48 protein-coding genes (2 of these 48 cut by a window edge) are annotated in these 57671 nt (G+C 37.9%); 38 read left to right on the top strand and 10 right to left on the bottom strand.

The window, feature by feature from the left end; translation table 11 throughout:
* From EYS08_RS10700 to EYS08_RS10685, 4 genes are all read left to right on the top strand, one after another.
* Positions 1-522, top strand: the 3' portion of a protein-coding gene (locus EYS08_RS10700) for a hypothetical protein (protein WP_131030031.1). 339 nt of this gene lie to the left of the window's left edge; 522 of the gene's 861 nt are visible here — the last part of the coding sequence; the start codon falls outside the window, past its left edge; its stop codon occupies positions 520-522.
* Between the two features lie 96 nt (positions 523-618).
* Entirely contained in the window at positions 619-1383 is a 765-nt protein-coding gene (locus EYS08_RS10695; RefSeq protein ID WP_116251357.1) for an ABC transporter ATP-binding protein, read from the top strand.
* A gap of 78 nt (positions 1384-1461) precedes the next feature.
* Positions 1462-2583, top strand: coding sequence for an ABC transporter permease (locus tag EYS08_RS10690; protein WP_165456421.1), 1122 nt, complete (start codon positions 1462-1464; stop codon positions 2581-2583).
* A gap of 136 nt (positions 2584-2719) precedes the next feature.
* Positions 2720-3403 (top strand): XAC2610-related protein, encoded by a 684-nt coding sequence (locus tag EYS08_RS10685; RefSeq protein ID WP_131030030.1) that lies wholly within the window; start codon positions 2720-2722, stop codon positions 3401-3403.
* A gap of 311 nt (positions 3404-3714) precedes the next feature.
* On the opposite strand, the gene EYS08_RS10680 is transcribed toward EYS08_RS10685, so the two are convergent.
* The 4 genes from EYS08_RS10680 to kbl all read right to left on the bottom strand — a co-directional run bounded on the left by EYS08_RS10680 (position 3715) and on the right by kbl (position 7078).
* Positions 3715-4290 carry a TetR/AcrR family transcriptional regulator gene (locus EYS08_RS10680; protein ID WP_029274048.1) on the bottom strand — a complete coding sequence of 192 codons (576 nt, stop codon included), beginning with the start codon at positions 4288-4290 and terminating at the stop codon, positions 3715-3717.
* Position 4291: 1 nt separating this feature from the next.
* Positions 4292-4702 (bottom strand): Rieske (2Fe-2S) protein, encoded by a 411-nt coding sequence (locus EYS08_RS10675; protein ID WP_244215925.1) that lies wholly within the window; start codon positions 4700-4702, stop codon positions 4292-4294.
* The gene (pheS, locus tag EYS08_RS10670) at positions 4702-5742 is read right to left on the bottom strand and encodes a phenylalanine--tRNA ligase subunit alpha (RefSeq protein WP_131030029.1); all 1041 of its coding nucleotides are present in this window, start codon (positions 5740-5742) and stop codon (positions 4702-4704) included. Before pheS ends, EYS08_RS10675 begins: the two co-directional genes overlap by 1 nt.
* A 148-nt stretch (positions 5743-5890) precedes the next feature.
* A complete protein-coding gene (gene kbl / locus EYS08_RS10665; protein WP_131030028.1) occupies positions 5891-7078 on the bottom strand; it encodes a glycine C-acetyltransferase in 1188 nt (395 codons plus the stop codon).
* 257 nt (positions 7079-7335) lie between these two features.
* On the opposite strand from kbl, the gene EYS08_RS10660 reads away from it, so the two are divergent.
* The 10 genes from EYS08_RS10660 to EYS08_RS10615 all read left to right on the top strand — a co-directional run bounded on the left by EYS08_RS10660 (position 7336) and on the right by EYS08_RS10615 (position 26120).
* Complete coding sequence (locus EYS08_RS10660; RefSeq protein WP_131030027.1) at positions 7336-9783, top strand: DUF5686 and carboxypeptidase regulatory-like domain-containing protein; 2448 nt, start codon at positions 7336-7338, stop codon at positions 9781-9783.
* Positions 9784-9964: 181 nt separating this feature from the next.
* Complete coding sequence (gene trhO / locus EYS08_RS10655) at positions 9965-10900, top strand: oxygen-dependent tRNA uridine(34) hydroxylase TrhO (RefSeq protein ID WP_131030026.1); 936 nt, start codon at positions 9965-9967, stop codon at positions 10898-10900.
* Between the two features lie 416 nt (positions 10901-11316).
* A complete protein-coding gene (locus EYS08_RS10650; RefSeq protein ID WP_131030025.1) occupies positions 11317-14199 on the top strand; it encodes a triple tyrosine motif-containing protein in 2883 nt (960 codons plus the stop codon).
* A 379-nt stretch (positions 14200-14578) separates the two neighbouring features.
* Positions 14579-17590 (top strand): SusC/RagA family TonB-linked outer membrane protein, encoded by a 3012-nt coding sequence (locus tag EYS08_RS10645; protein WP_131030024.1) that lies wholly within the window; start codon positions 14579-14581, stop codon positions 17588-17590.
* 10 nt (positions 17591-17600) lie between these two features.
* Positions 17601-19073, top strand: a complete 1473-nt coding sequence (locus EYS08_RS10640) for a RagB/SusD family nutrient uptake outer membrane protein (RefSeq protein ID WP_131030023.1) — start codon at positions 17601-17603, stop codon at positions 19071-19073.
* Positions 19074-19139: 66 nt separating this feature from the next.
* The gene (locus tag EYS08_RS10635) at positions 19140-20513 is read left to right on the top strand and encodes a glucoamylase family protein (RefSeq protein ID WP_131030022.1); all 1374 of its coding nucleotides are present in this window, start codon (positions 19140-19142) and stop codon (positions 20511-20513) included.
* A gap of 57 nt (positions 20514-20570) precedes the next feature.
* Positions 20571-20972, top strand: a complete 402-nt coding sequence (locus EYS08_RS10630; RefSeq protein ID WP_131030021.1) for a hypothetical protein — start codon at positions 20571-20573, stop codon at positions 20970-20972.
* 14 nt (positions 20973-20986) lie between these two features.
* A complete protein-coding gene (locus EYS08_RS10625; protein WP_131030020.1) occupies positions 20987-22741 on the top strand; it encodes a discoidin domain-containing protein in 1755 nt (584 codons plus the stop codon).
* Between the two features lie 150 nt (positions 22742-22891).
* On the top strand, positions 22892-25189 hold the full coding sequence (gene bglX, locus EYS08_RS10620) for a beta-glucosidase BglX (RefSeq protein ID WP_131030019.1): 2298 nt from the start codon (positions 22892-22894) through the stop codon (positions 25187-25189).
* 151 nt (positions 25190-25340) lie between these two features.
* Positions 25341-26120: a carboxylesterase family protein gene (locus EYS08_RS10615; protein WP_131030018.1), complete on the top strand. Its 780-nt coding sequence runs from the start codon at positions 25341-25343 to the stop codon at positions 26118-26120.
* Positions 26121-26720: 600 nt separating this feature from the next.
* Here EYS08_RS10615 and EYS08_RS10610 read toward each other — a convergent pair.
* Both EYS08_RS10610 and EYS08_RS10605 read right to left on the bottom strand, forming a co-directional pair.
* Complete coding sequence (locus EYS08_RS10610; protein ID WP_131030017.1) at positions 26721-27449, bottom strand: YebC/PmpR family DNA-binding transcriptional regulator; 729 nt, start codon at positions 27447-27449, stop codon at positions 26721-26723.
* Between the two features lie 100 nt (positions 27450-27549).
* Positions 27550-28494 (bottom strand): NAD-dependent epimerase/dehydratase family protein, encoded by a 945-nt coding sequence (locus tag EYS08_RS10605; RefSeq protein ID WP_057933983.1) that lies wholly within the window; start codon positions 28492-28494, stop codon positions 27550-27552.
* 257 nt (positions 28495-28751) lie between these two features.
* Here EYS08_RS10605 and EYS08_RS10600 point away from each other — a divergent pair, with 257 nt between their 5' ends.
* The 19 genes from EYS08_RS10600 (at position 28752) to EYS08_RS10510 (ending at position 50373) form a co-directional block, all read left to right on the top strand.
* Positions 28752-29312, top strand: coding sequence for a sigma-70 family RNA polymerase sigma factor (locus EYS08_RS10600; RefSeq protein WP_131030016.1), 561 nt, complete (start codon positions 28752-28754; stop codon positions 29310-29312).
* A 106-nt stretch (positions 29313-29418) separates the two neighbouring features.
* Positions 29419-30441 carry a FecR family protein gene (locus EYS08_RS10595; protein ID WP_131030015.1) on the top strand — a complete coding sequence of 341 codons (1023 nt, stop codon included), beginning with the start codon at positions 29419-29421 and terminating at the stop codon, positions 30439-30441.
* Positions 30442-30636: 195 nt separating this feature from the next.
* The gene (locus EYS08_RS10590; RefSeq protein ID WP_131030014.1) at positions 30637-33567 is read left to right on the top strand and encodes a TonB-dependent receptor domain-containing protein; all 2931 of its coding nucleotides are present in this window, start codon (positions 30637-30639) and stop codon (positions 33565-33567) included.
* 48 nt (positions 33568-33615) lie between these two features.
* Positions 33616-34521 carry a sugar phosphate isomerase/epimerase family protein gene (locus tag EYS08_RS10585; protein WP_131030013.1) on the top strand — a complete coding sequence of 302 codons (906 nt, stop codon included), beginning with the start codon at positions 33616-33618 and terminating at the stop codon, positions 34519-34521.
* 279 nt (positions 34522-34800) lie between these two features.
* Entirely contained in the window at positions 34801-35385 is a 585-nt protein-coding gene (locus EYS08_RS10580; RefSeq protein ID WP_131030012.1) for a gluconate 2-dehydrogenase subunit 3 family protein, read from the top strand.
* A 24-nt stretch (positions 35386-35409) separates the two neighbouring features.
* On the top strand, positions 35410-37110 hold the full coding sequence (locus EYS08_RS10575) for a GMC oxidoreductase (RefSeq protein WP_208745838.1): 1701 nt from the start codon (positions 35410-35412) through the stop codon (positions 37108-37110).
* A gap of 84 nt (positions 37111-37194) precedes the next feature.
* Complete coding sequence (locus EYS08_RS10570; RefSeq protein WP_131030010.1) at positions 37195-38352, top strand: Gfo/Idh/MocA family protein; 1158 nt, start codon at positions 37195-37197, stop codon at positions 38350-38352.
* Positions 38353-38361: 9 nt separating this feature from the next.
* On the top strand, positions 38362-39420 hold the full coding sequence (locus EYS08_RS10565; protein ID WP_131030009.1) for a sugar phosphate isomerase/epimerase family protein: 1059 nt from the start codon (positions 38362-38364) through the stop codon (positions 39418-39420).
* Between the two features lie 79 nt (positions 39421-39499).
* Entirely contained in the window at positions 39500-39886 is a 387-nt protein-coding gene (locus tag EYS08_RS10560; RefSeq protein ID WP_131030008.1) for a c-type cytochrome, read from the top strand.
* A 31-nt stretch (positions 39887-39917) separates the two neighbouring features.
* Entirely contained in the window at positions 39918-41375 is a 1458-nt protein-coding gene (locus EYS08_RS10555; protein WP_131030007.1) for a Gfo/Idh/MocA family protein, read from the top strand.
* Positions 41376-41549: 174 nt separating this feature from the next.
* Positions 41550-42230: a 3-keto-disaccharide hydrolase gene (locus tag EYS08_RS10550; protein ID WP_131030006.1), complete on the top strand. Its 681-nt coding sequence runs from the start codon at positions 41550-41552 to the stop codon at positions 42228-42230.
* A 162-nt stretch (positions 42231-42392) separates the two neighbouring features.
* Positions 42393-43610, top strand: coding sequence for a nucleoside permease (locus tag EYS08_RS10545; RefSeq protein WP_131030005.1), 1218 nt, complete (start codon positions 42393-42395; stop codon positions 43608-43610).
* A gap of 2 nt (positions 43611-43612) precedes the next feature.
* Positions 43613-44503 (top strand): hydroxypyruvate isomerase family protein, encoded by an 891-nt coding sequence (locus EYS08_RS10540; protein WP_131030004.1) that lies wholly within the window; start codon positions 43613-43615, stop codon positions 44501-44503.
* Between the two features lie 10 nt (positions 44504-44513).
* Positions 44514-45389, top strand: coding sequence for a sugar phosphate isomerase/epimerase family protein (locus EYS08_RS10535; RefSeq protein WP_131030003.1), 876 nt, complete (start codon positions 44514-44516; stop codon positions 45387-45389).
* Between the two features lie 9 nt (positions 45390-45398).
* Entirely contained in the window at positions 45399-46268 is an 870-nt protein-coding gene (locus EYS08_RS10530; RefSeq protein ID WP_131030002.1) for a sugar phosphate isomerase/epimerase family protein, read from the top strand.
* Positions 46269-46781: 513 nt separating this feature from the next.
* A complete protein-coding gene (locus EYS08_RS10525; RefSeq protein WP_029274013.1) occupies positions 46782-47771 on the top strand; it encodes an aspartate-semialdehyde dehydrogenase in 990 nt (329 codons plus the stop codon).
* Positions 47772-47837: 66 nt separating this feature from the next.
* Entirely contained in the window at positions 47838-48440 is a 603-nt protein-coding gene (locus EYS08_RS10520) for a CDP-alcohol phosphatidyltransferase family protein (protein WP_131030001.1), read from the top strand.
* Positions 48441-48588: 148 nt separating this feature from the next.
* Positions 48589-49995 (top strand): D-alanyl-D-alanine carboxypeptidase/D-alanyl-D-alanine endopeptidase, encoded by a 1407-nt coding sequence (dacB, locus tag EYS08_RS10515; protein ID WP_131030000.1) that lies wholly within the window; start codon positions 48589-48591, stop codon positions 49993-49995.
* Between the two features lie 39 nt (positions 49996-50034).
* Positions 50035-50373 (top strand): hypothetical protein, encoded by a 339-nt coding sequence (locus EYS08_RS10510; RefSeq protein WP_131029999.1) that lies wholly within the window; start codon positions 50035-50037, stop codon positions 50371-50373.
* 13 nt (positions 50374-50386) lie between these two features.
* Here the strand turns inward: EYS08_RS10510 and EYS08_RS10505 are convergent, their stop codons facing one another.
* A complete protein-coding gene (locus tag EYS08_RS10505) occupies positions 50387-51514 on the bottom strand; it encodes a hypothetical protein (protein WP_131029998.1) in 1128 nt (375 codons plus the stop codon).
* On the bottom strand, positions 51514-52146 hold the full coding sequence (locus tag EYS08_RS10500) for an ABC transporter ATP-binding protein (RefSeq protein ID WP_131029997.1): 633 nt from the start codon (positions 52144-52146) through the stop codon (positions 51514-51516). Before EYS08_RS10500 ends, EYS08_RS10505 begins: the two co-directional genes overlap by 1 nt.
* Positions 52147-52220: 74 nt before the next feature.
* On the opposite strand from EYS08_RS10500, the gene EYS08_RS10495 reads away from it, so the two are divergent.
* From EYS08_RS10495 to EYS08_RS10475, 5 genes are all read left to right on the top strand, one after another.
* Positions 52221-52742: a GNAT family N-acetyltransferase gene (locus tag EYS08_RS10495; protein WP_131029996.1), complete on the top strand. Its 522-nt coding sequence runs from the start codon at positions 52221-52223 to the stop codon at positions 52740-52742.
* A 59-nt stretch (positions 52743-52801) separates the two neighbouring features.
* The gene (locus EYS08_RS10490) at positions 52802-53650 is read left to right on the top strand and encodes a DUF2911 domain-containing protein (RefSeq protein ID WP_131029995.1); all 849 of its coding nucleotides are present in this window, start codon (positions 52802-52804) and stop codon (positions 53648-53650) included.
* 431 nt (positions 53651-54081) lie between these two features.
* Complete coding sequence (gene eno, locus EYS08_RS10485; protein ID WP_029278432.1) at positions 54082-55377, top strand: phosphopyruvate hydratase; 1296 nt, start codon at positions 54082-54084, stop codon at positions 55375-55377.
* Positions 55378-55540: 163 nt separating this feature from the next.
* The gene (locus EYS08_RS10480) at positions 55541-55840 is read left to right on the top strand and encodes an FtsB family cell division protein (RefSeq protein WP_025145767.1); all 300 of its coding nucleotides are present in this window, start codon (positions 55541-55543) and stop codon (positions 55838-55840) included.
* Positions 55841-55949: 109 nt separating this feature from the next.
* Complete coding sequence (locus EYS08_RS10475) at positions 55950-56564, top strand: trimeric intracellular cation channel family protein (protein ID WP_131029994.1); 615 nt, start codon at positions 55950-55952, stop codon at positions 56562-56564.
* A 157-nt stretch (positions 56565-56721) separates the two neighbouring features.
* Here EYS08_RS10475 and EYS08_RS10470 read toward each other — a convergent pair whose 3' ends face one another.
* Together EYS08_RS10470 and EYS08_RS10465 are read right to left on the bottom strand one after the other, a co-directional pair.
* Positions 56722-57270, bottom strand: coding sequence for an REP-associated tyrosine transposase (locus EYS08_RS10470; protein ID WP_131029993.1), 549 nt, complete (start codon positions 57268-57270; stop codon positions 56722-56724).
* Positions 57271-57448: 178 nt separating this feature from the next.
* Positions 57449-57671, bottom strand: partial view of a hypothetical protein gene (locus tag EYS08_RS10465; protein WP_131029992.1) — the 3' portion only. It continues 1862 nt past the right edge of the window; 223 of the gene's 2085 nt are visible here — the last part of the coding sequence; its start codon lies off the right edge, out of view — the gene reads right to left on this strand; it ends in the stop codon at positions 57449-57451.

Here is a 57671-nt window from a genome sequence, read left to right as displayed (position 1 = left end):
GTCGACACGATCTACCTAAAAAGAATAAATGAAGTACTTAACACTAAAGATTACATTTATACGAACTGGAAATTTGCCGCAAATAAAAACTTAGATACCCTCTATGGCACAAATGCCAATTTCAGGCTTCAAAATTCAGTAACCAATAACAGGAACTTTGTAGAGAAAATACAATATGGGTTAATGTATAAATTTCACGCGACAAAGAAACCAGACACCGCGTGGAGTGCTGAATCACATGACTTGAAAACGACCTATTGGGTAGCGCTTAAAACCAATGGAACATTTACGGGAAAAAAGCTACGCGAATACCAAAACCCCTGGAAACATAGAATGGAATACGATCGCACTTATAGAGAATCTTATGTTATTCCTGCCGACAGTATAAACACAAAAGGAAAATTTAGTTTTCTAAAAGATCAAATTGTTTTCGACGAAGCTTTTAACAAGGCAAAAAACACTTATAAAATAGACTCGATTGATCGCGATGTGATCGTTTTAACCAAAAAGAGCACCAATTAATGTTTTTACCTACTACAAATATCATTTTACCGACATTTTGGTTTATCCAACTACAAATTCATTCTCTATTCATTTAAAGCTGCTTACATTCGCAATATGGAAACAAAAAAAGCCATTATCAGCGTTAAAAACCTGGTAAAAAAATACGATGATTTCGTGGCCGTTCAAGGGCTTAGTTTTGAAGTTTACGAGCATGAGATTTTTGGTTTGCTTGGCCCCAATGGTGCCGGAAAAACCACTACCCTCGAAATTATTGAAACCCTAAGGGATAAAACCTCCGGCGAAATTATCGTTGATGGTTTTTCTGTCGACAAGCAGCCGCAGGATATTAAACAGATTATCGGTGTACAGCTACAGGCAGCTGGTTATTATCCAAATCTGAATCTCATCGAACTGATCGAACTTTTTGCCGGTTTATATGGTGCCAACATCAAACCGATGGAAATGCTGGAGAAAGTAAACCTTCAGGATAAGGCCAAAGCTAAATACAAAGCACTTTCTGGCGGACAGAAACAGCGCTTCTCTATAGCCACTACGTTAATCAACCAACCCAAAATTATTTTTTTGGATGAGCCTACCACAGGCTTAGATCCACAGGCCAGAAGAAATCTTTGGGATCTGATTATCGAAATCAGGAATGCTGGCACCACCGTTGTAATTACTACCCACTACATGGACGAGGCTGAGCAACTTTGCGATCGTGTTGCTTTTGTAGAACGCGGGCAGATTATCGCGCTGGATACGCCTGATAATTTAATAGATAAATTAGTGAGCAGTGGTTTTGAGCGCAAAAAAGAAGTTAAAAAAGCCAATTTGGAAGATGTTTTCATCAACCTTACCGGCCAGGAATGGAGAGAATAAGCCCCCCAGCCCCTAAAGGGGAGCTTAAAACTAGTGCCTAATACATTTTTAAAAAAACAAAATCCAGCAGAATTAATTATGCAAAAAGATATACACGAAAGAAATTCAAACTCCCCTTCAGGGCCTGGGGGTTATAGTAACCTTACAGCAACCCTTGCCCTTGCCAAAGCGAGTTTCCGGTCAATTATGCGAAGCCCATCGGCAGTGGTATTTACGCTTGCTTTCCCTTTGATATTTATTTTGGTCTTCGGATTTTTGGGCGGCGGCGGCACTCGTATCGATGTTGGTGTTACACCTGGTTCTGATGTAAACAACCCGGTAATGGTCATGTTGGACAAAACAGGAATGATCCGCCTGGTTAAAGATAAATCGAAAGCTGAGTTTGACAAACTGTTAGAAAAAGGCAATGTTGATGCCATGATTGATGTGCATAGAAAAGTCAATTCAGCTGCTTATTCGGTCAACGTAGTTTACACCTCCGCATCAAGGGATAAAGGCGGAATTTTAAAATCAGTTTTAAACAATATTTTTTACGATAAAACCTTAAAACCTACAGTAGCAGAGATAAAAGAAAGCACTATTACTGGCCGCGAATACAAAACCATCGATTTTATACTTCCTGGACAATTAGGTTTTTCGCTATTAAGCACTGGTGTTTTCGGAACAGCATTCGTTTTTTTAAGTCTGCGCCAAACCTTAGTAATCAAGCGTTTTTTTGCTACACCTGTTAAACGCTCGAGCATTGTAATCGGCGAAGGTATTGCCCGCATCGGCTTTGCTTTAATCGGCGCATTGTTTATCATCCTGATCGGTCATTTCTTTTTTGGCTTCACGCTCGTCCATGGTGCGCTCACCGTCGTCAATATGCTTATTCTGGCTACGCTTGGTATTATTGTTTTTATGGGCTTTGGTTTTATCATTTCAGGCATAGCCAAAAACGAAAGTATGGTACCACCCATCTCGAACATCGTTACTTTACCACAGTTTTTACTATCAGGGACATTCTTTTCTATCGAGGCTTTCCCAAGTTGGTTACAGCCCATTAGCAGGGCTTTACCCCTTACCTATTTAAACGATGCCATGCGCAAAGTCGCTTTTGAGGGCTTGGGCTTATGGGATGTTAAATTCCAGATTATGATCTTATTGCTCTGGGGCATTGGTATTTATGCCGTTGCTGTGAAAGTATTTAAATGGGAATAACTGAATAAAGAAGGTAGAGATTGGCTTACTACAAAATCGGCAGTACAAAGCTATATCAAAACCCGCAAAAGAAAACGTTAACCTTTTTTAACTTTTCGGTGGATGATATTGATGTAATTTTACCGAAAAATATTTAATGAAAAGTTTGATTATCTTTTGTGGTATTTTAATTGTTGCCAATACTTCGAAAGCACAGTTTAAATTCTTAGCCAATAACAGCTCCGAACAATACAAAGCCAAAATTTTTGTTGATAAATGCGAAGGTAACGCTTGCAGCGGAAAAGCTACAATTATTATTTACGATAAAGCCACAGATAGAGAAGTAGACACCTTCCATTCTGAAGATTTGGATTTTGGCTTAACTGAAACCCAGAATGCCAAACTTGGATGGCTCGATTTAGGCAAATACCAAACACCTTTAATTTTTGGCGATTTTAATTTTGACGGCTCTGAAGATATCGCGATAAGAAATGGTAATAATGGTGCTTATGCCAGTCCATCTTACAACATTTATTTATCATCTAAAGAACACAAGTTTCTACTGAATAAAGAACTTACCAAACTTTCAAGCGAAAACCTGGGCATGTTCGATATTGATAAAAAAACAAAGCAGATTGCTATCCACCAAAAAGATGGATGCTGTTTTGACAAAACCATCAATTATAAATATGATACTAAAAATATGCTTTACGAAGATTCATCGGTAATTGAAGATTCGAGCATAGCCGATAATGTTACGGTGATTACACAAAAACTTGTTGATGGAAAAATAAAAAGAACCGTGCAAAAATTTAAGATGAAAGATTATTATAATCAATAATAAGAGCTCATTAAACCACAGTTACATACAGATAAACACGGATTTCTTCGTTCGTTCCCTTTTTATCTTTTTTTAGCGGCCGCGTCTCGCTACGACATACCAATAAGTTTATTTTTAGTGTCTTAGCGGGATGCTAAGACCAGATTGCGAAAGTATGCGATATATCGTCATTTCGAGAGAAGTGCAACGCAGCCGAGAACCACAAAGTGCTTGGCGAAGCTAAATCTATCTGGAGAGCACTTTGATTTAGATCTCTCCGCTCCGACATGCTCCGGTCGAGATAACGAACCTGTTATTAAAGACTTTTCTACTTAAAGCGCTGCTTTTACCAGAAAAGGCAATATTTCTTTTTGGAAACTTACAAAATTCTTACGAACATCAGAATCGCTAACTGAGGTAAATGCAAATGAAAATACTATGCTCTTACTGGCTTTCAGCAGAAAGGCCAATCCTTCTCTTCTGGCAGGGTTATTCTTAAAGTTATCCAATTGCAGGTAAGCAGCTAACAACAGAGCCTCTAGCTGATCTGATAAGTGTTTTAAGAATTCCTGAGAGTTTGCATTTTCACGAACAAAATCCCACCCGATAAACTCATTACACGCCGTAAAAGATAAACGGCTGGTTTTCATTACCAATGCTTTTAAATGTTCCTCTTCTGATGCGTAGCTTAATTTATTATGCAGGATTTCGTGAAGATTCTGATCAAGGTAATCCATCAGGATACTATCCAGCACCTGTTCTTTACTTTCGAAATATTTGTAAATCGTTGCTTTGGCAATGCGTGCCTTTTTAGCAATTTCGTTTACACTGGTTTTATGATAACCGTATTTCCTAAATAGTTCTTTGGCAGCCTTTTTTACTGTTTCTTTTATTTTTTCAGCTTCCATTTTAATTGCTTACGTGTAATAGTGTATTGCCTTGCAACGAAATATTATAGGCTTTTAAGCTTCTTACTGCAGGTGCTTTTTGTGGACTTCCGTCAAGCAGTGAAAATTTTGCACCAGAACATGGATCGGTTGCGGTAAATCCACTGTCATCAGGCACTACTTTACAAATTTTCTCTGGATTTACGGTACTGCAACGATCAAATACGACATAATTGTTGGATGATATCCTCACAATAATTAAACCGCCAACACCCCTATCAGCAACTAGCATAACATTATCTTTTTGTTTAATGGAAAACTCTTGGAGTGTTACATTATAATTCACAGGCACATCAGGAATGTAACCTTCATCTTTGCCACAACCAGTAGTAAGTACCAGAACAAACAATATGCTATATAAATACTTCATCATTAAATTAAAGCAGATTTAAATTGCTTTAAGAAACGTACGTCGTTTTCAGAGAATAAACGCAGATCTTTAATTTCATATTTTAGATTGGTAATACGTTCTATTCCCATTCCAAATGCAAAGCCGCTGTATTTTTTTGAATCGATACCACAGTTTTCCAAAACATTGGGATCTACCATACCGCAGCCCAAAATCTCTACCCAACCACTGTATTTACAAAACTGGCAGCCTGCTCCTTTGCAAATGGTACAAGAAATATCCATCTCTGCAGATGGCTCTGTAAAAGGAAAATATGATGGACGGAAACGCACTTTTGTACCTTCTCCATATAATTCCTGAACGAAATAAAATAAAGTTTGCTTTAAATCGGCAAATGAAACATTTTCATCAACATACAAACCTTCTACCTGATGGAAAAAGCAGTGTGCACGTGCAGAAATGGCCTCGTTACGGTAAACACGGCCAGGCATAATTGCCCTGAACGGCGGCTGCCCCTGCTCCATCATGCGCACCTGCACAGAAGAAGTATGCGTACGCAGTGCGATATCGCCTTTTTCTCCACCTTTTTTAATGAAGAAAGTATCTTGCATATCTCTTGCAGGATGCTCTTCAGGAAAGTTCAGTGCAGAGAAGTTATGCCAATCATCTTCAATTTCAGGACCTTCTGCTACTGTAAAACCAAGTTTAGCAAAAATTTCTACAATTTCTCGACGCACTAAAGCTAAAGGGTGGCGAGAACCAATCTCGAAACCTTCACCCGGCAAAGTTAAATCTTGTTGTGCGTTTTCAGTTTTAACCTCAGCACTTTCTGTAGATTCTTTTAACGTGAGGTATTTTGATTCGGCAAGTTGCTTAAACTCATTTAAAACTTTACCTAATGATCTTTTTTCTTCAACAGAAACAGATTTGAATTCATCGAAAATCTCTTTGATTATGCCTTTGCTTCCTAAATACTTGATGCGGAACTGCTCTAACTCGTCTGCTTTTTCAGTTACAAAAGCATTAATTTTATCGGTATATTGTGTTATTTTATCCTGTAACATGGCTTCAAATATACAGCAAATTATCCAATAATTTTAGGCTTTATGAGTTCAAATAATCTGTTTACAATACCATTATAAAAGAAAATGAACCCATAAACTATAAAAGCCACTTAAAGCGGCTTTTATAGTTATCGTAGATCTATAGGTTTTAAATTACACCTAATTCTTTACCTACTTTGGTAAATGCAGCAATAGCCTTATCTAAATGATGTTGCTCATGTCCGGCTGATAATTGTACACGGATCCTCGCTTTGCCCTGAGGCACAACCGGATAAAAGAATCCGATTACATAAATACCCTCTTCTAACATTTTAGCGGCGAATTGCTGTGCAATTTTTGCATCGTATAACATTACCGGAACAATTGGATGGAAACCTGGTTTAATATCAAACCCAGCCTCGGTCATTTTTTCACGGAAATATTTGGTATTGTTTTCTAGTTTATCTCTTAAAGAAGTGGTTTCGCTTAACATATCTAATACTGCGATAGATGCACCTGCAATTGCTGGCGCTAAGGTATTAGAGAACAGATAAGGACGTGAACGTTGGCGCAACATATCAACGATTTCTTTTTTACCTGAAGTGAAACCGCCAGATGCACCACCTAAAGCTTTGCCTAACGTACCGGTAATGATATCAATACGGTCCATTACGTTGAAGTGTTCGTGTGTTCCGCGGCCATTTTTACCGATAAAACCTGTACAGTGTGATTCATCGATCATAATCAAGGCTTCATATTTATCAGCCAGATCTGCAATTTTATCCAGTGGAGCAACTGATCCGTCCATAGAGAAGGCACCATCGGTAACAATGATTCTATGTCTGCAATCTTTGGCAGCGATTAACTGTTTTTCCAGATCTTCCATATCTGCATTTTTATAACGAAAACGTTGCGCTTTACACAACCTAACACCGTCGATAATTGATGCGTGATTTAATTCATCAGAAATAATGGCATCTTCGGCATTAAACAAGGGCTCAAAAACACCGCCATTGGCATCAAATGCAGCAGCATATAAAATGGTATCTTCTGTACCTAAAAATTTAGAAATTTTAGCTTCCAATTCTTTGTGTACATCTTGTGTGCCGCAGATAAAACGTACAGAAGACATTCCATAACCATGATCGTCGATCGCTTTTTTAGCCGCTTCTATCACTTTTGGATGAGAAGAGAGCCCTAAATAATTATTTGCGCAAAAGTTAACCACTTCGGCACCACCGCTCACTTTAATGTCGGCACCCTGAGGGGTAATAATAATTCTTTCGCGTTTAAATAATCCAGCGTTTTCGATTTCTTCAAGTTCTTTCTGAAGAACAGGTTGTAATGTTTTATACATGGCCTTTTTATATGTTGATTTTACGCCCAAAGTTATAAAAAAAAGTCTTTACAGACCTAAAAAGGCAATTTTAACAACATATTTTAGAGACAAACGTTTGATTAGTTGGCTAATGGTGATTACGTTTATATTATTCTGAAAAAAATTAATATTATCCCATTTTTTTTTCAACTTAACAAACTTTAACACATGCCTATATGTATAGTCTTAAAAGTTATTCGATATTTATAGCTTACTAAAGCTTACTAATCTAATTTATGATAAGAATTTGCGCGCTCCTGTTTTTTTGTGGCCTCACCAATTTTGTTTTTGCTCAACAATTTACCATTACAGGTATAGTTAAAGATACCAACGGACAGCCTGTTCCTTTTGCATCGGTTTATCTAAAAAACACTACTACCGGCACATCTGCAAATGTTGATGGGAGATATTCGATGAAGTTAAAAACAGGAGAATACACGCTACATTTTAGGGCAGTGGGCTATAAACAGCAAGAGCATATCATCAACCTTACCGACGATATTTCGCTCAATGTAACCCTAACATCCGAAAGTTATACCTTAGAAAATGTAAACATCAGGGCGAATGCCGAAGATCCGGCTTATGCCATTATCCGCAAAACCATTAAGCAGAGAAAAACACACCTAAATGAAGTTAAGGAATTTAGTTGTGATGTTTACATTAAAGGTGTACAACGTTTAAGGGGCGCCCCTAAAAAGTTTTTCGGTCAGGATATCCAAAAAGTTTTGGAACTCGATACCAACAGAAAAGGCATCATTTACTTATCAGAATCGCAGAGTAAGTTTAATTTCAGAAGACCTAATGAGGTACACGAAGAAATGATTTCATCAAAAGTTGCCGGAAGAAACAATGCTTTCAGTTTCAATAAAGCATCTGATCTCATTATTAACTTTTATGATAATTACCTGCTCGAAAACAAATTAAGTACCAGGGGCTTCATTTCGCCAATTGCAGACAATGCTCTATTTTACTATAAATACAAGTTGCTTGGCGAAACCAAAGAAAATGGAGAACTGATCCACAAAATCGAGGTCATCCCCCGTCGTGAAAATGACCCCGTGTTTAGGGGAATTATATACATTATTGATGGCAGCTGGAGAATTTACAATACTGATGTTTACTTAACTAAAAAATCGGGGATCAACTTTATTGATACCTTAAACATCAGCCAACAATTTACCAAGGTTAAGGAGGTTTATATGCCTACCGCCATCAATTTTCAATTCGCAGGTAATGTGTTAGGCTTTAAAATTGCAGGCTATTTTGTTGGTATTTATAGCAATTACAATACTGACCCTAAGTTTCCTAAAAACTTTTTCAATGGCGAAATATTGAAAATAACCGAAATGGTGAACAAAAAAGACTCTACCTACTGGACAAACAATAGGCCGATTCCTTTAACAGGTGACGAAAAGCTTAATTACGTTAAAAAAGATAGTATTGCTAAATTAAAGGAATCGAAAAAATATCTCGATTCGTTAGAAAAAGACAACAATAAGTTTGGCATTGGCAAATTGCTGCTTAGAGGGTATAGTGTTAACGATCGCTATGATAAGGAATATTGGTCTTTCGATCCGGTACTTAAAGCCATATTTTACAATACCGTAGAAGGTTTTGCGGTAAAATATGGGGTTACGTATAGAAAGGATTTCGAGAATAGAAGATCTTATTCTATCCGACCTGAACTGAGGTATGGTTTTGCCAACCAAAAACTTACCGGAAGTTTAACCGGAAGTTATTATTACAATCCGCTAAAAAGGGCCAGTGTAGGTGCATCGTTCGGAAATGGCATTTTTGACCTAAACAATCTGGGCTCAATGACTGCATTAGGCAATACCATTAACTCATTGCTTTACGAAAAAAACTTCTCAAAATTTTACGAGAAAAGCTTCATTAACATTAACACAACCAGGGAACTGGCAACAGGATTACAGGGAAGTGCAAGTGTAGATTATAGCAGGAATAAAAATTTAACCAATAACTCTACATTTAAGTTTATCGATGCCAAGGATAGGGAATTTACTTCGAACAATCCTTTTAGTCCAGCGGTAGAAACGCCGCTTTTTCCTACCTACAATTCGTTAAGTGCAACAGCAAGTTTAACCTATACCATTGGTCAGAAATACATTACCCGTCCGGATGGCAAGTTTTATACCGAATCTCACTTTCCTCGAATTACGGTATTATATAAAAAGGGATTTAACAACGTTTTAAATAGCGATGTTGATTACGATTTTGTAAAAGCAGAAGTTTATCAGGATAGAATTAGCTTAGGGTTATTGGGTTATAGCTCATTTTTGGTTGGGGCAGGAAAGTTTCTTAATAATGCAAAGATGTACTATCCTGATTTCAAACATTTTTCAGGTAACATTTCTACCATCTTCCCTCCTAATATAAGGAAGTTTCAATTTTTAGATTTTTATCAGTTTAGCACCAATCAGCAATACTTCGAAGCGCATTTAGAGCACAACTTTGCAGGCTTTTTCACAAATAAAGTGCCATTACTGCGTAAAGCTAAATTGGAAGAATTTATTGGGGGCGGGTATTTGTCTTCTCCAGAAAAAAGAAATTACAAAGAATTTTATTTCGGCTTCCAGCGCCTGGTATTAAGGGCCAGTTATGGCTTTGCCTACGATGGTGCCCGCAAATTAACACAAGGATTTAGAATAGCTTACACCTTATAATAAGGTTTAAGGTATAGGGTTTAAGGCGTAAGGTATACTCAGCCAATTTTAGATGTTTTCCTAAAAAGGGAAGATTCTGAAATCAGGAGTTAAATACCTTCCACCTTACCTTCTACATTTTACCTTTTTTTATTATCTTTGCCCCGCTTTAAACGCCGTTTGCAACGGTATCAATAGCGTTATGAAAAAATATCAAACACTACTTTACTATTGCTATAGTTACATAGCAGATGCAGAACAATTTGCTGCCGATCATCTTAAATTTTGTAAATCATTGGGTTTAGTTGGCCGTATTATCGTTGCTGATGAAGGTTTAAACGGCACTGTTTCTGGTACTGTTGAGGCTTGCGAAGCTTACATGAAAGCTATACATGCCGATGAAAGGTTTGCAAAAACAGAGTTTAAAATAGACAATGTTGAAGAGCCTTCGTTTCTGAAAATGCACTGCCGTTATAAATCAGAAATTGTTCATTCTGGTTTAAGAGATACCTCGATCATTAATCCAAACGAAAAAACAGGCAAACATTTAGAGCCTGTAGATTTCATGAAAATGAAAGATGATGAGGATGTAATTATTCTTGATGTGCGCTCAAATTATGAGCACAATCTTGGTAAATTTAAAAATGCATTAACACTCGATATTGAGAATTTCCGCGATTTCCCTGAACAGATTAATCAACTTGCCCAATATAAAGACAAGAAAATATTAACGTATTGTACCGGTGGAATAAAATGTGAAAAGGCATCTGCATTGCTTTTGCATCATGGCTTTAACGATGTTTACCAATTACATGGTGGCATTATTAAATATGGAAAAGAAGCGGGCGGAAAGGACTTTGAAGGCAAGTGTTATGTTTTCGACAACCGCATTGCTGTTGATGTAAATAAGGTAAACCCTACCATTGTTTCAGTTTGTTATAACTGTGGTAAAACTACCCCGAAAATGATCAACTGTGCCAATCCGGAATGTAATGAGCACATTACCCAGTGTGATGAATGTGGTGATCAGCTTCAGGGCTGTTGCTCAGCAGAATGCACTACCAATCCACGCAAGCGCCCTTACGATGGCACAGGCTATTATGTAAAGGTTCCGCAGCCGGTAGCAGTGAAAAGCTAGGTTTCGGGTTGATAATCCGTAGTTGATTGATGAGTTTCAATTCTAGGGATTATAACATCATAAGTTTTTTGGAGCGCAGCGTTATTGCAAACAACAAAGGTCCCGTCCTGCTGTACGTTTTACTTCGCCAATGAAGAATTGGCTTCGTGCCACTGCCATCAGGGCTAGTTAGCGGGTTCCGGTATTCTATCCTTAATTACTTAACTGCTTAATGTTTCTTAACGCCCCAATGCTGAAGACAATCGACCATTATAATATTGCATAAAACGATCTCTTTTAATAGGTCGATTGTTGATCATTTATCAAAAGCTTTCATCATTAAACCAATAGTCAAGAACTATAGGCCATTAACGATCGACTATTAAACAATTTTTCATTTACTTTGTGTATTAATGGCTTTACCTATTAACCATTTTATGCTAAACTATTTCCGGCTCCTATTATTATTATTATCCTGCTTCGCAATAAATATCCATGCATCAGAAATTAAAAGCATAGGCGTTCCATATATAGAAAATTATCCAAAATCTGTTTATTCGTCAGGAAACCAGAACTGGAGCATAGCAAAAGATAAAAATGGTGTGATGTACTTTGGCAATGCTGAAGGACTTTTAACTTTCGACGGCCGCCACTGGCAGAAATATCAGATGCCCAACAGGCAAATTGTTAGATCGGTCGCGACAGATGATAAAGGTAGAATTTATACCGGTAGCTTTGGTGAATTTGGCTTTTGGTCGATTAAGAGCAACAAGTTAACCTATAGCTCACTTACCAATCTTTTGCCAAAAGGAATAAAAATCAATGATGAAGTCTGGAAAATATATGTAGATCAGGATAGGGTAATCTTTCAATCCTTTTCGAAAATATTTATCTATAAAAACAACAAAATTAAGGTTGTAAAATCGCCATCATCCTTCCTGTTTCTTCATAAGGTGAACAAAAGGTACTTAATTGAAGTACTGGAAAAAGGTTTGTTCGAACTCATTGGCAACAAATTGGTTCACATCCCAAACAGTGAAAAACTTGGCAAAGAAGGAATTCTTTCTATTCTTCCTTATAAAACCAATGGTCTGATCATTGGCACAAGCAAAAACGGATTATTTACCTATGACGGAAAAGATTTTACACCGCTAAATACACCAGCAAATAGCTATCTTAAAACCTACCAACTTAACAATGGAGTAAGTTTATTGGATAAATATTTTGCTTACGGTACTATCCTTAATGGCCTGATCATTATTGATGAAAATGGAAGAGTTGTGCAGCGGATCAATAAATCGAGCGGCTTACAGAACAATACTGTTTTAAGTTTATATGCCGATAATGAACAAAATCTTTGGACGGGTCTTGACAATGGGATCGACCGTATAGAACTTAACTCTCCTTTATATTTTTATTTTGATAAAACAGGTCAGTTTGGTACTGTTTACTCCAGCATTATCTTTAATAATAAAATTTATCTTGGTACCAACCAGGGGTTATTTTATAGCGAATGGTCGCCAGACAACCTACTGCCATTCAATTTTCGGTTAATCCCTAATTCACAAGGGCAGGTATGGGAACTCGCTATTATTGATAATGAGTTGATCTGCGGACATAATAGTGGCACATTTAAAGTAAACGGTGATAAAATTGATTGGTTATCAAGATCATCTGGTGGCTGGACAATTAAAAAGCTAAACTCAAATCCGAATTACCTTGTTCAGGGCACTTATACCGGGCTTTCGCTTTTTACAGAATCTCCTGCGTCAGGCTTAAAGTTTGTTGCTAAAATTGCCGGATTTGATGCCCCTTCCAGGTATGTAGAACAGGATAATAAGGGAGATATCTGGGTAGCGCATGCTTATAAGGGACTATATAAATTAAGCTTAAGCCCTAATTATACGAGTGTAACCAGCACCAAATATTTTGACGAAAGGAACGGTCTGCCCGGCAATTACAACATCAATATATTCAATTTAGAGAACAAGATCGTTTTTTCTTCTGATGCAGGATTTTATACCTATGATGAACTAAGTGATAAATTTACCAAATACGAAGCACTCAATAAAGAGCTTGGTTCTTTTGAATCATCCAATAAAATTATCAATGCGGGCGGTAAAAAATACTGGTTTATCAATCATGGCAAAACCGCTCTGGTTAATTTTAGCGAGCCTGGCAAGGTAGAAATAGATTCAAATCAGTTTAGCATTTTAGATGGCAGGATGGTACAATATTATGAGAACATCAGTCGTATCAGTAATTCCATTTACTTAATCAGTGTGGATGATGGCTTTGTAATCTATAATCCTACGGCTCAACTGAATCTGCAGAAGCAAAAATTACCAGCCGTATTGATCAGACGGGTAGAGGATATTACCGATAAATTTTCGCTGATCAGCGAAGCTGGAAACGGTGAGGAAGCAACAGAGATTGAAAATAGCCGCAACAATATCCGTATTTCTTATGCACTACCCTATTATCGCCAAGCTAAAGTTAAATATCAGTTTTATTTAGAGGGATATTCCAAGGCCTGGTCTGATTGGAGTTATGCCACACAAAAAGATTTTACCAATTTAAGTGCTGGCAACTATGTTTTTAAAGTTAGGGCAAAAATCGATGATTCTTCAGTAAGCGGGGAAACCATTTATTCGTTTACCATTTTGCGCCCGTGGTATCTAAATAATTGGGCCATTCTGTGTTATGTTGTTTTATTTGTGGTAGTGTTGATTCTGGGCAAGAAAATCTACGAAAGAAAATTACAGCGGGATAGCCAAAAAATTAGCGACCGCTTACAGGCCGAGCAAGAAGAGATCCTGAAGCAGGAAACAGAGATTAACGAAAAGCAGATCATCAAGTTGCAAACAGAGAAATTACAAGCCGAATTAGCCTCTAAAAACAGAGAACTGGCCAACTCAGCCATGAGCTTGGTTTATAAAAACGAACTGCTCCAAAAGCTGAGTGATGAGATCACCAAATTAAAAGACGAAAACGGAAAAAAGCTTTCTGATGATCAAACACGTAAAATCCAGAAAGTAATCAATGATGGTATGAATGATGAGCGTGACTGGCATTTGTTTGAAAATAGCTTTAACGAAGCACATGAAAGTTTCTTTAAAAAATTAAAAGCACAACATCCAGATCTTGTTCCGAACGATTTAAAGCTTTGTGCTTACCTCAGAATGAATATGAGCAGCAAAGAAATGTCTTCGCTATTGAACATTAGTTTAAGAGGAGTTGAGATACGAAGATACCGTTTGCGTAAAAAGCTCGAAGTACCTCACGACAAGAACCTAACTGAGTTTTTGATGGAGCTTTAAATTATTAAACCCTCCTTTTCAAAATATTTCAACTTACCGCTATAAAACCGGAGGCAAATAGTTTCAGGAACGATTGCATAAAAACCGGATTTTACGGCTCTTTTCTTCTCCAAGTCAAAATAGACACTACATCATTACCTCTCATAGTTGCTTTCTGATCCCCACAAAACACTTAGTGTTATTTTTACACTTATTGATGTGTTAATATGATGTTAAAATCCAAAAAACTGTGTTTTTAGCCTTAAATGGCATTTGGTTTATTTTATAATTAAACCAAATGGCTTTTCATGATGTATTAATGTAGAGGTAAAAACACTTGCACATCAGCAAAAACAACCTCACATTTAACTAACAATTAAACTAAATTTATAATTAAGGCATGAAAAGAATCTTTACAAGAATTTCTGTTCTCGCTGCATTTTGTTTGCTAACAATTAACGTAGCATTAGCGCAAAACATTACCGTAAAAGGTAAAGTAATTGATGGAGGTGATAAGACACCTTTACCGGGCGTAACTATCTTAATTAAAGGAACACAAAATGGCGCGCAAACAGATGAGAACGGCAACTACTCCATTAGCGTGCCGGCCAACGCCACATTAGTATTTAACTTTGTAGGCTATACAGCACTTGAGCAGGCTGTAAACAATCAAACTACTCTTAATGTATCATTAGCTTCATCAACACAACAATTGGAACAGGTTGTGGTTGTGGGTTATGGTACCCAAAGAAAAATCGATGTTACTGGGTCAGTCGGAACTGTAAAAGGAGAAGATATTTCAAAACAGGCATCTGTAAACCCAGTAAGTGCATTACAGGGAAAAGTTGCTGGTGTATCTATTACCAATAATGGCACCCCAGGTTCTTCTCCTCAAATTACTATACGTGGTACAAGTACGATCTATGGAAAAACTGGGCCACTATATGTAGTGGATGGTGTTTGGTATGATGACATTAACTTTTTAAATCCAGCAGATATTGCGAACATCAGTATTTTAAAAGATGCGTCTTCACAATCAATTTATGGTATCCGTGCCGCAAATGGTGTTGTTCTGGTAACCACTGTAAAAGGTAAAAAAGGAACAGCAGTGATTAATTATAACGGGTCTGTTGGTATTCAAACAGTAACTAATCAGGTTGAAATGGCAAATGCAAGTGAATATGCAACTGCGGTAAATGAAGCTTACAGCCTTCAAACCCCGCCTGTAGCACCTTTATTTGCTAATACAAATTTAGGTGCCGGAACTGATTGGTATAATCAGGTGCTTAGAAGTGCGGCTGTTACAAATCACCAGTTATCTATAAGCGGGGGTTCAGAAAAGTCGACGTACAATTTCTCTTTGGGTTATCTTGATCAGGATGGAATTGTTAAAAACAATAATTATAAACGGTATACTGCAAGGTTGGCTAATGATTTCCAAATTTTTGAGCCATTAAAAATCGGCTATAATGTTGCAGGAACATATAGTAAGTCAAAAGATGCACCTACAACTATTTTCAGGGGTATGTATGCGGCATCGCCAGTTGTACCTGTATTTAATCCAGATGGCAGTTATGGCGATCCAAATGCCTTTAATTTAGGAAATGGAAGCAATATGAATCCTCAGGCTACACTCGATTTCTTTAATCAAAACACTACCAAATATAAAATTAACGGTAATGTATATGCAGAATTAAAATTCCTCAAAAACTTTACCTTCAAAACAAGTATTGGCGGAGATTTCGGACAGGAAGAAGTAAGAGGTTATGTACCAAAATACAAGGCTACTAACACTCAGTTGAGCACTATAAGTAAACTTGATATAGACCGGATTGAGAATAGAAACTGGCTTGTTGAGAATACCTTAACCTTTGATAAACGATGGAGCGATCATAGTTTAACAATCTTAGCAGGCCAAACCGCTCAGCGAAATAAAATGTATACCATCAATGCTGATGCACAAAATGTACCTTACACCTCTGAAGGAGATTTATATTTGGCTTTAGGTGACGCTGCAGCCAGGAGTATTATCGATAAAGGAGAACTCAGTACCTTCTCATCGTATTTTGCAAGGGTTAACTATGGTTATAAAAATAAATATTTATTAAATGCTTCCATCAGAAGAGACGGTGCATCTCAATTCTTTGGATCTGATAACGTTTGGGGAAATTTCCCTTCAATCGGAGCAGGCTGGGTAATCAGCAACGAAGAATTCATGAAAAATCAGAACATCTTTAGCAACTTGAAATTGAGAGGGAGCTGGGGTAAAGTTGGTAATGCAGGAGTTCCATTCAATCCATCAACCCAAACGGTTGACCAATCTGCAGCCCTAATCGCAATTTTTGGAGGTATTCCCTACACAGGTGCTAGTATTAGAAGCATTGTTCCACCGACTTTATTTTGGGAAAGAAGTGCAGGAACGGACATCGGTTTGGAAATGGGCTTCTTTAAAAACAGATTAAATGTTGAGTTAGACTATTATAACAGAAAAACAGAACAGGCGATATTTGATATCCCGGTTTTAGGAAGTTTAGGAACCGCAAACAGTTCTCTTATTGCGAATCAGGCAGATATCCAAAATCGTGGTTTTGAGTTTTTAGCTACATGGGCTGATAAAACATCTGGTGGGTTAACTTATTCAATCAGTGGAAACTTAGGAATAAACAATAACAAAGTATTAAACGTTACATCGGGTGCTAACCCTATTTACAAAGGTGGCGCAGGCTTAACCAGTGGATATCTTTCTACGAGAACTGTTAACAACAGACCTATTGGAGAATTCTATGGCTATCAGGTTGCTGGTATATTCCAAACGGATGCAGAGGCCGCAGCATGGCCTGGATTTAAAAAGGGTGATTTTAAGTACGCAGACATTAATGGCGACGGAACTATCGACTTAAGAGATAGAGTTGTTCTTGGTAATCCAAATCCTAAATTCACTTATGGGTTAAATACCAACTTCGCTTACAAAAACTTCGATTTAACCCTTGATATACAAGGCGTTGCTGATGTAGATGTATTTAATGCAAACCTGAGCAGCAGATTTGGCAATGAAAACTTCACCAAAGATTTCTTTGATCACCGTTGGACAGGTCCGGGTACTTCAAATACTTATCCTTCGGCAGATTTAGCTGGTGGACTTAACAATGCGCCGAACTCATTTTATGTAGAAAAAGGCGATTATATCAGATTGAGAAATATCCAGCTCGGTTATAGTTTACCATCAGCAATTGTTAATAAATGGAAAATGCAACGTTTAAGGGTATTCTTAAACGCACAAAATGCAGTTAACATTTTTGGATACAAAGGATTTAGTCCAGAGGTAGGTGGAACACCAACGAATGCAGGTATTGACACCAATGTATATCCTTTGTTTGCCACTTATAACTTTGGAGTTAACGTAACTTTCTAATCGACTTAAAATGAAAAAATATATAAATACACGATCATTTTTTGCTGCTGCTGCATTTAGTGCAGTACTTTTAACTGCATCATGCAAAAAAGATTTTCTAAATGTTCCACCTCAGGCTCAGCAGCCATCAGTAACCTTTTGGAAAACTCCTGAAGATGCTTTAAAAGGTGTAAATGCCATTTATGCCAACTTACGCAGCTGGAACAACGTTGCTTTTAATACAATTGTTATCGAAAGCACTGGCTCTGATGAGGCAGACAAAGGAAGTACACCTACCGATGCTACTTTCTTTAATCTTTACGATCAATTTACTGTAACTGCTACTCATGGGTCGTTACAGGATTTTTGGACAGGCCAATACCAGAATATAAACCTTTGCAACCAGGTTCTTGATAATATTCCAAATATTACCATGGATGAGACATTGAGAAACAGATATCTGGCAGAAGCTAAATTTATAAGAGCATATTCTTATTTCAGATTGGTTCGTGCCTATGGCAACGTGGTATTAAGGTTACATGTACCTAAAGACAATAGCGAATACAATCTGCCACAATCAGATAAAGCTGCAGTTTATGCCCAAATAGAAAAAGATCTAAACGAAGCTGCAACAGCTCTACCTCAATCATACGGTGCTGCAGATTTAGGCAGAGCAACTAAAGGTGCGGCAATTGGACTGCATGCTAAAGTAGCTATGTATCAAAACAAATGGGCAGATGTTCTTTCATTAACTAATCAGGTAATGACTATGGGATATGATTTATTCCCTGACTTCGAAAAAGGTTTTAGAACTCAGAATGAAAATAACATTGAATCGTTATTCGAGGTACAGGCAGAGTTAGTTCCTGGAAATGCCGATGCTTCTAATTCGCAGTACAGCCAAGTTCAAGGTGTAGCCGGCATTATGGGCTGGGGCTTTAACACACCATCAGAGGCATTAGCTAATGCTTTTGAGGCAGGAGACCCACGCAAGGATGCTACAATATTGTTTAAAGGCGAAACCACTCCACAGGGCGATTTAATTCCTACTACTGTACCAAATGAAAGATACAATCAAAAATCTTATGTACCTTTCGCAATGCGGGTATCTGGATTTAACGAAGGTGCTCAGCAGAACTTTAGGGTATTAAGATTTGCTGATGTTCTTTTAATGAATGCAGAAGCTGCCAACGAGCAAGGTAATACTTCACAAGCATTAACTTCACTAAATAGGGTTCGTGCACGTGCAAGAGGTGGAAATATCAACATTCTTCCAGATGTTACCACTACGGATAAAACTACTTTACGGAATGCGATCTGGAAAGAAAGACAAGTAGAGCTTGCAATGGAAAATGATCGTTACTTCGATGTTATCCGTCAAGGAAGAGGTTTAGCTGTTTTTGGCCCTAAAGGCTGGAAAGCAAATAAAAATGAAGTTTGGCCAATTCCTCAGAACGAAATTGAACTAAGTGGAAATCTGCTAAAACAAAATCCAGGTTACTAAAATTTAAATCTTTTAATAAAGGTTGTCGGTTAATACTGACAACCTTTCTTTCCTTTGTTCCGTGCTATGTTGAAAACCGACCCAAAGAAAATTACACTTATACTGGTAGCCACGCTTTACACCTTTTTGCTTGTTAGCGCTTGTACAAAAAATAAAAACGGCAAGTATAATCCCGATCTCACCATTAAAAAAAATCTTTCCGATATCGAATTATTGGATCTCGTGCAAAAACAGACCTTCCAATATTTTTGGGATGGAGCTGAACCAACATCGGGTGCTGGTAGAGAACGGTTTCATGTGGATAACGTGTACCCGGAAAATGATAAGAACACCGTGGCTACAGGCGCTACTGGCTTTGGTTTGATGGCTATTTTAAGTGGGATTGACAGGGGGTATGTGACGAAAAATGAAGGATTAGATCGTTTAAATAAAATATTGGATTTCCTATCCAAAGCCGATCGTTTTCATGGCGCATGGCCGCATTGGATTAATGGCGAAACAGCTAAAGTACGTCCTTTCGGGCAAAAAGATAACGGAGGCGATCTAGTAGAAACTTCTTTTGTGGCTCAGGCCTTAATCTGCATTAACGAATATTATAAAAATGGAACCGATAATGAAAAATCATTAGCTAAAAAAGCTGATGAACTTTGGAAAGGAATCGATTTCAACTGGTACCGTAACGGACAAAACGTATTGTACTGGCATTGGTCGCCAGAATATAAATGGGAAATGAACTTTCCGGTAAAAGGTTATAACGAATGTTTGATCATGTATGTAATGGCCGCTTCATCTCCTACGCATGGTGTTCCTGCAGCGGTTTATCATGAGGGCTGGGCAAGAAACGGGCAGATTAAAACTAATTTCAACTTTTATGGTCATCCTTTTACACTTGATTATCAAGGTCAGAAAAATTCAGTAGGTCCATTATTTTGGGCACACTATTCTTATTTGGGTTTAAACCCGAAAGGATTGAAAGACCGCTATGCCGATTATTGGGAAAACAATGTAAACCATACCCTTGCCATACACGATTACTGTGTAGCCAACCCTAAGAAATTTAAAGGTTATGGCGAAAATAACTGGGGCTTAACAGCCAGTTATTCGGTAAAAGGTTATGCAGCACATAACCCTCAGGAAGATTTTGGCGTAATCTCTCCTACCGCAGCTATATCATCAATCCCATACACGCCAAAAGAATCGATGAAAGTAATCAGACATCTTTATGAGGACCTTGGCGATAAAATTTGGGGCAAATATGGCTTTTATGATGCCTTTTCAGAGCAGGACAACTGGTATCCGAAAAGATATTTAGGAATTGATCAGGGTCCAATGGTGGTGATGATTGAAAATTACCGCTCAGGTTTACTCTGGAAACTATTTATGAGGAACAAAGATGTTCAAAATGGATTAAAGAAATTGGATTTCGAGTCTAAGCCATAGTATCAATGGTATATAAATGTTTAGCCATCATATATTTCAAATTAAATCTACAGAACCATGAAAAGAGTAATTTTAATATTAACAGCAGTGATAGGATTTGTAATCCTAAATTCAAGCTTTACGACAATATCAAGCGCTAAACATAAAATCACAAAAGCAAAATTTGCTAATATCGATGTAACGGCTACAAATTCTACCAACGATGGTGTATATGTTAGACTTGAAAATAATACCAGTGGTGGTGTTTATTCCTTCTTTATCCCGCCAAACTCCCCAAGCGGAACAGTAATTGGGCAAATACCAGAAAACGGAGACATTTACACTGTAAAATTAACTTCAACAGGTGGCCCACACGATATGTGGGTTTACTGGGAGCATCAATCGAACGTCACCGGACTAAGCGTTAGCGGAATGGCAATTGGCTGTTCGAGCTGTGCACGAATAAACATTTTTAATTAATCCCCATAAGAATAATGGCTAAACATTTATTCAAAATATTTTTAATTTCATTGCTGTTCTGCAGTACTTATGCCGCTTACGCTCAGCAAAAAACCTATTGCAACCCAATCAATGTAGATTATGGCTATACACCATTCGAATCTTTTACCGAATGGGGGAAACACCGTGCCACTGCCGATCCCGTGATTGTAAATTATAAAGGAGATTTCTATCTTTTCAGCACCAACCAATGGGGTTATTGGCATAGTGCCGATATGCTGAACTGGAAATTCCACGAAAGAAAATTTCTCCGCCCATGGAACAAAACAAAAGATGAACTCTGTGCACCAGGTGTAGGCATTATCGGCGATACGATGGTCGTTTTCGGGAGTACTTATACTAAAAATTTCACCCTATGGGGCAGTACCGACCCAAAAGGAAACAAATGGTTCCCACTGGTCGATTCTTTAGAAATTGGTGGCTGGGATCCATCCTTTTTTACCGATGATGATGGCAAGTTTTACATGTACAACGGAAGCAGTAATAACTATCCCATGTATGGAGTAGAATTAGACCGCAAAACTTTTAAACCTAAAGGCACCCGCACACCAATGTACCTGCTTGAAAGCTGGAGATATGGCTGGCAGCGTTTTGGCGAATATATGGACAATACATTTCTTGATCCGTTTGCCGAAGGTGCCTGGATGACCAAACATAATGGCAAATATTACTTTCAATACGGCGCACCAGGGACCGAGTTTAGCGGTTATTCTGACGGAGTAGTTGTTGGAACCAAAGCTCTGTTTTACGATAGTCCATCCACCGCGCAATCTGATCCTTTAAGTTATAAAGGCGGTGGATTTTCGCGGGGTGCAGGGCATGGCGCAACCTTTCAGGATAACAGCAAAAATTACTGGCACATTTCTACGAGCATTATCTGTGTAAAAAATACCTGGGAGCGCAGAATGGGTATCTGGCCAACCGGTTTTGATAAAGACGATGTGATGTGGACCAATACTGCCTTTGGAGATTATCCACTCTATTTACCTTCCGAAAGAAAAGAAGGTGGTCCGGCAGGTCCAGGTTGGATGCTAATTAACTATAAAAAACCCGTTACTGTTTCTTCAACTTTAGGAAGCTTTAATGCCAATAATGCTGTTGATGAAAGCATTAAAACTTATTGGAGTGCCAAAACCGCTAATAATGGAGAATGGATCCAAACCGATCTGGGCAGTCTGGCAACGGTTAATGCCATTCAGATTAATTATGCTGATCAGGATGCCGAATTTATTGGTAAACAGATCGGAATTTATCATCAATATAAGATTTTATCATCAACTGATGGTAAAAAATGGACTATCCTGGTTGATAAAAGCCAGAACAAAAACGATGTGCCGCACGATTATATCGAACTGCAGAAACCGGTAAAAACCAGGTTCATCAAAATGGTAAACACCCACATGCCTACCGGAAAATTTGCCATTAGCGGCTTACGTGTCTTCGGCAATGGAAATGGAAAAAAACCAACAAAGGTTAAAAATCTGATTGTATTGAGAACGGAAAAAGATAAACGCAGCGCCTACATCAAATGGGAGCCTGTTGATAATGCATTTGCCTATAATCTTTACTACGGTACCGCGCCAGATAAGCTATACAACTGCATTATGATCCACGATTTTAACGAATACTGGTTCAAAGCAATGGACAGTCAAAAAGCCTATTACTTTACCATTGAAGCAATAAATGAGAATGGTGTATCCGTAAAAACCGATGTGGAAAAAGTTGAATAATAAAATTATAGCTCACACTCGCTTGTAACGAGTGTGAAAATAACCAATCGCTTTTAGCGATTAATGTTAAAACACGATAAAATAGTAAAGCTATTTAGGCACTCGTTGGAAACGAGCGCCAGCTAATAAAAAGAATAAATCACACATATAATGAAGAGAGCGAATATCCTGGTTGTTTTTTTAACCCTGTTTGTACTGAACGGATCGGCACAAACAAAAAAAACTGTTTCGGCAGCAGATGCAAAGATGAATACCTTCATCAGCAAGCTAATGGCGAAAATGACCGTTGATGAAAAGATTGGTCAGCTGAACCTGCCAAGTTCAGGCGATATCACTACCGGACAGGCTAACAGCAGCGACATTTCTAAAAAAATCAGAGATGGACAAGTTGGTGGTTTATTTAACATTAAAGGAGTAGATAAGATAAAAGCTGTTCAAAAGATTGCAGTAGAAAACAGTCGAATGAAAATTCCTTTGCTATTTGGAATGGATGTGATCCACGGTTATAATACTGTTTTCCCTATTCCTTTGGGAATGAGTTGCGTTTGGGATATGGCAACAGTACAAAAATCGGCAAGGGTTGCTGCAATAGAAGCTAGTGCAAGTGGTATCAACTGGACCTTCTCTCCTATGGTTGATATTTCAAGAGACCCACGTTGGGGCCGCATCTCGGAAGGAAGCGGAGAGGATGCTTATTTAGGGTCGCAGATTGCTGCAGCCATGGTGAAAGGTTATCAAGGTAAACTTCAGGCGAATAATGAAATTTTAGCCTGTGTAAAGCACTATGCACTTTATGGCGCTGCTGAAGCGGGAAGAGATTATAATACCACCGATATGAGCAAAGTACGCATGTACAACGAGTATTTCCCACCATACAAAGCCGCAGTTGACGCTGGGGCTGCCAGCATAATGGCTTCTTTTAACGAAGTTGATGGTATCCCTGCAACCGGAAGCAAATGGTTAATGACCGATGTTTTACGTCACCAATGGGGTTTTAAAGGGTTCGTGGTAACTGATTATACAGGTATTCCTGAAATGATTGCACATGGTATGGGCGATTTACAAACTGTTTCTGCCCTGGCTTTAAATGCAGGTATTGATATGGATATGGTGGGCGAAGGCTTTTTAGGTACTTTAAAAAAATCATTGGCTGAGAAAAAAGTTGGCATGGCACAAATAGATAGGGCCTGCCGATTAGTGCTTCAGGCAAAATATAAATTGGGTTTATTTGCTGATCCTTATAAATTCTGTAATGCAGAAAGAGCAGAAAAAGAGGTTTTTAGTCCGGCTAACCGTCAGGTTGCACGCGAAATCGCAACTGAAAGCTTTGTGTTACTAAAAAATAACAATAATATACTTCCATTAAAAAAATCAGGTACTATTGGCTTAATCGGTCCATTGGCAGATAATACCGCCAATATGTATGGTACCTGGAGTGTTGCTGCCCTTTTTGATAAATCAGTAACCGTACTTCAAGGTTTGAAAAATGTTTTGGGTGATAAAGCGAAAATTTTAACCGCACGTGGCGCTAATTTTTTAGCAGATTCTGCGATGGAGCAACGCTATGTAAACATCCACAACCCTACCTACAAACGCGATCCACGAACCGAAGCTGAAATGATCAAGGAAGCGCTGGACGTTGCTAAAAAATCAGATGTTATTGTGGCTACCATTGGCGAAGGCTCTGAATTTACAGGCGAAAGCAGCAGTGTAACCGATATACAGATTCCTGAAACACAGAAAAACCTTTTAAAAGCTTTGGCTAAAACAGGCAAACCAGTAGTATTGGTGCTGTTTACAGGCCGTCCATTGGCATTGAATTGGGAACAGCAAAATATCCCAGCAATTTTAAATGTTTGGTTTCCGGGCAGTGAAGCAGGAAATGCAATTGCTGATGTACTTTTTGGCGATGTTAATCCTTCAGGTAAATTGAGTGCAACCTTCCCTCAAAATGTAGGTCAGGTACCTTTGTATTATGCACACAAAAACACCGGAAGACCGTTGGCAGAGGGTAAATGGTTCGAAAAATTCCGTTCCAATTATTTAGATGTAAGCAACGATCCTTTATATCCATTCGGTTTTGGCCTGAGCTATACCACATTTAATTACAGCGATATTAAATTGAGTTCAAACACCTTAACCAAAGGACAAACGATCACCGCATCGGTTACGCTAAGCAATACGGGTAAATATGATGGCAAAGAGGTTGTTCAATTGTACATCCAGGATCTTGTGGGAAGCATTACCCGTCCGGTTAAAGAGCTAAAAGGTTTTCAAAAAATTAATTTAAAAGCCGGAGAAAGTAAAATCATCACTTTCAATATTTCTGAAAACGACCTTAAGTTTTATAATGCTGACTTAAAATTCGTAGCAGAGCCGGGTGATTTTAAAGTATTTGTAGGTACAAACTCACGTGATGTAAAAGAATCATCTTTTACACTGAAATAAAGACAATTAGGTTTGGTTATGAACCCTGTGCTATTGTAAAATAGCCAGGGTTTTCTATTTTTGTTAAATGAAACCGTCATAATTTATCAAAACACACCTTGAAATAACAAATCATGATAGTTTCATCAACTTTAAAAATAATATAAAACAGATGAAAAAGATTATTCTAACCATTTGCATTCTTTTTTCTGTACTCTTTTTAAACGCTCAAGACTTAAAAAAATACGACAGGGGAAGCTATATCAAAGGAAAAGATTCTATTTACTACAGAATCCTGTTTCCTGAGAATTTTAATCCCGACCAAAAATATCCGATCATATTTTTTCTGCATGGAAGCGGAGAAAGAGGTAACGATAATGCCAGTCAACTGGTACATGGAGGAAAATTGTTTTTAAAAAACGAGGTACGCAAAAATTTCCCTGCTATTATTGTTTTCCCACAGTGCCCATCAAACGATTTTTGGGCAAATGCCAATTTTGAGAAAGATGCCAAAGGTAAAAGGAAAATCAGTTTTGTGGAAGGCGGCAAACCAACCAAAATAATGCATGCGCTCCAAGGCATGGTTAAAAACTTCCTTAATAAACCTTATATAAACAAAGAGCAGGTGTATGTGGGCGGTTTATCAATGGGGGCAATGGGTACTTATGAGCTGTTAAGAAGGGAACGCCGCAAATTTGCCGCTGCCATTGCCATCTGTGGTGGCGATAACACCAATAACATTAAAAAATATCAAAAAATACCGCTTTGGATTTTTCATGGCGCAAAAGATGATGTAGTTGATCCGGCTTTTTCGATTGCCATTGCCGAACGTTTGAAAACCGTTGGTGATGAAGTGAAGTTTACCCTTTACCCAAATGCTAACCACAATAGCTGGGACAGCGCCTTTGCAGAGCCAGAGTTATTGTCGTGGTTGTTTTCACATAAGAAATAGTAGAACGGTCCGTCATAATGAACTTGTTTCAGTATCTATCTGGCAAGACACTGAAATAAATTACCTTCGGTGAGCTCGCTTAAAGCTCGGTTTACTGCATAGCTTTCCGCTGCGCTACAGGTCAAGGTGACGATCAGGAGTAAAAGAATTAGAAAAGCAGGGTTCGGTATCTTATCAGTTCCGAAAGCCCTGCCATGCGCTTTACTCACCCCGATTGAAAACCTGTGAAACAAGCAAGCACACAATAGAACAATAAAAACAGTGCTTAAATCGGGACTCGTGCCCGCTGCTGTCCCTTAGGTTTAATTTACCTGGGTTAACCTATTAACCTAGACCCGACAAAATGGAAAGCCCGGATACCAATTCTTCATCGGAAGAGGATTTGAAATGATGGCGGGACCGCTGTAACCGATAAGCACAGATTTTGCTCTTCAAAAACAAAAACCATAAAAAAGCTCACATCTCGTCTTAGCGAGACCTAAGACGAGAGGATCTATCCGGAATGACCCTGAAATAAATTCAGGGTGACGACCGCCAATTATAAACAAAAAAGGTCCTGACAATAAATCAGGACCTTTTCTATATATATTCTAATTGATATTATTCCGCCATGTTATGGTAAACCGCCTGCACATCATCATCTTCCTCCAACTTATCGATCAATTTCAAAACATCAGCTGCCTGCTCTTCAGTTACCTCATGGTGAGATAAAGCAATACGCTCTAATTTTGAACTCTTTAACTCTATGCCTTTTTCTTCTAAAGCTTTTTGTAAAGATCCAAAGTTTTCGAAAGCACCTTGAGCAACAGCGATATCGTTGCCTTCTTCATCAGCCTCTACGTATAATTCTTCTAAACCAGCATCAATTAGTTCAAATTCTAACTCTTCTAAGTCTAAACCTTCAGTTGGTACAAAACGGAAAACAGATTTGCGGTTAAAAACAAAATCTAACGATCCGGTTTTACCCAAAGAACCATCGGTTTTGTTAAAATAACTTCGAACGTTTGCTACGGTACGGTTGGTATTATCAGTAGCTGTTTCAATTAAAACGGCAACACCGTGTGGTGCATAACCTTCGTATACAATTTCCTCGTAATTGGCCATCGATTTATCAGAAGCACGTTTAATTGCCGCCTCTACCCTATCTTTTGGCATATTTACTGCTTTTGCATTTTGCATAGCCGTACGTAAACGCGAGTTGGTTTCTGGATGAGGTCCAGATTCCTTAACCGCCATTACAATATCTTTACCAATACGCGTAAACTGAACCGCCATTTTGGCCCAACGCTTAAATTTTCTCTCTTTTCTAAATTCGAATGCTCTTCCCATTTTTTTAGCAACGGTTGGTTAACTGTTTAATTGTTTGAACCGGTTAACTTTAATACGTAACGATTTAAACAATTAACCAATTTAACGGTTAACCTAAACCCTATTTTTTTAAATTATTTAACATATCAATTGTCAGTTTCGATAAATCGAACTCTGGTTTCCACCCCCAATCTTTTGCAGCATAGTTATCGTCGATAGAACGTGGCCAGCTATTTGCAATTTGCTGACGGGGATCATTAGCGGCGTAAGATAATGTAAAATCTGGAATATGTTTTCTGATTTCGGCTGCTAAAACTTCAGGTGTAAAACTTACCCCACCAAAATTATAGCTGCTACGTACTGAAATCTGATCTGCTGGTGCATCCATTAGTTCGATGGTTCCACGGATGGCATCATCCATATACATCATTGGCAGTTCAGTTTCTGCATTTAAGAAACTCTGGTAACTGCCTTTTTTCAATGCATCGTGAAAAATATGGATCGCATAATCTGTTGTGCCACCACCCGGGGCAGCTTTCCAGCTGATTAATCCCGGATAACGGATACTCCGTACATCTAATCCGTATTTTTGGTTATAATATTCGCACCAGCGCTCACCTGCCAGTTTACTGATTCCATAAACTGTATTCGGATCCATTACACAATATTGCGAGGTATTATCTTTTGGCGAATTCGGCCCGAATACAGCAATAGAACTTGGCCAATATACCTTTGCCGTTTTATATTCTAAAGCTAAATCTAAAACATTCAGCAAGCCGTTCATATTTAAATCCCAGGCTAATTTTGGATTCTGCTCACCTGTAGCCGATAATAAAGCCGCTAAAAGGTAAACCTGTGTTGGTTTGTATTTATGAAAAATGCCATTGATCATTTCTTTATCAAGTACATTCACAAATTCAAACGGTGCAGAGTTTTTGATGTCGTAATCTGGTCTGCGAATATCGCATGCAACCACATGATCATCACCATATATTTTACGTAACATGGTTACCAACTCGGTACCAATTTGCCCGTTAGAGCCTAAAACAACAATTTTTTCTTGCATAATTTTTTTGAGATTGAGCAAAGGTAAAAAAATGAGATAAAAGGCGATAAAATATTTATACTTAGTGTATCCTTGAGGGGCTAACCGCATAAGTTTAATGGCCCGATTGTTTAACTGCCAACTGTAAATTGCGCACTGAAAACTGTTAACTGATATATGCCCAGTCTTATCACCTTTCCACAATGAAACAAGCTTGATTATATTTCAACATTAATTTTATTACATTTACTACACTTACCCGCATAACCAAATAAAAAATGACTCACACTGAGCCTGAAAAATCTAATGATTTACTTGATCGCTTAAAACTGGACGATAAGCAGGCTTACGAAAAAATATATTTCACCTATAGTAATGAGCTTTTATTGGCAGCCTATAAAAAAACAGGCGACAAAGTAATTGCTGAAGAACTGGTGCAGAATATCTTTATCTCCCTTTGGGAAAAGCGGCAGGAAGCAGTGATCAATAATCTCCAGGCTTATTTGTTCGGTGCCTTGAAGCTAAGTGTAATTAACCACATCAGGAGCCTGGTTATGGAGAATAAATACATGGAGTACCAAACCCTAATCTATTCAGAAAACCATCAGGACACCACTAATCTGGTCGATCTGCACGATCTGTCTTCCATCATTGAAGAAGGCATCAACTCCCTTCCAGAAAAAACACAGGAAGTTTTCAGGCTGAGCCGATACCAGCACCAATCTACTAAAGATATTTCTGCTGGTTTAAATATCTCCGAAAAAGCTGTAGAATACCATATTACCCGCTCAATTAAAAGAATTAAAGAATATATTAAAAATTTCTACATCTTTTTATAGCTGATTATCAATCAATTACAAATTATTATAACTTTTTCACCTCCTACCTTTAGGGGTTCGCACTCCTTGCGTTACTTGTATAGTATAAAGCCAAATATTCTTTCTTATGGACCAGAAATCATTTTACGATTTACTAAGCCGTTACGAAAACGGAAATTGTACCGAAGCCGAAAAGCTTTGGGTAGATAAATGGTATCATGGTTTAAATAACAGGGATTTTAAAGATCTATCGTCAACCGCGCTCGAAGAAATGCAGGCCAATACCTGGCTAAATATCAATAATATTGAACGCAAACCAGCACCAACATTAAAGGTTAAAAGGATTTGGCCAAAATTTGCAATCGCGGCATCTATTATGGTTGCCTTTTTTATAGCTGGATTATATTTAATGCGCTACAACCATGCAGAACAATCTTTTATTGATGAAAACAGCAGTTTAAACTTAATCAGCAAAACCAATGATACTGATCGTTTCATCATTATATCGCTTAGCGATGAAAGCACAGTAACACTTAAACCGCAGGCCAATATTATTTATCCAAAGGTTTTTGCTGTCAATAAAAGAATGGTTTATTTAAAAGGAACAGCTTTCTTCTCGGTAAGTAAAAATCCTAAGCGTCCGTTTTATGTGTACAATCAAAAACTGGTTGTTCGTGTTTTGGGTACCAGCTTTTGGGTAAAATCATCAACAGATAAACTTCCAGCCCAGGTTGCGGTAAGGACCGGGAAAGTTCAGGTAGAAGAAAATCAAAAAAAATCGCTGTTTACTTTCTCTAAAGAAAAATTAGCTCAACCAATTCTGCTTACACCAAACCAAAAGGGCGTTTTTTCCAACCACAGATTAAATAAAACATTGGTAAGCAAGCCTATCCCATTGGCCGAAGCTTATAACATACCCACAAACTTGAACTACAACTTTAAAGAAGAAAGCATTAAAGAAATTTTCAAAACCTTATCTGAAGCTTATGGGATAGAAATAAAATCGGATAATGAGCAGATTTCGACCTATACATTTACTGGAGATTTAAGCAAAAAAGGGCTATATGAGCAGCTCGACCTGATCTGTGGAACCATATCAAGCAAATATTACATCCGGGGAACCAGTATTATGGTTTCCAATAAAAACTAACCAAATATATAAACAAGATGAATAAGAACCACAACACCAACAGCCCATAACTGCGGCTCCATTTTCCATAATATTTTTCTAAAAAACAAAGCCGACAATGTGGGGCATTGCCGGCGAGTTAAATACATTAGAAATGTATTCATGGTATTTCTATGTCCAATAAATCCAATCATTTAATGAACAATAACCAAATTTATGAAAAAAAATCAACTTATTTCGCTGGCGATATATGCAATGAGAGTTTCGATTTACCAAATACTTGCAATAATAATTTTTACCTGTGGTGCTTTTGCCAAAAATGTCGACGCACAAGATTTTCTGAACAAATCAATTTCGATTAAAGCCGATCAAACAGATATTAAAACCATTATAGAAAAAACAGAACACTTAACCAATGTTAAATTTGTTTACAGCCCACAATTAATAAACTCCAATCGTAAAGTTTCTATTAATGTAGTAAACCAAAAACTTAAATACTTTCTTGAGAATTCGCTAAAACGTTATGACGTGGGATATAGGATAGTTAAAGATCAGATTCTGCTCTATTCTATTCCCGCCAATAACAACCTCGAACTACTAAAAGCCTTTGAAGGCATAGTTACCGGAAAAGTAACCGACAGTAGAGGGAATGCCATCCCCGGGGTATCGGTTACGGTTAAAGGAAAATCAATCGGGACCACAACCGACGAAAATGGCGCTTTTGCACTAAAAGGCTTAACTGTTGATAGTCGTGTAATCGTGGTGAGATACGTAGGTTTCATTTCCAAAGAAGTAAACCTATCACCAGGCAATGCCGACGAAAACCTGAGTATCAGTCTATCTGAAGATAACCTACAATTGGAGAGTGTAATGGTAACCGGTGGTAATCCAAAGAAAAAATTAGAAAGCAGTGTAGCCTTAACCTCGGTGAGTAATAAAGATATCACCAACCGGGCACCTTTAAACAGTACCGATTTATTAAAAGCAATACCAGGTTTAACGGTAGAAAGTACGGGCGGCGACGGTCCGGGAAATGTTTGGGTAAGGGGCTTTCCGCAGCAGGGTGGATATATCTTCTTGGGTATACAGGAAGATGGTTTACCGCTTTTACCAACAGGTTTCAACACCAACCCATCTGTAGATCAATACTATAAAACAGATCTGACTATCCAGAACATAGAAGCCATCAGAGGGGGCAACGCCTCAATTGTTCAGGCCAACACACCAGGCGCGGTGGTAAATAACATCAGTTATGTTGGTGCTGATAAACAATATGGTCAATTTAAGTTTACAACAGGTTTTTCGCAAGGTTTGTACCGTGTTGATGGCAACACCGGAGGCAAAATAAACGACCAGATCAAATACAACATCGGTGGTTTTTACCGTACCGATAACGGTGTGGTAGATCAAGGTTTTAAACCAGCTAACGAGGGTGGACAGATTAAAGGCAACATGACTTTTAATTTTAAGAACAACAAGGGCTTTTTCAGGGTGTATGGTAAATACCTGAATGATAAAGTTCAGTTCTTACTAACGAGTTATTACCCTTACGATGGTACCGGGAAACCAACTACTTACCGCGATTATGATATGGCCGCTCAATCGATTACGCCAACTCAAACAGATTGGAGTTATAACGATCCGGCAACAGGAAGCCATAATTTTAGTTTAACAGATGGAATCCACACCAAATTGGGATCGGGTGGTTTTCAGTTCAACTACCTAACTGATAGTGGCTGGCAGATTGTTAACAATTTCCGTTATCAGAATACCCATACCAATTCTACCTATACTGCCCCTGCAGGAATTGTAGCGAGAACAGCGGCAACACCTTATTACTACCCAGGTGGTTCAGTAGCACCTTTCGTAGCTGGAGATTATGTAATTACCTCTAATGCCCAAGGACAAATTAATAGTGATGTTCAGATTGTTGATTACCTGGATTTAAGAAAGAAAGTAAAAAACCACAGTCTTAACATCGGATTGGGCATCCACCAGTATAACCGGGACGATTTACGTTATGCTTTCCGTTCATTTACTGAATTTAAAGCGCTACCTAGCATTTTATTACAATCACCAACAGCTGCAGAACGTACCATCCAAACCAAAAACACTTTTATTGGCGATACGAGAACCCTATCTGTATATGCTGGTGACGAGATTAAAATATCTGAAAAATGGCGTTTAGATATTGGTGCCAGGATTGATAATCAAAATGTTAAAGGCGATAGACCTTATTATGCACTTAATGCCAATGGCACAGTAAATATTGCAGCAGCAGCAACTCCAACCATATTGGGTTATACCAGCTATGATGAAACACTAACCAACTGGGCAGCATCAATAGGTGCAAATTATAAGATAAGCACTACAGCAAGTATGTTTGCCCGGGCTACAAAAGCCTATAACGCACCTAATATAGGTGATTATAATGCTTCAGGATACAATGGCGCAAACATTAAAAAACGCCCGGTTTATTTAGGCGAAGTAGGTTTTAAATACGCCAAAAACAATCTGGCCATTTTTGCATCAGGAAGTTATTCTGCCATTAAAAATGTTTCATTAACGATTAATGTGCCTACTGCCGCAGCTGGCACACAGGCTTTGGTGGCCTTTGGCTCTACACGTACATGGAGTGCCGAGTATGAAGTTTCTTACAAAATATTCAAACCACTGAGCTTGCGCTTAACCGGAACACTGCAAGATTCTAAATACACCGATTACGAAGCAAATACAAGTGGAAATGCCGCTGTAGCTGCCGAATTTGGCGACCGTGTATATAGTTTTACTGGCAAAAGAACTGAAAGGGTACCTGTATTGAATACAGAGCTAGGTGCAAACTATGATTACAAAAACTTTAACCTGTATGTAGCAGCCAATTATGTTGGCAGTCGCTTTACCTCACCTAGCGGCAGTTATGAACTCCCATCCTATGTGGTAATGAAAGCTGGAGCAGGATATAATTTTACTAAAAAGATTTCAATAAGATTTTGGGCAGACAACTTGTTAAATGCAAAAGTGCTGACAGAGGGTGATGTTCGAGGAGATCAGTTCAGAGATTTCTCAACCGTAACCCCTGGCACATTAATGATTGGCAGAACATTACTTCAACGTACCTTCTGGGGATCATTAGCTTATTCATTCTAACAAATAAAACCGGAGTTTGCGCTCCGGTTTTTTTAATTCTAAAACATCATGACAACAAGAAGATCATTTTTACAAAAAGTAAGCTTTGCTAGTGCAGCAGCTTTTTTAAGTCCATCATTAGTTATAACAGCTTTAGCGGAGTCTGCTAAAGTTTCAAAAATCGGAATCGGCCTTTTCACTTTAAGGGAGCAGTTAACTGCAGATGTAAAAGCCACAATAGAACAGGTAGCTAAAATCGGTTACAGTCAGGTAGAAACCTATTATGGTTACCCTGGCAAATACGAAGTGAAAGGTTTTTGGGGTTTGGAAGCAAAAGACTTTAATACCTTATTAAAAGCAAATGGCCTCATCTCTCCTGGTGGCCATTATAATGTAAATGAATTTTTATCCTCAGGCGACGATAAAGTGCTAAAATCGCACATCGAAACCGCAGCCACGGTTGGCCAGAAGTATTTCGTTATCCCAGCTTTGCCTACCGATATCAGGGCCAATGGAACATTAGATGATTACAAGCGCATGGCCTCAAAATTTAACCAAGCGGCTGAGCTTTGCCAAAAATCAGGATTGAAATTAGCTTACCACAACCATAACTTCGAATTTAAAGATAAGGGCAATGGGGCTACAGGCTACGGAATCCTGCTCGCTGAAACCGATGCCAAACTGGTAGGTTTTGAACTTGATATCTTTTGGGCGGTAAATGCAGGCTTAAACCCCGTTGATATGTTCAAGAAAAATCCGGGCCGTTATAAAATGTTCCATGTTAAGGATATGGATAAAACAGACAAAGCAGTTTTCGTGGAAGTGGGTTCTGGCAGGATAGATTTCAAGCGCATTTTTGCTGCTTCTAAATTGGCTGGAGTAGACTATATTTTTACAGAACAGGACATCATCATGAAAGCACCTTATGAGAGTATTACTGAAAGCTATAACTACATCAAAAAAAATCTACTTTAAGCAGATTCTCTCCTTAAAAAATCGGAGTTTTTAGATTTATTAGTAAATAATATACTTACCTATACTAAATGTACTTTTTACACCAAGTAAAATTGACATAAAAACACGTTTTAAACCACAATAGAGAGTCAAAAAATCATTTATTTAGAACAATTCTACCAAGTAACAATCACATTGCAAACCGATAATTTAACTTAAAAAAGTTATTCTTTCCGTTATATTTTTTCTAATATTACTAATTCAACACATAAGTAACCAATATATAAAATCATAAAGACGATGCACAGAAGAGAAGCACTCAAAAACGTTGCATTTTTGCTGGGAGGAGCAATCTCAGCAAGTACAATGGGCGTTTTATTTGAAAGTTTTACGCTACCGGAAAATGAAAAGAACTTTGTCCTCTATTCACTGGAAGACGAAAAAATTTTCGCTGAATTCGCTGATATTATTGTCCCGACTACCAAATCATCTGCTGGTGCTAAGGCTGCAGGTTTAGGGAAGTTTATCCCGATGATGATGAAAGATTGTTACCCTGCCACCATGCAAACCTCATTTGCGCAAGGCTTTAAAGATCTTCAGGCTAAATCAATGAAAGATTTCGGAAAAAGTTATATCACTTTAACACCAGCCGATCGTAAAAAACTAATGATCGATTTAAGGGCAATCGCACTTGCCCAAAAAGCGAGCAAATCAGAAGAGAATAAAGATTTAGCTTACTTTTTTATTACCGCAAGGGATTTAACCCTACTTGGTTATTATTCTTCAGAAATTGGTTGCACCAAAGCACGCGAATATGTGCTTATTCCAGGCCGGTATGATGGCAATGTGCCATTAAAACCAGGTCAAAAATCTTGGGCAACCTAATTTCTAAAACAACAACAAAACATCATGAATTTAAATACAAATTTAAAAGCAGAAAATACTTACGATGCTATTGTTATAGGATCGGGAATTAGCGGTGGCTGGGCTGCCAAAGAACTTACAGAAAAGGGCTTACGCGTGTTGATGCTCGAAAGAGGAATGAACATTGAACACATTACAGGTTACGAAACAGCAATGAAAAATCCATGGGATTTTAAACATGCCGGAAAACTGACCGAAGAGCAAAAACGTACTCACCCGGTACAAAAAAGAGATTATCCTTACCAGGAAGCAAATGAAAAATGGTGGGTAAACGATTTAGAATGTCCATATACGGAAGATAAACGTTTCGATTGGTACCGTGGTTTCCACGTAGGTGGAAAATCGTTAATGTGGGGCCGCCAAAGTTATAGATTTAGTGATCATAACTTTGAAGACAATGCAAAAGATGGACACGGAAGCGATTGGCCTGTTCGTTATGCAGAACTTTCGCCATGGTACGATTATGCAGAACGTTTTGCGGGGATTAGTGGCTCAAAAGAAAACTGGTCTACCTGCCCTGACGGACAGTTTTTACCGCCAATGGATTTAAATATTGTAGAAAAATCGGTTAAAGCACGTATTGAAGAGCATTATAAAAGAGAACGGATTATGATGATTGGCCGTGTTGCCAATCTAACTGTACCACATAAAGGCCGTGGCAATTGCCAGTACAGAAATTTATGTAGCCGAGGCTGTCCGTTTGGCGCTTATTTCAGTACTCAGTCTTCTACCCTTCCTGCAGCAATGGCAACTAAACGCTTAACGTTAAGGCCATACTCTATCGTAAATCACATTATTTATGATAAAGACACGAAAAAAGCCAAAGGTGTAATGGTTATTGATGCTGAAACCAACAAAACGATGGAATTTTATGCTAAAATCGTCTTTGTAAATGGCTCTACACTAGGTTCAACATTCGTTTTATTAAACTCTACATCAGAAGCACATCCAAATGGATTGGGTAATGGTAGCGGTCAGTTGGGCCACAATTTAATGGATCACCATTTTCGTTGCGGAGCATCTGGAGAGGCCGAAGGTTTTGATGACAAATACACTTATGGGCGCCGTGCAAACGGAATCTATGTACCTAGATATCAAAATATTGGAAACGATAAACGAGACTACCTGCGTGGTTTCGGTTATCAGGGCGGTGCAAGCAGAGCAAATTGGCAAGATGATGTAGCTGAATTGTCTTTCGGAGCAGATTTAAAACAAAAAATGACCACTCCAGGCAAATGGTCTATGGGCTTGGGCGGTTTCGGAGAGATGTTACCTTATTACGAAAACAAGGTATACATCGATAAAACCAAAAAAGACAAATGGGGACAACCCGTATTGGCTATCGATTGCGAATACAAAGAGAACGAGAAAAAAATGCGTGTGGATATGATGAATGATGCAGCCGAAATGTTAGAAAAGGCTGGTATGAAAAACGTCAAAACATTCGATAATGACTGTTATCCAGGTATGGCGATCCACGAAATGGGTACCGCAAGGATGGGTAATGACCCGAAAACTTCTGTACTGAATAAATGGAACCAGATGCACGAAGTAAATAATGTTTTCGTAACTGATGGATCTTGTATGCCATCAATCGCTTGCCAAAACCCATCGTTAACATTTATGGCTTTAACTGCCCGTGCCTGCGATTACGCTGTAAAAGAATTAAAGAAAAAGAACATCTAGAAAGGTTTAAGGTAAAAGGTTTAAGGTGTAGGGGTTAATGTCCCTTTGCCCTAAGCCTTTAGCCCTATGCCCCATACCTCAAAAATGAAAAGAAAATTAAGAATGGGCATGATAGGCGGTGGAAAAGACGCTTTTATCGGTGCCGTACACCGTTTGGCCGCGAATATGGATGGCCTTATTGAATTATCTGCCGGAGCTTTAAGTGTAAATCCCGAAATTGGATACGAATCTGGAAAATTACTTTTTCTTCCAGATAACAGAATCTACACGAATTACGAAGAAATGCTGACCAAGGAAAGTGAATTGCCTGCAGATGAAAGAATTGACTTTGTAACCATCGTTACCCCAAATTTTGCTCACTTTGCCCCTGCAATGATGGCTTTAGATAAGGGTTTTAACGTGGTGATTGAAAAACCAATGACTTTAACTTTGGAAGAAGCAAAACAGCTTAAAGCTAAAGTAGAAGAAACGGGCTTAACGCTATGTTTAACCCATACCTACTCTGGTTACCCAATGGTTAAACAGGCCAAACAAATGGTTAGCGAAGGTGCTTTAGGCGCAATCAGAAAAATCATGGTCGAATATCCTCAAGGCTGGTTAAGCACCTTATCAGAACGCGAAGGAAATGCGCAGGCAGCCTGGCGCACCGATCCTTCTAAAACGGGAAAAAGCGGTAGCATGGGCGATATCGGTACACATGCCGCTCATTTAGCAGAATATATTTCTGGTTTAAAAATTACTAAAATCTGTGCTGATTTAAGTATTGTTGTTCCAGGTAGAGCCATTGATGATGATGGAAACGTATTGTTAAAATTCGATAACGGTGCCAATGGTGTTCTTGTGGCATCGCAAATTGCTGCCGGAGAAGAAAATGCATTGAAGATTAAAGTATACGGCGAAAAAGGTGGCATGGAATGGCACCAGATGGAACCTAACACTTTAATTGTGAAATGGTTAAATGCCCCTACTCAAATTTACAGAACAGGCAACGGTTATATGGGCAGTTTAGCACAGCACAATACCCGAACTCCTGGTGGTCACCCAGAAGGTTACTTAGAAGCATTTGCAAATATTTATAAAAACTTTGCATTAACAGTAGATGCGAAATTAAATAACGAGCAACCTACCACTGCAATGTTAGACTTTCCAAGTACTGATGATGGAATTAGAGGAATGGCATTTATCGAAAATGTAGTGGCTTCTAGCCAATCAGACCAAAAGTGGTTAGATTATAAATTATAACAATAAAGCATGACAACGATAAAAGGACCAGCAGTATTTTTAGCACAATTTATAAGCGATGAAGCCCCATTTAACTCTCTAGACAGTATTTGTAAATGGGCAGCAGGTTTAGGTTTTAAAGGCATTCAGATGCCAACCTTGGATACAAGATTTATTGATCTTCAAAAGGCTGCCGAAAGCAAAACCTATGCTGATGAACTGAAAGGAAAAATCGCTTCTTATGGCTTAGAAATTACCGAACTTTCTACACACTTACAAGGTCAATTGGTTGCGGTACACCCTGCTTATGATGATCTTTTTGATGCCTTTGCACCAAAAGAAGTACACAAAAATCCAAAAGCCAGAACAGAATGGGCCGTGCAGCAAATGAAATATGCGGCTAAAGCTTCTCAAAACTTAGGTTTAAATGCACATGCTACATTTAGTGGTTCATTATTGTGGCAATATTTCCATCCCTGGCCACAGCGCCCTGCAGGATTGGTTGAAGAAGGTTTTGCAGAATTGGCAAAACGCTGGACACCAATATTAAACGAATTCGACCAATGTGGCGTTGATGTTTGCTACGAAATACATCCAGGCGAAGATTTATTTGATGGAGAAACCTATGAAATGTTCCTCGCTGCGGTAAATAATCATCCTCGGGCATGCTTATTGTATGATCCATCACACTTTGTGTTGCAACAATTGGATTACATTCAATACATTGATTTTTACCACGAACGCATAAAAGCCTTCCACGTTAAAGATGCAGAATTTAACCCTACAGGCAAACAAGGCACTTTTGGTGGATACCAGAGTTGGGCAAACCGTGCTGGTCGTTACCGCTCGCCAGGTGATGGTCAGGTTGATTTTAAAACCATTTTTAGTAAATTGGCGCAATATGATTTTAAAGGTTGGGCCGTTATGGAATGGGAATGCTGTATCAAAAACCAGCAAGATGGTGCCAGAGAAGGTGCAGATTTTATCAAAAAGAACATCATTAATGTAACCGATAAAGCATTTGACGATTTTGCAGCATCGGGTAGTGATAGCGCTTTCAATAAAAGAATATTAGGATTACAAGATTAACAAAACACACATGAAAGCCTGCATAGAATAAAACATCACCGCTTATGCACGCTTAATGCGATTAAAAACAACACACAACATGAAAAAAACATTTTTAATTTTAGGCGCTGTAGTCATTTTTATGGCGTCGTTTTCAAAAGCCGATTTAACGAAGGAGAAAACTGTGGTTGCAATTGCAACAGTAACAAGCCATGCGGCTTTTCAATCAAATCCAGGAGAAAAACTGATCAACAAATCAGACTGCCTGGGCTGCCATAACAAGACCAACAAAATTATTGGTCCTGCATACGTAGAAATTGCAAAAAAATATCCGGCTACCGAGAAAAACATCAACATGTTAGCCGATAAGATTATTAAAGGTGGAACAGGGGTTTGGGGCAATATGCCGATGACTGCGCACGCTACCCTTAAAAAAGACGATGCAAAATTAATGGTAAAGTATATCTTATCTTTAAAGAAAAAATAATCGACCCCAGTTAGCAAATCGATTTACTTATATGAAAACAGAGCAAGAAAATAAAAACACGAGTAACCGCCGTGATTTTATTAAGACCACAGCTATTGCCGCTGCTGCGTTTATGATCGTGCCCCGCCATGTTTTAGGTGGCCCCGGTTATTTAGCACCAAGCGATCGTTTATTAGTTGCCGGTATTGGTGTTGGCGGAAAAGGCCAAAGCGATTTAAGCATGTTTTACAAAAGCGGAAAAGCAGACATTGCTTTTTTATGCGATGTAGACGATCGCCGTGCAGCAAATAGTGTTAAAGCTTTCCCTAAAGCAAAATACTATAAAGATTGGCGCGAAATGTTAGATAAGGAACATAAAAATTTCGATGCTGTGTCTGTTTCTACTCCTGATCATAACCATGCCATCCAGGCTTTAGCAGCTATGCAATTGGGTAAACACGTTTATGTGCAAAAACCTTTAACACATGATATTTATGAAGCGCGGATTCTAACCGCAGCAGCAAAAAAATATAAAGTGGTAACCCAAATGGGAAATCAAGGTGCATCAAACGATGGTCCACGCCAAATGAAAGAATGGTACGAAGCTGGTTTAATTGGCGATGTACACACGGTTTACGCATGGACTGATAGACCGGTTTGGCCACAAGGCATTCCCTGGCCCAGCAAAAAAGCAGAAATTCCTAAAGAATTAGATTGGAATTTATGGTTAGGAACGGCCCCTGAAAAGGATTTTGTAGATAAGCTAGTTCCATTTAACTGGCGTGGTTGGTGGGATTATGGCACTGGCGCCTTGGGCGATATGGGCTGTCACCTAATCGAAGCTCCATTTAGCGTATTAAACTTAAAATATGCAAAAGAAGTTCAGGCCAGTGTAGGTTCTGTTTATGTAGATGAATTTAAACGTGGCTATTTCCCTGAAAGCTGCCCTCCATCAAGCCATGTTACCTTAAAATTCCCTAAAACAGAGAAAACGCTGGGTGATGTTACTTTACACTGGATGGACGGTGGCATCCAACCAGAACGTCCGGAAGAATTAGAAGCAGATGAAACTTTTGGCGATGGTGGTAATGGTACCTTGTTTGTTGGAACTAAAGGCAAAATGATGTCTGAAACGTATAGTGCAAATCCAAAATTGCTGCCTTTAAGTAAAAACAAAGACATTAAGGTAGCACCAAAATACACCCGTGTACCAGATGGCGCGAATGGGCACTATAAACAATGGGTTGAAGCCGCAATTGCGGGTTATGGTAAGCAAGAAGTAAGTTCACCTTTCGAAATTGCCGGTCCATTAACAGAAGCTTTACTGATGGCAAATTTGGCAATCAGAAGTTTCGATATCAAAAAAACGGTAAATGGTAAAACAACTTACCCAGGCAGGTACACTAAAATGCTTTGGGATAACGACAATATGAAAGTTACCAATTTTGACGAAGCCAACCAGTTTGTAAAACGCGAATACCGCAAAGGCTGGAACAATTTAACACTTTAATTAATAAGTACATTCGTCATTGCGAGGCACGAAGACAACCGAACGCAGAGCGTTCATGAATACCTATAAAAACATAAGTAAAAATGAATAATCCTACAGCTGGCAAAAGGTTCAACATATCTTTTCTTCAGCATTAAGATTGCCTCATACCTTGTATGACAACAAATAATAAAAATGAAAAAAATCTTTCTTTCTGCTTGCATCTTGTTAAGCTTAACACAAATATCAAAGGCTCAAAAGGGCTTTAAGCCACTTTTTGATGGTAAAACAACAGCAGGCTGGCATACTTACAACAAAACTACGGTTGGTAGCGCCTGGCAGGTTCAGGATGGTGCCCTTCATTTAGATTTAGCTGCCAAAGGTAAAGACGGTGGCGGCGATTTGGTTACCGATAAGGAATACGGCGATTTCCATTTAAAGTACGAATGGAAAGTGGCTCCAAAAGCAAATAGCGGTTTAATTTTTTATGTTCACGAGGAACCTAAATACCATGCTACCTATTCTACAGGTTTAGAAATGCAGGTTATTGATAATGATGGCCACCCAGACGGAAAAATCACTAAACACCGTGCCGGCGATTTGTACGATCTGGTAAAAAGTTCATCGGAGCCGGTTAAAGCTGTTGGCGAATGGAATAAAGCAGAAATCATCAGCAAAAAGGGCAAACTAACGCTAATTTTAAATGGTGTTGAAGTAGTGAAAACCAGCCTTTGGGATGATAACTGGAAAAAGATTGTTGCAGGCAGCAAATTTGCAACATGGGAAAACTGGGGTACTTTTAAAACAGGTAAAATTGCCTTACAAGATCACGGAGATGAGGTTTGGTACAAAAACATCTCTATTAAAGAACTATAATTGAGGTTTAAGGCGTAAGGTAGAAGCTAAAGGTTTCTTTTCTTTCGCTTAAACCAGACATTTGAGTTAGAAAGCGGGAAAGCATAACGTTTATCCGCTTTCGTATTAACCTACACCCTATACCTTTAACCTTATACCTTAATACAACCTTATATAAGCCAAATGAATAGCACTACTCGCTTTAAACTCTCTGCCATGATGTTCCTGGAATTTTTTATCTGGGGCGCCTGGTTTGTAACCATGGGAACTTACCTTGGTAAAAATCTTCTATCAAACGATGTACAAATTGGTTCAGCCTATAGTACACAATCACTAGGCGCTATCATTGCACCATTTATCATCGGATTAATTGCAGACAAATTTTTCTCTGCGCAAAAAGTGTTAGGCGTATTACATTTAGTTGGAGGTGTACTCTTATGGGTTGCTGGAACGTCTTTAAATTTTGATAGTTTCTTCCCTTTCATATTAGGATATATGATTGCTTACATGCCTACTTTAGCATTAGTGAATTCAATATCCTTCAAACAAATGCAAGATCCAGGGAAAGAATTTCCTTCCATCAGGGTATTCGGAACAATTGGATGGATTATTGCGGGGTTAGTAATTGGATGGTTAAACTGGGAACAGAGCGGTAACTTAGTATTTACATTCAAAATGGCATCCGTTGCCTCGATCATTTTAGGATTATTTAGTTTCTTTTTACCAAACACTCCTCCCGTTAAAAAAGGAGAAAAAACAACTTTTGGCGAGATCATTGGCTTAGATGCGATTGGCTTGTTAAAAAACAAATCATATCTTTTATTCTTCTTAGCATCTGTTGCTATCTGTATTCCACTAGCATTCTATTACAATTTCACCAATCCCTTTCTTAACGAAGTTGGCATGAAAGGTGCAGCAGGAGTTCAATCCTTAGGGCAGGTATCTGAAACCCTATTTATGTTATTAATGCCTCTATTCTTTGCTCGTCTTGGTGTAAAAAAAATGCTTGCAATTGGTATGATTGCATGGGTTGTTCGTTACCTTTTCTTTGCATTTGGAAATGCAGATTCAAACTATTGGATGCTGATCGGTGGAATTGTTCTACATGGCATTTGCTATGACTTTTTCTTTGTTACCGGACAAATTTATACTGATAGATTGGCTGGAGAAAAATTCAAAAGTGCTGCTCAAGGCTTTATTACTTTGGCAACCTATGGCGTTGGTATGTTAATCGGTTCGATCATCTCAGGTATGGTAGTTAATAAATATGTTGTAGAAGGTGGCCATATTTGGCAAAGCATATGGATCATCCCAGCAGGCATAGCAGGATTAGTTGCGCTACTATTCTTATTATTCTTCAGTGATAAAAATAAACCAGTTACTGAAGCTAACCCGATATAATTATGTCTACAAAACTGGATAGAAGAAATGCTTTAAAGAACATCATCGCAGGAACTGCTGCGATTGGTGTTTCTTCAGGGTTTTCAGCCTTAGCAATGGATAAATCAGAATCAGATCAGCCACTAAGGCTAAAAGGAAATATCAATCATGCCGTTTGCCGTTGGTGTTTTAGCGGTTTAGATGTAGAAACGCTTTGTGTTGAAGCTAAAAAGATCGGCATTAAAGGCATTGATTTAGTTGGACCAAAAGATTGGTCAACTTTAAAAAAGCATGGCTTAGAATCGACTATGTGCAATGGTGCGGAGATTAATTTAGTGGATGGTTTTAACGACGAAAAATTCCATGAAAAGTTAATTCAAAACTACACCGCAATGATTCCACTTGTTGCCGAAGCAGGCTACAAAAACCTAATCTGTTTTAGTGGAAACCGCCGTGGTAAAGATGACGAAACAGGCTGGAACAATTGCGTTAAAGGGTTGAAACAATTAATCCCATTGGCCGAAAAACACAATGTAGTGCTAGTAATGGAGTTATTAAACAGCAAAATTAACCATAAAGATTATCAATGCGATAGAACTTCCTGGGGAGCTGAACTTTGCAAACGCTTAGGATCTGAAAATTTCAAATTGTTATACGATATTTATCATATGCAGATTGATGAGGGCGATGTAATTAGAAACATCAGGGATAACCATCAATACATAGCCCACTACCACACTGCTGGTGTTCCGGGCAGAAATGAAATCGATGATACGCAGGAGTTATACTATCCTGCTATAATGAAAGCCATTGCCGAAACTGGCTTTAAAGGTTTCGTTGCACAAGAATTTATACCTAAAAATGCAGATAAAATAGCCTCGCTAAAAAAGGCAGTTTCTATTTGCGACATCTAAAAATATACCTATGTTATCAAGAAGAAGTTTTATTTTAAACAGTAGTATGGCTGCAGCTGCAGCACTTTTGGTTCCATCATTTGCTTGTGTGGCTTCCGATAAAAAATCAGTTGGTCTGCAGTTATATTCTTTGAGAGATGAGCTTCCGAAAGATGTAAAAGGAACCATAGCTAAAGTAGCTAAAGCCGGCTTTAAAGAAGTTGAAACCTATGGTTTTTCAATAAAAGATCAATTTTGGGGATTAACACCAGCCGAATTCAAAAAATTGCTTGATGATAACGGATTAACTGCACCAAGTGGCCACTACGGTTTAGGCAGCTATTTAACCGATGGAAACACTGAAGAATTAAAAGCAGCAATTGAAGCAGCCAAAGTACTTGGAAGTGAATATGTAACCATTCCCTGGTTAGATGAAAGCATCAGAAAAAGTGCTGAGGACTACAAAAAAATTGCAGTTAAAATTAACGAGGCCGGAAAATTGGCGAAAGAAGCGGGTATCAGGTTAGCTTACCACAACCACAATTTCGAATTCGATAAACAAGGTGATACCACTGGTTACGAAATCCTGCTGAAAGGAACCGATAAAAATCTTGTTGATTTTGAACTTGATTTATATTGGGTAGTTCGTTCAGGAAACGACCCAATCAAACTATTCAAAGAAAATCCAGGCCGTTTTACCATGTGGCATGTTAAAGATATGGATAAAGCAAACCCAGCATTAAATGCTGAAGTAGGAACCGGTTCTATTAATTTCAAACCTATTTTTGCCGATGCAAAACTTTCGGGCATGAAACACTTCTTTGTAGAGCACGAAACTAATTACAAGCCAAACCCAATGGAATCTGTTGCAGCAAGCTGTGCATATATTAAAAAAGAAATTATTTAAATTTAAGAGATGAATTCAAGAAGAACATTCTTAAAACAGGCAGGATTAGCTGCCGGAGCTGCATTATTAATTCCATCGTTTGCCTTTGATAAAGTAAACAAAAATATTGGTTTACAATTGTACTCTTTACGTAATGAACTGCCAAAGGATGTAAAAGGCATCATCGAAAAAGTGGCACAAGCCGGATACAAAGAAGTAGAAACCTATGGTTTTTCTAACGGAAAATTTTGGGGCTTAACACCAAAAGAACTTAAAGCATTATTAAATGCAAACGGTTTAAAAGCACCAAGTGGTCATTATCATATGGACGACTTTGTAAAAACTGGAAAAACAGATAGATTAAAAGCCGATATCGAATCTTCGGCAGCCATTGGTGGTAAATACTTTACCATTGCTGGTGCGCATGTAGATATGAGCAAAGGTGTAGATGGCTTTAAGAAAACCGCTGATGATTTTAATAAGGTTGCTGAAATTGCAAAAGCAGCTGGCTTAAAATTCGCTTACCACAACCACGATTTCGAATTTAAAAAATTAGGCGATACTACTGGTTATGATGTTTACTTAAGCGAGACCGATAAAAACCTTGTAAATTTCGAATTGGATTTATACTGGGTAGTACGCTCGGGTAACGACCCATTAGCTTTGTTTAAAAAATATCCAGGCCGTTTCCCTATGTGGCACGTTAAAGATATGGACAAAGCCAAACCAGAGTGGAATACCGAGATTGGCAAAGGTTCTATTGATTTTAAAAGCATTTTTGCGCAGGCAAAACTTTCGGGCGTGCAGCATTTCTTTGTAGAGCACGAAACCAATTATCAACCTGATCCGGTTGGCTCAATCAAAACAAGCTGCGATTATATCAAAGCCAATTTGATTTAAATTTTCCAAACCCCGCAGGTTTCAAAAAAACTGCGGGGTTTTCTGCACCAAGACTTCCAAAGGTCACTAATACTTTGCCTATTAGAAACTTCTGAAACCTCCGTTTGGACGTTCACTAATGCACTAGTGATCTCTTCATGTTAGATCTCGGCTGACTTAGGTTAATTAAACCTGATAGAACGGCAATACTTTTTAATTGCTGTACCTATAAATCTTGTTGTCTGCAACCGATGAAACAGATGCTTCGTGCCTCAGCATGACAGTAGTTGTTTAAAAAGATTATAGTGATAGCAGGACTTTCGTAACCGATACGCACTGGAACCTGCTTTCCAAAAAAGAAAACAACAGTTTTTAATATCTAAAGCTTTATGTCGTCGACCATATTTTCTATTGTAAACCAAAAATTTCAAATATTAAAAGCAAATTTAATTGGTAACAATAGGGATATAAGCTTTATTTTTAGCATATTTGGGCTTATATCAAATGTTTAATAATATATAATTAAAATTTAAAATGAAAGTAGCAGTAGTAGGTGCCACCGGATTGGTAGGCACTGTCATGTTAAAAGTATTGGAGGAAAGAAATTTCCCTTTAACAGAGTTGATTCCCGTAGCATCAGAAAAGAGTGTTGGCAAGGAAATTACTTTTAAGGGTAAGAAGTTCCCAATTGTTAGCATGGATACTGCAATCAGCATGAAACCAGATATCGCTTTGTTTTCAGCAGGTGGAAATACTTCATTAGAGCATGCTCCACGTTTTAAAGAAGCCGGAACAACCGTTATCGATAACTCTTCTGCATGGAGAATGGATCCTGCAATTAAATTAATTGTACCAGAAGTTAATGCACACGAACTTTCTATCGATAACAAAATCATTGCTAACCCGAACTGTTCTACCATTCAAATGGTAGTGGTTTTAAAACCTTTACACGATAAATACAAAATTAAACGTGTAATCGTTTCTACCTATCAATCGGTTACAGGTACAGGTGTTAAAGCTGTTGAGCAGCTAATGAACGAGCGTAAAGGCATTGATGGCCCTAAAGCTTATCCATACGAAATTGATTTGAATGTTCTTCCACATATCGATGTTTTCACAGATAACGGATATACCAAAGAAGAAATGAAAATGGTTAAGGAAACGAACAAAATCATGAGCGATGATAGCATTAAAGTTACCGCTACTACAGTTCGTATCCCGGTAATGGGTGGTCACTCAGAATCAGTAAACATTGAGTTCGAAAATGACTTCGATTTAGCTGAAGTGCGCAGTATTTTAGAAAAAGCACCAGGCATAATCGTTGTTGATGATGTTGCCAACTTAAAATACCCAATGCCAAAAGATGCTCATGAAAAAGATGAAGTTTTTGTAGGCCGTATCCGTAGAGACGAATCAGCGCCTAAAGCTTTAAATCTTTGGATTGTTGCTGATAACTTGCGCAAAGGCGCTGCCACTAATGCCGTTCAGATTGCCGAATATCTAATTCAGAAAGAATTAGTTTAATCAATATCCTCAAGAAAAGTCCCTCGGTGTAAAATCGAGGGACTTTTTTTATACCCTCTCTCCAATATGAAACATATTCCAATCGCTTTAATATATTCCAGGTTACTGATTGGTTTTATAATAATTCTATTAAGCTTTTTCCACGTCAATCATTATTCTTTTCTTGCAATCACATTATTATCGATCGGTTTATTAACAGATGTATTCGATGGAATAATAGCCAGAAAACTCAATATCTCCTCCGAAAAATTACGCCGCTTAGACTCTAGCATCGATCAGGTATTTTTTATTTCAGTAGCCGTTGCTACTTATATCCAATGTCCCGATTTTTTCAAAATCAACCTGGTAAAACTGATTGTACTTGGTGCTTTCGAAGCTTCAACATACGTACTAAGTTATATAAAATTTAAAAAGGAAATTGCTACCCATTCTATTGGAGCTAAAATCTGGACGTTGGTTTTGTTCTCAACCTTAGTCGAAATTATGGTTCATTGCGAATCGGTGGTATTATTTGAACTTTGCTTTTGGATCGGGCTGGCAACGAGGTTAGAAATACTTGCCATTGTTTTCACACTAAAAAAATGGACCAACGATGTGCCGACTATCTATCACGCAGTAAAATTAAGGCAGGGAAAAGAAATTAAACGCAACAAACTGTTTAATGGATAAATTTGCTGTAACATAAAAAAAGAGATTATAATCACTAAATTACATATAAAAAAGAGATCATAATCACTAAATTATATATAATTTAGTGATTACGAATTTTAGATCAACTAGACTAACCTTTTGATCTAATAATCTTTTACTTGTAAAAATGAAATTTTTCAAATTACTATTACTGTTTGTTTTCTCAGCAACAGTTACACTTGCTCAAAATAGAATCCAGAATCTCGAAAAAGCCTTCAACAATTTATTAAATGATGAACAGGCAAAACATGCAATTGCTTCACTTTGCGTTTTAGATGCCAATACAGGAAAAACATTATTTTCCAAAAACGAGCAGATTGGTCTTGCCACGGCTTCTACGCTGAAAACCATTACTGCGGCCACGGCTTTCAGTATTTTAGGGAAGGATTTTCAATTCCAAACCACATTGGCCTATACCGGAACAATTACTACAGATGGAATATTAAAAGGAAACCTGATCATTATTGGCAGTGGCGATCCAACTCTGGGCTCCTGGCGATATCAAAACAAAGAGAATGCAGTTTTAACGCAATGGGTTACTGCAATAAAATCTGTCGGAATTAAAAAAATTGAAGGCACAATAATTGGCGATGATCGCGTTTTCGGCACACAAACAACACCTGATGGCTGGGTTTGGCAGGATATTGGCAATTATTATGGTGCCGGGACTTCTGGCTTAGCATGGAGAGAAAATCAATTCGATATTCATATGAAACCTGGAAGTAGTACAGCAGATGAAGTGAAGATTATAAAAACAGTTCCGGCTACACCTTATGTGCAAATTGTAAATGAATTAAAAACTGGCGATCCAGGATCTGGAGATCGGGCCTATGCTTTTTTTCCTCCGTATAGCAATACGGCCTACATCCGAGGTAGCTGGGGCATGGGCATTAGCAAATCGGGCATTTCAGTCGCAACCCCCGACCCTGCTTTTGATTGCGCTTATCGTTTACAGGATACTTTGAAAAGATTGGGTATTTCGACCGGCCAGCAAGCCACAACGGCAAGGTTAATAACCTTGAACAATCAGGTCATTCCTTCGGTTACACAGAAAATAAGCACCATTAGCTCGCCTAGTTTAAGTGAAATGACCTACTGGTTTTTAAAGAAAAGCATCAATTTATATGGCGAATCACTTTTAAAAGCCATTGCATTAAAATCAGGCAAAGCAGGTACAACAAGTAAAGGAGCGGAAACCGAAATCAATTTCTGGGCCGATAAGGGCATTGATAAAACGGCATTAAACATTATTGATGGCAGCGGACTTTCTCCGGGAGATAGAATAACAACTTCGGCAATGGCGAGTATACTTTTCCAGATCCAGAAAGAAAACTGGTTCGCAGATTATTATAAGGCCTTACCCGAGTACAACGGTATGAAAATTAAAAGTGGAACGATAAATGATGTTTCGGCATTTGCAGGATATCATACTGATGCTGCAGGCAATAAATATGTAATCGTTATTAATATCAATAACTATAGCGGAAGCGGGATTAACAAAAAATTATTCAAGGTATTAGATGGACTCAAATAAAATTAACTGATATAAAATATGGCACATTTTATAAAAAACATGCAAACTGTTGATGGATTGATTTCGAATTTATATAAAGAAGTTTCTTTTGAAGAAATAACTAAAAAAATTACCGTTCTCATGGAACAACAAGGCTATAAAGTCTTCGACCAGCAATATGGAAATTTAATTTTAGAGAAAGGGAGCCGAACCAAACGGCTTTTATTAGGCGCATTTGCAACCTATTATAAATTTAGCGTAACCATGTCACCTAGTACTGAAAACGGACTTATTGTAAATGTTTTTCAGCAGTCGAGTGGCATGTCTGGAGGTTTAATCGGTATGAATCAGATAAAAACAGAGCTTACAAGATTAAACTTTTTATTCGCGAATATTTAAGGCAGAAATAACATCAACACAAAATACTGTTATTCAAATAATTCCTCCTAAAAACAACCCATGCAACAATAATATTTAGCGGAATAAGGATTAATCCAAAGCCAAACATAATGAACAGGTAAAATAGGAAAAACAGGCAAAAAACCCATATCAAAAATTGCTTAACCTGCATTGCATTTAACATGAGTAAACTTCTGAATAACAGTATAACCGAAAATGCAAATACCATTAATTCGAGCGATACTAAAATACCAAAGCTGCTGAATATCCAACATATTTCTGGCAATAATAAAACAAGGTAGTTTAAGCAAAAGCTAAAGAACACTTTTCCCGTGGTAAAGGGAAAATTTGGCAGAAACGATAAGTACCTATTATTAAAAATCTTCTCATGATAGATAAGCACCACATGGGCAATAACAATACAGGTGGTAATGAGCATCAACAGTCTTGGATCATCTTTAAGATCAGCAAAAACTACAAACACACTCGAAATCAGCACCCAAGAAAGCAATTTGGTTAGCGCATAAGCCAGCTTGGATTGATTGAAAACCTGAAAACTATACAACAAAAAAACTGGCTTGCTCCATTTTCTGCTGATCCTGATTAACCAACTTGGTTTATTAGCGACGATTAAGCGGTTATTTTCTTTTAGGCAGATATAAGTGCCCGCTAAAACCAGAAGCAATTGAAACAGCAAAATCCCGATAGAAATAAGATAATATCCAAATACAATTCCAATGCTTATGGCATATAACGTATAACACAATACAGGAATAAATATGTAGACCTGCACTACACACCAGGCCATAAACTGCTGTTTTTTAGTTGACGAGGTGAAACTATAATACAGAAACTCTTGCTGAGGCAAAACAAGCTGACTTAAAACATATTTTAAGCTTTTGTAAGTATATAATGAGCTCCCTATAAGATAGAAAGTCATCATCAGTGGATTACTCACCAAACTAATGGTAAAGAAAAACTGCCAGAAATCAATCTGGTCTGGCCGAACAGTGCCCAGGGTATTGATAAACAAACAGTAACTGATCAACATCATAAAGATGAATACCAACATACCTGCATGGGTTCTGTAAAAACCAGCAACAAATATTTTCTTTAAGGCAGTGTTTGAAAGCAACGACATTAAAAATTCAGTATTATTTTTTTATGTTGAATATTGATCTGTTTAAGTCCGGGCAGTTTTAACTCATCCAATGGCTGATGTGAGGACAGGAAAAAACTGATTTTTTCATTTTGGTATTTCTCATTAATCCAACGGTATAATATTTCTAATGATTCTACGTCGATTGTATTTAAAGGTTCGTCTAATAAGATCAATTTAGGTTGTCCTAAAAAAGCCAAAACCAACGACAACTTTTTTAACATGCCACTAGAATATGAACCCAACGGATTATGAATGTAAGGCCTCATTCCCATTTCTGTAATTAAAGCCTCTTCCTGACCAGCAACTGCCCCCTTAGCTTTAGCGAAAAGATCAACCATTTCAAATCCGGTTAAAAATTCGGGGTACAGTGGTTCGGCTTCGGCAAAGTTTACAAGCTTTCGGTAAGAAACGCCATGATTTTTTAAATAAATAGTGCTTATGGCTATATCTCCGTCAAATGATAATATCCCGGCAATTGCTTTTAGCAGTGTGCTTTTCCCTGAGCCGTTACTTCCTTTTATCCAGAAAATGCCTTCAGGAATTTTAATATTATCTATCTTTAAAACAAGATGGTTGAAATAAGATTTTTCAAATTGACTGAAGTGTAACATAAAAGCATTTTGTTTCTGACTTTAGTTTTAATGAAAAGTTACAAAGCACATTCATCTTGATAAAATCACACACAATGCAATTAATTTTACGCCCTTATCAACCAAGTGATGTTGAAAGTTTGGTTAAACATGCCAACAATTTCAATATTTCTAAATATTTGACCAATAAATTCCCATTTCCTTACGAGAAAAAAGATGGCGAAGCTTTTATTCGATTCGCACTGAGTCATACCCCCTTACAGATCAAGGCAATTGTCTTAAACGGTGAAGTAATCGGATCCATAGGTGTGCATCAACTGGCTGATATTTATAGCAAAAGTGCAGAAATGGGCTATTGGATTGCTGAAGATTTTTGGGGTAAAGGCATTGTTTCGCTTGCCATAAAAGAAATGCTTAAATATGGTTTCGACACCTTCGATATAGAAAGAGTTTTCGCACGGACTACACATACGAACTTCGCCTCACAAAAGGTTTTACAAAAAGCTGGTTTTGTTTTCGAAGCGGAATTAAAAGATACAATTTTTAAAAATGGAGAATATTTTGATGAATTGATTTTTGGATTTAGGAAACACCAGTTAAGCAACGAACAGAATTAAAACATTTGCTAAACTTGAAGCTTATTGCGTAAATTCGTACAAACCAAAACAACAAAGCAATGAAATTATTCAACAAAATTACGGCGCTATTTATCATGCTATTAGCTGTGGTAGATTTAGCAAATGCACAAGATTTAAAAATACCACAAGCCAGTAGCGGGCAAACCATTATTCAGGATTTTGGATTGGGAAAAATAACTTTAATGTACTCACGTCCTAATGTGAAAGGCAGAAAAATTTTTGGCGGCATGGAGCCTATGGGTGTAGTTTGGCGCAATGGTGCAAATGCAGCAACACGTCTTAAATTTACCGATGCTGTTCAAATTGAAGGTAAAGACCTGCCTGCTGGCGAATATGGCTTGTTCAGTATCCCGGCCAAAAACGAATGGACGGTTATTTTTAGCAAAACGCCCGATCAATGGGGTGCTTACACCTATAAAGAGAGTGACGATGTGCTGCGTGTAAAAGTAAAAACGAAAGCTTTAAAGGATAAAGTGGAAACCTTAACCATGCAATTTTCGGATGTTAGTGAAACTTCTGCAACTTTAAATATGATGTGGGAAAACAGTGCCTATGCCATTAACATTACCACTTCGATTGATGAAAAAGTAATGGCCAACATCGCTGAAGCCATGAAGGGCGAAAAAAAGCCATACTATAATGCTGCAATGTATTATTACCAAAATGGAAAAGATTTAAAAACCGCGTTAGAATGGATGACTGAAGTAGAAAAATCTGACATGAAAGCACCTTGGTTTAAATACTGGAAAGGCCGTATCCAATTAAAAATGGGTGACAAAGCTGGTGCAGAAGCTACCGCCAAAGCGGGCTTGGCTTTAGCAACTGAAGCAAAGGTAGATGAATATATACGCTTAAATTCTCAATTATTGGCCGAAGCTAAAAAATAAGGAGATTAAATATTTAATAAAACCGTTGGAGCTAATTCAACGGTTTTTTTTATTTGAAGTCATGAAATTCCGAGAAATATTAGACAAGTTTGATTCCTCTCAAGAATTACCAGACCTAAACAGTATAAACCCGATTGAAATGAATCGCGAGGTAAAGTCGGGAGCAATGAAAAAGCGTGACCAGCCCCAACCTAAGTATTGCTAAAACTGCTTTTCAAATTAATATGAATGTTATTATCCTCAACTTAAACATGAGTTTCATGACCAATATTAACTTAAAATTAACAGCTGATTAAACTTGAACAGCTATCGTAACATTAACCCTTAAAACGCTTTATTTATTTAAAAATAATACTAACTTTGATGTTGCGCTTAGTAATTGTACTTTATACACTAAGCAGGTTAAAAAATCAATAAAAAATCAAATAAAAATGAGCATAATCGTTAATGTCCATGCCAGACAAATTCTCGATTCGAGAGGCAATCCAACAGTAGAAGTAGAAGTTGTAACAGAAGCAGGCGCTTTTGGCCGTGCAGCTGTACCAAGCGGTGCATCTACTGGACAATATGAGGCTGTTGAATTACGTGATGGTGATAAATCTACATATTTAGGTAAAGGTGTTTTAAAAGCTGTAGAAAATGTAAATACTAAAATTGCTGATGCATTAAGAGGTATTGATGTTTTTGAGCAAAATACAATTGATAAAATCATGTTAGACCTGGATGGTACCGAAAACAAAGGTAACTTAGGTGCTAATGCTATTTTAGGTGTTTCTTTGGCTGCTGCTAAAGCTGCTGCTGATGAAATCGGTCAACCATTATACCGTTATATTGGTGGTGTTAACGCCAACACTTTACCGATTCCGATGATGAACATCATCAACGGTGGTTCACACTCCGATGCGCCTATCGCTTTCCAGGAATTTATGATTATGCCAGTTGGCGCACCTTCTTTCTCTGAGGCTTTACGTTGGGGAACTGAAGTTTTCCATAGCTTGAAAAAAATTCTTCACGATAGAGGTTTATCTACTGCAGTAGGTGACGAAGGTGGTTTTGCACCAACTTTTGATGGTACTGAAGATGCAATTGAAACCGTATTAAAAGCAATTGAAACTGCTGGTTACAAACCAGGTTCTCAAATCTGTTTAGCTTTAGACTGTGCATCATCTGAATTTTACAAAGATGGTAAGTATGACTATACTAAATTTGAAGGTGCCACTGGGGTAATTCGTTCTAGCGAAGAGCAGGCACAATATTTAGCTGATCTTTCTGCAAAATATCCAATTATCTCTATTGAAGATGGCATGGATGAAAACGACTGGACTGGCTGGAAAAGCTTAACTGATAAAATTGGAGATCATGTTCAATTGGTTGGTGATGATTTATTTGTAACTAACGTAACCCGTTTACAACGTGGTATTGATGAGGCTACTGCTAACTCAATCCTAGTAAAAGTAAACCAGATCGGTTCTTTAACTGAAACCATCAATGCGGTAACTTTAGCACAAAACAATGGCTATACTTCGGTAATGAGTCACCGTTCTGGCGAAACTGAAGATGTTACGATTGCTGATTTAGCTGTTGCATTAAACTGCGGACAGATTAAAACCGGTTCTGCATCACGTTCAGACAGAATTGCAAAATACAATCAATTATTACGTATTGAAGAAGAATTGGGTGAAAACGCTCGTTTCATCGGTTCAAAATTTAAATACGCTAAGAAATAACCCCTAAATCCCCTAAAGGGGTTGGGGTGTTAACAAGTTGAAAAACTTATTTGCAGAACATCCGGAGATTTTAAATCTTCGGATGTTTTTATTTTAATACTATATTTGTTTGTTGGATTCGGGTTTTCTCAAATCTCACATCTAAAATCTCATATCAAAATATATGAAACGTTTAATAGATCTTTTCCGCAATAAATATTTCCTTGCTACGGTCGCTTTTGCGATGTGGATGCTATTTTTCGACAAAAACGATATGATGTCGCAGTATGAATACCGCAGTCAGGCCAATAAACTACAGGAAGAAAAAGAATATTTTGAGAAAGAAACCGCTCAGGTTAAAAAAGATTTAAACGAACTGAATACCAATCTGAATACGGCTGAAAAATTTGCCCGCGAAAAATACTTCATGAAAAAAGACAATGAAGATGTCTTCGTAATTATTCAGGAAGAGAAGAAGGATTAGCCCTGAGTAGGGCGTTTGGGGTTGAGAGTTTGGAGTCGCCCAGCAATCTAACAATATACAATTCCTTTAACAGTTAACCATTAACCGATTCAAACAGCTAACCTATCTAATGCTTCACATCCTCTACATTATCGCCATAACCGCTGAAGCCATGACTGCTGCACTTTCTGCAGGCAGACGTGATATGGATTGGGTTGGTGTTTGTATTATTGCCTGGGTTACAGCGTTAGGTGGTGGAACCGTTAGAAATGTATTATTTGGACATTATCCAATGAGCTGGGTAGAACATCCCGAATATTTGATAATTACTGCAGTAGCAGCCTTACTTGCCGCTTTTATTGCCTCGCTCATGACCAAACTCAAAAAGCTTTTTCTTTACCTTGATGCTTTGGGTTTAGTAGTTTTCACCATCATCGGTTGCCAGGTTGCACAGGAAATCCATTTACCTTACTTAATTGTACTTTTTAGTGGAATGATTACGGGTTGTGCCGGCGGGGTACTCCGTGATGTACTTTGTAATGAGGTTCCATTTCTTTTTAGAAAAGAGATTTATGCCAGCGCAGCGATAGTTACCGGAGCCGTTTATATTGGTATAGAGCATTTTCATGGAAGCGAAATGCTGGCTACCATTACAGCCGCTATTATTGGATTAGCACTTAGATTACTTTCTATCCGCTTCGAATGGCATATGCCCAAGTTTGTTTACAGGGATGAATGGCATTAGGCTAATTGGGTTTTCAATTCGAAGTTTTTTCTGTGGTGTGAGGTGTTACCACCTGACACTTTCAAATTATTTAAAGACCATTCATTATTCTCCAATTTAAGGATTATTTATTAGTCAGATGGCAACATCCGACTGCACATCCATCAAACCCATACAATCAATCAAAAACATCTCTGTAATCAGTGATTTTGATAACATTTTCTAATTTACCAAGATAAAATGCGGCACTGCTATATTTATAATCCTCAGGATACTCACTCAAATTCCAATGAGATTGTAATGGGTTCTGATGGATATATTCGAGCTTAATTTCAAGAAGCGCTTTACTACCTATCCAGACATCATCAAATCTATCTTCCCAAACTTTAAAAACCTGCATATCATTTTCAACTCTTATCAAATTTAGTAGTGAACTCTCATCGGATTCCAGATATTTTCGAATCTCGAAAGCGCAAAACTTTTTTAAATCACGCATGCTATCCGATAATTTATTTTCATCATTAAAATAGAGCAAAGCATGAAAATGATTTGGCATAATTACATACCCAAGAATCGAAATGTCATATTTTAAAGCAATGAAATTTAAACTATTGACAATTATTAATTTGCATGAATCGCTTTCGAGAAGTTTTAAATGTTTATAACAGCTCGTGGTCACGAAAAAACATTTTTTCTCCAGAAATAAGCTTCTGTTTCTTAATCCCATATAATCTTTTTCACGGTGTCAGGTGTTACCACCTGACATTTTCAAATTAATTGAATACTGTGGTTTACTCAATTCAAAACAATCTATCAGTCAGATGGTAACATCTGACTGCACAACGAGCCTCTAAATAATCTATCAACCATATGGCAACATCTGACTGCACAATGAACCGCTAAACTTAAAGTTCCCCGTTCCGTTTCCTTAAAAACCATTCTACTCCCAGCAAAATCAAAATTAGGCCGAACAGCCATTTCATGCTGATGAGCTCATCGTATTTACGGTCTTCGTAACTGATAGTTTTAATATTTTTGTTTTTGGCAATCTCATCAACTATTTTCAGCAGGTTTTTGGGCATAAACAGTTTACCATTACTTTGCTTAGATATGGTATTTAAAAGCTGG

Origin of the sequence: Pedobacter kyonggii (genome assembly GCF_004310665.1) — a bacterium.
Lineage (GTDB): Bacteria > Bacteroidota > Bacteroidia > Sphingobacteriales > Sphingobacteriaceae > Pedobacter > Pedobacter kyonggii.
The sequence above is the reverse complement of the archived record's forward strand: the minus strand, read 5'-3'. Positions and strand labels throughout refer to the sequence as shown.

Excerpts from the sequence above, each read along its gene's own strand:
- EYS08_RS10695 (WP_116251357.1), top strand. The coding sequence starts at position 619 with ATGGAAACAAAAAAAGCCATTATCAGCGTTAAAAACCTGGTAAAAAAA.
- EYS08_RS10690 (WP_165456421.1), top strand. The coding sequence starts at position 1,462 with ATGCAAAAAGATATACACGAAAGAAATTCAAACTCCCCTTCAGGGCCT.
- EYS08_RS10685 (WP_131030030.1), top strand. The coding sequence starts at position 2,720 with ATGAAAAGTTTGATTATCTTTTGTGGTATTTTAATTGTTGCCAATACT.
- EYS08_RS10680 (WP_029274048.1), bottom strand. The coding sequence starts at position 4,290 with ATGGAAGCTGAAAAAATAAAAGAAACAGTAAAAAAGGCTGCCAAAGAA.
- EYS08_RS10675 (WP_244215925.1), bottom strand. The coding sequence starts at position 4,702 with ATGATGAAGTATTTATATAGCATATTGTTTGTTCTGGTACTTACTACT.
- pheS (WP_131030029.1), bottom strand. The coding sequence starts at position 5,742 with ATGTTACAGGATAAAATAACACAATATACCGATAAAATTAATGCTTTT.
- kbl (WP_131030028.1), bottom strand. The coding sequence starts at position 7,078 with ATGTATAAAACATTACAACCTGTTCTTCAGAAAGAACTTGAAGAAATC.
- EYS08_RS10660 (WP_131030027.1), top strand. The coding sequence starts at position 7,336 with ATGATAAGAATTTGCGCGCTCCTGTTTTTTTGTGGCCTCACCAATTTT.
- trhO (WP_131030026.1), top strand. The coding sequence starts at position 9,965 with ATGAAAAAATATCAAACACTACTTTACTATTGCTATAGTTACATAGCA.
- EYS08_RS10650 (WP_131030025.1), top strand. The coding sequence starts at position 11,317 with ATGCTAAACTATTTCCGGCTCCTATTATTATTATTATCCTGCTTCGCA.
- EYS08_RS10645 (WP_131030024.1), top strand. The coding sequence starts at position 14,579 with ATGAAAAGAATCTTTACAAGAATTTCTGTTCTCGCTGCATTTTGTTTG.
- EYS08_RS10640 (WP_131030023.1), top strand. The coding sequence starts at position 17,601 with ATGAAAAAATATATAAATACACGATCATTTTTTGCTGCTGCTGCATTT.
- EYS08_RS10635 (WP_131030022.1), top strand. The coding sequence starts at position 19,140 with ATGTTGAAAACCGACCCAAAGAAAATTACACTTATACTGGTAGCCACG.
- EYS08_RS10630 (WP_131030021.1), top strand. The coding sequence starts at position 20,571 with ATGAAAAGAGTAATTTTAATATTAACAGCAGTGATAGGATTTGTAATC.
- EYS08_RS10625 (WP_131030020.1), top strand. The coding sequence starts at position 20,987 with ATGGCTAAACATTTATTCAAAATATTTTTAATTTCATTGCTGTTCTGC.
- bglX (WP_131030019.1), top strand. The coding sequence starts at position 22,892 with ATGAAGAGAGCGAATATCCTGGTTGTTTTTTTAACCCTGTTTGTACTG.
- EYS08_RS10615 (WP_131030018.1), top strand. The coding sequence starts at position 25,341 with ATGAAAAAGATTATTCTAACCATTTGCATTCTTTTTTCTGTACTCTTT.
- EYS08_RS10610 (WP_131030017.1), bottom strand. The coding sequence starts at position 27,449 with ATGGGAAGAGCATTCGAATTTAGAAAAGAGAGAAAATTTAAGCGTTGG.
- EYS08_RS10605 (WP_057933983.1), bottom strand. The coding sequence starts at position 28,494 with ATGCAAGAAAAAATTGTTGTTTTAGGCTCTAACGGGCAAATTGGTACC.
- EYS08_RS10600 (WP_131030016.1), top strand. The coding sequence starts at position 28,752 with ATGACTCACACTGAGCCTGAAAAATCTAATGATTTACTTGATCGCTTA.
- EYS08_RS10595 (WP_131030015.1), top strand. The coding sequence starts at position 29,419 with ATGGACCAGAAATCATTTTACGATTTACTAAGCCGTTACGAAAACGGA.
- EYS08_RS10590 (WP_131030014.1), top strand. The coding sequence starts at position 30,637 with ATGAAAAAAAATCAACTTATTTCGCTGGCGATATATGCAATGAGAGTT.
- EYS08_RS10585 (WP_131030013.1), top strand. The coding sequence starts at position 33,616 with ATGACAACAAGAAGATCATTTTTACAAAAAGTAAGCTTTGCTAGTGCA.
- EYS08_RS10580 (WP_131030012.1), top strand. The coding sequence starts at position 34,801 with ATGCACAGAAGAGAAGCACTCAAAAACGTTGCATTTTTGCTGGGAGGA.
- EYS08_RS10575 (WP_208745838.1), top strand. The coding sequence starts at position 35,410 with ATGAATTTAAATACAAATTTAAAAGCAGAAAATACTTACGATGCTATT.
- EYS08_RS10570 (WP_131030010.1), top strand. The coding sequence starts at position 37,195 with ATGAAAAGAAAATTAAGAATGGGCATGATAGGCGGTGGAAAAGACGCT.
- EYS08_RS10565 (WP_131030009.1), top strand. The coding sequence starts at position 38,362 with ATGACAACGATAAAAGGACCAGCAGTATTTTTAGCACAATTTATAAGC.
- EYS08_RS10560 (WP_131030008.1), top strand. The coding sequence starts at position 39,500 with ATGAAAAAAACATTTTTAATTTTAGGCGCTGTAGTCATTTTTATGGCG.
- EYS08_RS10555 (WP_131030007.1), top strand. The coding sequence starts at position 39,918 with ATGAAAACAGAGCAAGAAAATAAAAACACGAGTAACCGCCGTGATTTT.
- EYS08_RS10550 (WP_131030006.1), top strand. The coding sequence starts at position 41,550 with ATGAAAAAAATCTTTCTTTCTGCTTGCATCTTGTTAAGCTTAACACAA.
- EYS08_RS10545 (WP_131030005.1), top strand. The coding sequence starts at position 42,393 with ATGAATAGCACTACTCGCTTTAAACTCTCTGCCATGATGTTCCTGGAA.
- EYS08_RS10540 (WP_131030004.1), top strand. The coding sequence starts at position 43,613 with ATGTCTACAAAACTGGATAGAAGAAATGCTTTAAAGAACATCATCGCA.
- EYS08_RS10535 (WP_131030003.1), top strand. The coding sequence starts at position 44,514 with ATGTTATCAAGAAGAAGTTTTATTTTAAACAGTAGTATGGCTGCAGCT.
- EYS08_RS10530 (WP_131030002.1), top strand. The coding sequence starts at position 45,399 with ATGAATTCAAGAAGAACATTCTTAAAACAGGCAGGATTAGCTGCCGGA.
- EYS08_RS10525 (WP_029274013.1), top strand. The coding sequence starts at position 46,782 with ATGAAAGTAGCAGTAGTAGGTGCCACCGGATTGGTAGGCACTGTCATG.
- EYS08_RS10520 (WP_131030001.1), top strand. The coding sequence starts at position 47,838 with ATGAAACATATTCCAATCGCTTTAATATATTCCAGGTTACTGATTGGT.
- dacB (WP_131030000.1), top strand. The coding sequence starts at position 48,589 with ATGAAATTTTTCAAATTACTATTACTGTTTGTTTTCTCAGCAACAGTT.
- EYS08_RS10510 (WP_131029999.1), top strand. The coding sequence starts at position 50,035 with ATGCAAACTGTTGATGGATTGATTTCGAATTTATATAAAGAAGTTTCT.
- EYS08_RS10505 (WP_131029998.1), bottom strand. The coding sequence starts at position 51,514 with ATGTCGTTGCTTTCAAACACTGCCTTAAAGAAAATATTTGTTGCTGGT.
- EYS08_RS10500 (WP_131029997.1), bottom strand. The coding sequence starts at position 52,146 with ATGTTACACTTCAGTCAATTTGAAAAATCTTATTTCAACCATCTTGTT.
- EYS08_RS10495 (WP_131029996.1), top strand. The coding sequence starts at position 52,221 with ATGCAATTAATTTTACGCCCTTATCAACCAAGTGATGTTGAAAGTTTG.
- EYS08_RS10490 (WP_131029995.1), top strand. The coding sequence starts at position 52,802 with ATGAAATTATTCAACAAAATTACGGCGCTATTTATCATGCTATTAGCT.
- eno (WP_029278432.1), top strand. The coding sequence starts at position 54,082 with ATGAGCATAATCGTTAATGTCCATGCCAGACAAATTCTCGATTCGAGA.
- EYS08_RS10480 (WP_025145767.1), top strand. The coding sequence starts at position 55,541 with ATGAAACGTTTAATAGATCTTTTCCGCAATAAATATTTCCTTGCTACG.
- EYS08_RS10475 (WP_131029994.1), top strand. The coding sequence starts at position 55,950 with ATGCTTCACATCCTCTACATTATCGCCATAACCGCTGAAGCCATGACT.
- EYS08_RS10470 (WP_131029993.1), bottom strand. The coding sequence starts at position 57,270 with ATGGGATTAAGAAACAGAAGCTTATTTCTGGAGAAAAAATGTTTTTTC.